The organism is Roseovarius sp. SK2, from assembly GCF_028807495.1.
Lineage (GTDB): Bacteria > Pseudomonadota > Alphaproteobacteria > Rhodobacterales > Rhodobacteraceae > Roseovarius > Roseovarius confluentis.
In genome coordinates, this window is sequence record NZ_JARAMK010000002.1 from 1 (window position 1) to 55,462 (window position 55,462).

Genomic DNA, 55,462 nt, shown 5'->3' on the forward strand with positions numbered 1-55,462 from the left:
GCCCGATCGCCAAGCCCGACCTGATCCAATGGGCCCCCGGCCTGCCGAAAACCCGCTCCGGCAAGATCATGCGCCGCATCCTGCGCAAGATCGCCGAGGACGATTACGGCGCCCTCGGCGACACCTCCACACTCGCAGACCCCTCCGTCGTCGACGACCTCATCGACAACAGAATGAACAAGGGGGAATGATCATGGACGGCGCAAAGAGACCCCAAACCGCCCCGGTCCTGATCCTGCTCGGGCCGCCGGGCGCCGGCAAGGGCACACAGGCCCGCCTTCTGGAAGAGAAGAATGGCTTCGTGCAACTTTCCACCGGCGACCTGCTCAGGGCCGCCGTCGCCGCGGGCACCCCGACGGGCCGCGAGGCCAAGGCCGTCATGGAAGCGGGCAATCTGGTCAGCGACGATATCGTCATCGCCATCCTGCGCGACCGCCTGGCCGAGCCTGATTGCGCCGCCGGTGTCATCCTGGACGGCTTCCCGCGCACCACCGTACAGGCCGAGGCGCTCGACACCCTTCTGACCGAGACAGGCCAGAAGATCGACGCCGCCATAAGCCTCGAAGTGGACGATGCCGCCATGGTCGACCGCATCTCGGGCCGCTTTACCTGCGGCGCCTGCGGCGAAGGCTACCACGACAGCTTCAAGCCCACGGCCAAGCCCGGCATCTGCAACAATTGCGGCGGCACGGAGATGATCCGCCGCGCCGACGACAACGCCGAAACAGTGGCGCAACGGCTGGAGGCGTATCACGCCCAGACCGCGCCGTTGATCGACTATTACCAATCCAAGGGCGCGCTTTCCCGCGTGCCCGCAATGGGCCCGATCGACGAGATCGCCGCCCAGCTGGACACCGTCCTGTCGCAACGGGCGACATGACGAAACGCCGGTCGGGCCGCATGACGCGGCCCGGCCATTTCACTAGGAGGAGGGACCCCAAAATGTCTCTGGACAAAACAAGCGCGCAGTACTGGAAAGCCAATGTGCGTCTCATCCTGATCAGCCTCGTCATCTGGGCGCTGGTCTCTTTCGGGTTCGGGATCGTCCTGCGCCCGCTCATTTCGGGCATCGAGGTCGGCGGCGCCGACCTTGGCTTCTGGTTCGCCCAGCAAGGCTCGATCCTCGTTTTCCTGGCGCTGATCTTTTTCTACGCCTGGCGGATGAACAAGCTCGACCGTGAATACGGCGTGGACGAGGTGTAAGTCATGGATCAGTTTACTCTCAACCTGCTGTTCGTGGGCGCCTCCTTCGCGCTCTATATCGGCATCGCGATCTGGGCCCGCGCGGGCTCGACCGCGGATTTCTACGCCGCCGGGCGCGGCGTGCACCCGGTCACCAACGGGATGGCCACCGCGGCCGACTGGATGTAGGCAGCGTCCTTCATCTCGATGGCGGGCCTCATCGCGTTTACCGGCTATGACAACTCGTCCTTCCTGATGGGCTGGACGGGCGGCTACGTACTTCTGGCCCTGCTGCTTGCTCCATACCTGCGCAAGTTCGGCAAGTTCACGGTGTCCGAGTTCATCGGTGACCGGTTCTACTCCAAGACCGCGCGCCTCGTGGCCGTGATCTGCCTGCTGGTGGCCTCCATCACCTACGTGATCGGCCAGATGCAGGGCGTGGGCATCGCCTTTGGCCGCTTCCTCGAGATCGACGCCTTCTGGGGTCTGATGATCGGGGCCTGCGTGGTGTTCGCCTACGCCGTGTTCGGCGGCATGAAGGGCGTGACCTACACGCAGGTGGCGCAATACTGCGTGCTGATCCTGGCCTACACGATCCCGGCCGTGTTCATCTCGCTGCAACTGACGGGCAACCCGATCCCGGCGCTCGGCCTCTTCGGCGATACGTCGGATGGCGAGCCACTGCTGGCCAAGCTGGACCAGATCGTGACCGATCTCGGCTTTGCCGAATACACGGCGGCGCATGGCTCGACCATCAACATGGTGCTCTTCACCCTGTCGCTGATGATCGGCACCGCCGGTCTGCCCCACGTCATCATGCGCTTCTTCACCGTGCCGCGCGTGTCCGACGCCCGCTGGTCCGCCGGCTGGACGCTGGTCTTCATCGCGCTGCTTTACCTGACGGCCCCGGCTGTGGGCGCGATGGCGCGGCTCAACATCTCGGAACTGATGTGGCCCAACGGCACCGACAGCGCCGCCGTCAGCGTCGAGCAGATCGAATCCTCGCCCGAATACGCCTGGATGGCCACATGGGAGGCGACCGGCCTCCTGGGCTGGGAAGACAAGAACGGCGACGGCATGATCCAGTACTACAACGATGCCAATGCCGAGCTTCAGGAAAAGGCCGAGGCGAACGGTTGGCAGGGTAACGAGCTCACGAACTTCAACCAGGACATCCTGGTGCTCGCCAACCCGGAAATCGCCAACCTGCCCGGCTGGGTGATCGGTCTCGTGGCTGCCGGTGGTCTTGCCGCCGCGCTCTCCACGGCGGCGGGTCTGCTGCTGGCCATTTCCTCGGCCGTCTCGCACGACCTGCTGAAGGGTCAGCTGACCCCGAACATGTCCGAACGATCCGAGCTTATGGCGGCACGTATATCGATGGCCGCGGCAATCGTGGTGGCGGTCCTTCTGGGCCTCAACCCGCCAGGCTTTGCCGCCCAGACGGTGGCGCTCGCCTTCGGGCTTGCGGCGGCCTCGATCTTCCCGGCGCTGATGATGGGGATCTTCTCGACCCGCATCAACAACACCGGCGCGGTCGCAGGCATGCTGGCAGGTCTCACGGTGACGCTGCTCTACATCTTCCTGCACAAGGGTTGGTTCTTCATTCCCGACACCAACATCTTCACCGATGCCGATCCGCTTCTGGGTCCGGTCAAGTCGACCTCCTTCGGCGCAATCGGGGCTGCGGTCAACTTCGCGGTGGCGTTCTTCGTCGCCAGCATCACGAAGGAGACCCCGCAGGAGATCAAGGACCTCGTCGAAAGCGTCCGCGTCCCCCGTGGCGCCGGCGCCGCCGTCGAAGGCCACTAAGATCAACGATGGCCCCGCCGCGACACGTGGCGGCGGGGCTTTCGCTTCAACTTCGGTCCGGCCCGCACCAAGGTGGGCCCGACCACCCCCTCAAGAGGCTCCGACCATGCCCCTTTCGAGCGATCTGACTCAGTTCCTGCGCTCCGTTCACCCTTATGACAGCCTGGATGACAGCGATCTCGATGACCTGTCCACGCGCTGCGACGCCGCCGATTTTGCCGCCGGCGCGGACATCTTCAACCTGGGTGACACTGTCGACAGCCTTTACATCGTCGTCACCGGCGAAATCGAGATAAAGGACGAGGTAGACGTCCAGCTGTCCCTGCTCGGCCCCCGCAATTCCTTTGGCGAACGCGCGCTTCTGCGCGAGGATGTCGCCAGCCGCACCGCCACCGCCCGCTCCGACGCCACCCTGATCGTGATGCCCGCGGACGCCCTTTTCGCCCTCATCAAATCCTCCGCCAAGGTCGCGCGGTTCTTCGACCGGCGCCGCCCGGCGCGCAGCGACCGCAAGGACCTCACGACCTTGCGCGTGGCCGAGTTGATGACCCGCGACCCGCTCACTTGCACGCCCGACACACCGATCCGCGACGCGGCGGCGCGAATGCACGATCACCATATCTCGTCGATCTGCATCACCGAAGGCGGCGACCTGCGCGGCATTCTCACCGTGCGTGACGTGAACGGCAAGGTCGTGGCCCAAGGCACCGATCCCGCCGCCCCCATCTCCGGCATCATGACCCAAAGCCCCATGACGCTGGAACCCGATGCGCTCGGCACCGATGTGCTGCACCTTATGATGGAACGCGGCATCGGCCATGTGCCCATCACCGACGGCACGCAACTGGTCGGCATCGTCACCCAGACCGACCTCACCCGCGTGCAGGCGCTGTCGTCGGGCGCGCTCGTGGGCCGCATCGCCCGCGCAGACGACGCCGCCGCCATGGCGCGCGTCACCGCCGAGATCCCGCAACTTCTGGCCCAGCTTGTCGGCTCGGGCAACCGCCATGACGTGGTTACGCGGCTCATCACCGATATCGCGGACACCGTCACCCGCCGCCTGCTCACCCTGGCCGAGGCAAACCTTGGCCCCCCGCCCGTGCCCTATCTCTGGCTCGCCTGCGGCTCTCAAGGCCGGCAGGAACAGACAGGCGTTTCGGATCAGGACAACTGCCTGATCCTGTCGGATGACGCCACCGACGCCCACATGCCTTACTTCAACAGCCTCGCCAAATTCGTCAGCGACGGTCTGGATACCTGCAGCTACTTCTATTGCCCCGGCGACATGATGGCGACCAACCCGCGATGGTGCCAACCCTTGCGCGTCTGGCGCAGCTATTTCGACGACTGGATCGCCCGCCCCAACCCCGAGGCGCAGATGCTGGCCAGCGTCATGTTCGACCTGCGCCCCATCGGTGGCGACACCACGCTCTTTGGATCGCTGCAAACCAACACGCTCGCGAAGGCCGCGAAGAACTCGATCTTCACCGCGCACATGATCTCGAACTCGATCAAGCAGCAGCCCCCGCTGGGCCTGCTGCGCGGGCTGGCCACCATCCGCTCGGGCGAGCATCGCCGTCGCCTCGATCTCAAGCATAACGGCGTCGTGCCGGTGACCGACCTCGGCCGCATCTACGCGCTGCAAGGCCAGTTGCGGCAGGTGAACACCCGCACCCGGCTCGAGGCCGCCCAGGCCGCCGGTCACCTCTCCACCTCGGGCGGCGCCGACCTGCTGGATGCCTACGACTTGATCGCCACCATGCGGCTCGACCACCAGGCGGCACAGGTCAAGGCGGGCGACCTGCCCGACAACTTCCTCGACCCCTCCACCCTCTCGGATTTCGAGCGCAGCCACCTGCGCGACGCCTTTGTCGTGGTCAAGACGATGCAATCCTCGGTATCGTCGGGCAAAGGCATGTTAGGGTAGCCCTATGTTCATAGAACTCATCGCCACCATCTTCGCGGGCATTGCCGCCGCCGGTCTGTTGATGATCGTCAACATCGCCTTGGGCCGTCGCCTGCCGCGTTGGCTCACGCCCGTGGCGGCGGGTCTCGGCATGATCGCCGCGACCATTTCCAACGAATACACCTGGTACGACCGCACCGCCGAAGCGCTGCCCGAAGGCATGCAAATCGCCGTCACGATCGACGAGCAAAGCTGGATTCGCCCCTGGACCCAGATCTGGCCCTATACCGAACGCTTCGCCGCCGTCGATACCGGCAACGCCCGGCGCAATGCCAACCAGCCCGGCCAGACCATCGCCGACATCTACTTCTTCGGCCGCTGGGCGCCGGTCAACAAGGCACCTGTCCTCTTCGACTGCACCGAGAACCGCTCGGCCCTGCTGATCGACGGCGCGGACTTCGCCGAGGATGGCAGCGTCCGCGACGCCGACTGGCAACCCCTGCCCGAGGACGATCCGCTGCTCGGCATCGTCTGCGAGACCTGACATGTTCACCCGGCTCAGCCTCCGCCTGCGCATCTTCCTCTTTTTCTGCCTTCTGGCGGCGGGCGCGGTGGCACTGGCAGGCGCAGCGCTCTGGTTCGGCTGGTCGCGGGCCGGCGGCACATTGCCGACCGCACCGTTCCTCACCGCCTTCATCGCCTTCGCGCTTCTCAACACCGCGCTTCTGGTGGGCGTCTGGCTGCTCTTCGACGAAAACTTCGCCAAGCCGATCGAGATGCTGTCCGCCAACTTGCGCCTGCGCGCCCATTCCGGCGTCGACACGGAGCTCTGCCCCGAAAGCACCAAATATCTCGGTGATCTCGCCCCTGCCGCCGATGCCGTCACCCGCACGCTCGGCGCGGGCGTCATGGACACCGCCGCACAGGTCGCCCGCGAAACCGAACGCCTGCGCACCGAGGCCAAGCGCCTCACCTCTCTGCTGACCGAAATCCCCGTCGCCACCATCCTGGTGAACCCGGCCCAGGAAATCGTGCTCTATGACGGGCAAGCCGCCGACATCCTCTCCCAGATCGCCCCGCCCCGCCTCAAGGCGCCGCTCAAGGACTATTTCGACGCGGCCAGCCTTGCCGCCGCGCAGGACCAACTGACCCGGACCGGGGCCGAAACCTCGACCGAGCTGCACGACCATTCCGGCGCCCGACGCTACAAGGTCCGCCTGAAACCCCTTGGCGAAGGCGGCTACATGCTGCTTCTCGACACGCAGGAAACCGAGGTCGACCCCACCAGGGCCCGCCCGCTGGTCTATGACTTCGCCCTGATGGAGACCGCCCAGGCCTGCGATATCCTGGACGCCCCGCTGGACACCCTGTGTTGCGTCGCGTTCGACACCGAAACCACCGGTCTGTCGCCCACCGAGGACCGCGTGATCCAGCTTGGCGCGGTGCGCATCCTCAACGGCCGCATCGTCGAGGGCGAGGTCATCGACACCTATATCGACCCGGGGCGCCCGATCCCGCCCGCCTCGACGAAAATACACCGCATCACCGATGACCACGTGCAGGGCGCGCCAGACTTTGGCACCGTGGGCCGCGATTTCCACCATTTCGCCCGCGACGCCGTGCTGGTGGCGCATAACGCGCCCTTCGACATCGCCTTCTTCCGCCGCTCCGCCGACCGGATGGGTGTCGCGTGGGATCACCCCGTGCTCGACACCGTGCTGTTGTCGGCGATGGTCTTTGGCACCACCGCCGAACATTCCCTCGACGCCCTCTGCGACCGCCTCGGGGTGACCATCCCCCCCGAGATGCGCCACACCGCGCTTGGCGATGCCCAGGCAACAGCACAGGCGCTGGTGAAACTCATCCCCCTGCTTCAGGGCAAGGGCCTGACCACCTTCGGGCAAGTCATCACCGAGACCCGCCGCCATGGCCGCCTGATCCAGGATCTCAATACCTCGCACGGCTGATCCGCGATCCGGATGGACACCCCCGCCATCTGTGATAGCACCGTGCCCGGACCCAAACGCGCGGATCACAGCCCATGAAAACCTTCCCTCCCGAACGCATCGTCTGCCTGACCGAGGAAACCGTCGAAACCCTTTACCTCCTGGGCGAACAGGACCGCATCGTCGGCGTTTCGGGCTATGCCGTGCGCCCCAAGGGCGTGCGGCAGGAAAAGCCCCGCGTCTCGGCCTTCACGTCTGCCGACATCCCCAAGATCCTCGCGCTCCAGCCGGACCTCGTTCTGACCTTCTCCGACCTTCAGGCCGACATCGCCGCCGCGCTTCTGCGCGAAGGCATCGCCGTCATGGGCTACAACCAGCGTGACCTGCACGGCATCCTGGCCATGATCCGCCACTTGGGCGCCACCGTCGGGCAAGAGGCCAAGGCCGCCCAACTGGTCGATCACTACCGCGACCGGCTGGCACAGATCGCCGCCAACGCCAACGGCAAGCCGCGCCCCCGCGTCTATTTCGAGGAATGGGACGAGCCGATGATATCCGGCATCGGCTGGGTCTCGGACCTGATCGAGATCGCCGGCGGGCAAGACGCCTTCCCCGAACTGGCGACCAAGGACAAGGCCCGCGACCGCTTCGTCACCTCCGATCAGGTCATCGCCGCCGCGCCGGACATCATCATCGGCTCGTGGTGCGGCAAGAAGGTGCGCCCCGAGAAAATTGCCGCCCGCCCGGGCTGGGACGCCATTCCGGCCGTCCGGGACAATCGCATCTTCGAGATCAAGTCGCCCCTCATCCTGCAACCCGGCCCCGCGGCACTGACCGACGGGCTCGACGCGATCGTGGCGGCGCTGGCATGAGCCGCAAGGCCGTCCTGTCCTGGAGTTCCGGCAAGGACGCCGCCATGGCGCTCCATGTCGCCCGCACCCAGGGTGCGCTCGACATCGTCGCCCTTGTCAGCAATTTCAGCGCCGCCGACGACCGTGTCAAAACCCATGGCAGCCAGCGCGACATCGTCCGCGCCCAGGCCGCGGCCCTTGACCTGCCGCTGGTGGAAATCGACCTGCCCGACCCCGCGCCCAACGACGCCTTCATGACGCTCACCGGCAACGTGGCAACGCAATTTGCGGATGAGGGCGTCACCGACTGGGTCTTCGGCGACCTCTTCCTTCAGGACATCCGCGACTGGCGCACCGCGCAGATGGCGACCCTCGGCGTGAGCTGCCACTACCCGATCTGGGGCCACGACACCGCCCGCCTTGCCCAGGACATGCTGGCAGCCGGGCTCGAGGCCTTCGTGGTCGCCGCCGACACGTCCCTCCTGCCCACCACGCTGTGCGGCGCCCGCTTCGATGCCGCCTTCCTGTCGGCCCTGCCCGACACCGTCGATCCCTGCGGCGAGAACGGCGAATTCCACACGCTCGTCGCCAATGCCCCCGGCTTTGCCGCGCCATTGTCGCTCGAACGCGGCGCGACCATTCAGCGCGACGGCGTGGCGTATACCGATTATCGTCTGCTCCGCGGATGATTTGCAGCTTGCCAAAGGCCAAGTTAAGCTACGTATCGTACCTATGCGCGAGACCCCTCTACCCCTCGACGACATGATCGTCTGCCCGCAATGCGATGCGGCCTACAGCCTGCGCCGGCCCGATGTCGGCGAGCGGGCGCGCTGCGCGCGCTGCGGCACGGCGCTGATCACGCCCCGGCGCAAGGCCGGGCTCCAGATAATCGCGCTGTCGCTCACCGTGGCGATCCTGATTGTCGCGGCCACCGTATTTCCGTTCCTGACGATCACGGCGGCGGGCACGTCGAACTCCGTCTCGATCCTCGACGCGGCATTGGCCTTCAGCGACGGCCCCCTCATCGCGCTGTCGCTGGCCACGGCGGCGCTGATCGTCTTCATCCCGCTGGCGCGCGTGCTTCTGTCGATGTACGTGCTTGTCCCCATCGTGCTGGACCGCCCCCCGGCGCGCGGCGCCACGCAGGCGTTCCGCCTGTCCGAGGCGATGCGGCCCTGGTCCATGGCCGAGATCTTCGCCATCGGTTGCGCGGTGGCCCTGGTCAAGATCACGGACCTTGCCGATGTCGGCTTCGGGCCCGCCTTCTGGATGTTTTGCGCCTTGGTCTTTCTTGTTGTGGTTCAGGACAATTTCCTGTGCAGGTGGTCAGTATGGAACTCGCTGGAAAAACCGAAAACATAAAAAGCGCCCGCGAGCTGGGCCTCGTCGCCTGCACCCGCTGCACCAAGGTCTGGCCCGCCGGAACCGAAACCTGCGGCCGCTGCGGCAAGCACCTGGAATCCCGCGACACCACCAGCCTGCAACGGGTCTGGGCCTACTGGATCGTGGGTTTCCTCTGCTACATCCCCGCCAACATGTACCCGATGCTGCAAACCCGCACGCTTCTGACCGTGCAGGAGGACACCATCGTCGGCGGCGCGATCGAGCTTTTTCACTACGGCTCGCCCGGCGTGGCGCTCATCATCCTCATCGCCAGCGTCGCCATCCCCGTGGCCAAGTTCCTGGCCATCGCCTTTCTTGCCATCTCGGTTTTGCGCGTCTCCAGCATATCCATGCACCAGCGCCAGCTTCTCTACGAAGTGGTTGAATACATTGGCCGTTGGTCCATGATCGACATATTCGTGGTTGCTATCATGTCGTCGCTGGTGCAGTTGAATACACTGGCCGCGATCACACCCGGCCGCGCCAGCCTGTTCTTTGCCCTATCGGTTATCTTCACCATGCTTTCTGCCCAAGCCTTCGACAGCCGGATGATCTGGGACGTCCAATCCGGCAACCCCGATGCGCCCGACACGTCGGACAGCAACGCCACGTCGGACCGGACCGCCACATGAGCGACACACCTCCTCCCTTGCAGGTCGAACGCCAGCGCAAGTCGCGCCTCAGCCGTGTCTCGATCGTCTGGATCATCCCGGTACTCGCCATCGTGATTGCCCTCGCCGTCGCTTGGCAGACCTACAGCGAGCGGGGCCCCGTGATCGAGATCAGGTTCGAGAACGGTGCCGGTATCGCCGAACGCGAAACCGAGCTGCGCTATCGCGACGTTGCCGTCGGCGTGGTCGAGGAAGTGCGCTTTTCCGAAGATCTCGCCTCCGTGGTCGCCGCCGTGCGCGTCGACAAGGACGTGGCCGCGTTCATCGACGTCTCCGCCAGCTTCTGGATCGTCCGCCCCGAGGTCACGGCCCGCGGCATCACCGGCCTCGATACCGTGCTGTCGGGCGTCTATATCGAAGGCACCTGGGACAGCAAGCCGGGCACGCCGCAAACCAGCTTCGACGGGCTGACCGATGCGCCGCTCTTCCGTCCCGGAGGAAACGGTCTGGAAATCGTCATGCGCACCACTCCCGACGGCACAATGACCGACGACAGCCCGATCACCTTCCGCGGCATCGAAGTGGGCCGCGTCGGCAAGGCCAGCATCTCGCCCGAGGGCAACTATGCCGTGGCCGAGGCGCTGATCTACGAGCAACACACCGGCCTCATCTCCTCCAGAACCCGGTTCTGGGAAACCTCCGGCTTCACCTTCTCCGTCGGACCGCAGGGCGCCGAAATCGACTTTTCCTCGATCGCCACGCTGGTCAGCGGCGGGCTGACCTTCGACACCTTCGTCTCGGGCGGCGAGCCGGTGGACAACGGCACCGTGTTCGAGGTCTATGCCACAGAGGAAGAGGCCCGCAACAGCCTCTTCCAGGCCGCCGATGTCGAGACGCTGGAAGCCCGCGTCGTGTTCGACGAGAACGTCTCGGGCCTCGCCGTCGACGCCCCGGTGGAAATCAACGGCCTCAAGATCGGCGAGGTCCAAAGCGTGCTCGGCGTGATCGACGAGGAAGAATTCGGCGACAGCCGCGTGCGCCTCAGCGTCGTGCTGGCGATCCAGCCGGCCCGCCTCGGCCTGCAGGACGACGTCACGCCAGAGACCGCCCGCGAGTTTCTCGCGGACCGCGTCGCAGGCGGCCTGCGCGCCCGGCTGACCAATGCAAGCATTCTGACCGGCGGGCTCAAGATCGACCTGGTGCAGGTCGACGACGCCGAACCACAGACGCTGGAAACCCCCGAGGATGCCCTGCCGATCATCCCCACCACCGAAAGCGACATCGTCGATGCCGCCGCCACGGTCGAGGGCGTGGTCAACCGCATCAACAACCTGCCGATCGAGGAACTGCTGGGCAGCGCCATCGACTTCCTCGACAGCGCCCAGGCGCTCGTGGCCAACGAGGATCTTCAGGAAACCCCCGCCGAGGTCCGCGCCATCCTGTCCGAGATCCGCACGATCGTCGCATCGGAGGATGTCCAGAACATTCCCGTGGCACTCAACGCGTCCGTCACCCGCCTCGAGTCCCTTCTCGCCGAGATCGAGGAAACCGAGCTCGCCTCGCGCCTCGTCAATGCCGTCGACGCCGCCGCCGACGCTGCCGAAGGTGTGACCACCTCGGTCGAGGGCATCCCGGCCCTCGTCGAACAGATCGAGGCCGTCGCCGCCAAGGCCGAGGCCCTGCCGGTCGAGGATCTGGCCAACCAGCTGACCGAGCTGGCCGCCGCCGCCGAAGGCATCCTCGACACCGAGGCCGCCCGCCAGCTGCCCGCCGACCTGAGCGCGGCCCTCAACGAGATCAACGCCACCCTGACCGAGCTCCGCGAAGGCGGCGCGGTTACCAATCTCAACGCCACGCTCGGCTCCGCCCGCCGCGCCGCCGACGCCGTCGCCACCTCGACCGAGGACCTGCCGGCGCTGGTCGAACGGCTCGGCAACGTGCTCAATCAGGCCAGCGTCACCATCGCCGGCTACAACAAGGGCGACACGCTCAGCCGCGAGGCGCAAAGCGCCCTGCGCGACATATCCCAGGCCGCGGACGCCCTGACGTCGCTGGCCCGCATGCTGGAACGCAATCCCAGCGCGCTAATCCGAGGAAGATGACCATGAAGCTCCGCACACCCGCCATCATCGCCGCGACCCTGCTGACCGCCGCCTGTGGCGGGCCTACGGCCGATCTCTACCCGGTCGCGCCGCCGCAGGTATCGGACTCCATTCGCATCTCCTTCCGCACCGTCGAGGTGCGCGAAGTGTCGCTGCCCGCCTATGCCGCCGCCGACGAGATCGCGGTCGAGGACGAGGACGGCAAGCTTGTGACCGACGCCAATGTCCGCTGGGCCGATTCGCCCGAACGCGCCGTCGCGCTCGAAATCGCCCGCAACCTCGCGCGCCTCTCCGGCGCGCGCGTCGCGTCCGAACCCTGGCCATTCGAGGAACTGCCCGACGCTCGGCTGGAAGTCCGCTTCGAAAGCCTCGTCGCAGGGGCCGACGGCAATTTCCGCGGCGCGGGGCAGTATTTCGTCGGCGTCCCCGATGGCCGCCGCGAACGCTCCGGCCTCTTCCAGCTTGCCGTGCCTTACGATCCCGAAGGCGGCACGCCCGCCCTCGCCCGCGCCCGCGGCCAACTGGTGCTGGACCTGTCGCGCATTATCGCCCGCGAGGGCCTGCGCTAAGGCACATCCCGGTCGACACCACGGGAAAGGTAAAATTGCTTCTGCACGCGCGCCCCGGCCTCACGCCGGGCGGCAGGTACTGAATATTTTGAAAGTGATGAGAGGTTCGACCTCGACCCATGCGTGCCTCAAGTAGCCGAAGGCGGCAGGCCAAGTAAGAATGGTGCGGTCGGGGGGACTCGAACCCCCACGAGTGTTAGCTCACAGCGACCTCAACTTGTTGCGAAGTCTTCGACTGTCCCAACTAAACCCCAAAAACCTAAAGGTTTTTAAGGGCTGCTACGCACCTACCCAAATAACCCAGAACCTACTCTGTTTGATGGTTCGAGCATTAATTTTACTGTTAGGGTAAATGTACCGTCAACCCTTACAAACCCTTACAATCTGCCGACCTCACCGAATGACGGAGCCAAAATTGCAGCTGAAGAAGATCACTGAGGCCACTGGCATCAAGTTGGAATTCCATGACCTGAGACGTACCTTCGCCACACATGCTGAAGCCAATGGCGTTGCCTTCGACCTCATACGCAGAGCACTGAACCACAAGTCACGCAGTGTGACGGAAGGGTATATCATCACTCAGATTGACACCCTTAGGCCTGTCTTCGATGCTGTGGCAGATGGTTATCACCGCTACTACGATCCGGATTGGGAACACGAAGAAGCAGCGGCAAGTGCTGAGGCTGGTGGAGAGGACGGTGCGTAGGCGATTATCAAGGGCATGTGGGGCAGATGGAGGTCAGAAACGTGATTAGCGGGCTACCACCACGTCAGGCAGGATTCGCTTAACAAGAGTTACGTAAATGAAACATGAAGATGATCCTGACGAACGTTTCTTACCTTGGATGCATAGAGCTTCCGGCGTAGGGGCTGTGGCGGGGTTCATCCTTATTCTATTCTACGGCGAGTCTACCTCTTTTCTATTGAGATTTGGCGAAGCTCTTTTGGTGGGTGGCATCGGCGGTGCAATAATCGCATCCATTATTTTCTTCCCAGTTTTTATCGGCCTTACAGCCGGACAACACGGAAAGAACCTTCTTTCTCGAGGTGCTATGTTCACGACTAGTGCTATTATCGGTCTTTGTTCTTTGGATTACGTTTTGGCAGGAGGACAGTTTCTTCTAGTTCCTGTGTCGTATGTCATTACAGGAGGAGATTGGAGCCAAACCTACTGGGGCTGCACAGAAGCTTGGGAATGTGTCGAACAAGGCTGCTGGTGCGCCAGACAAAGTTGAAACTCGTTTGTTGGAAAAACTTTTGGCACTTCCCCTTAGAAACCTACCAAGCAAAGAACATGACATGATACTTACTGATTGGCTTCAAAGAAAAATCGAAGTGGATGAACTGGAAGAGTATTTCACTCCGTCTCCCACGGTAAACTTGCTCACAGGTGAAAGAACAGTGAGTGGCCCTAGTGTGCCGGATAAGGTCAAGGTCATGGTCCAGTCGATGCAGGATGGCGATGAACTCTGGGAATTCAGCACCCCTGACGAGTTCTGGGAGTCTATGTGTGGCCGGAAAGGTGTGGCGCTTTTAAGAGGTAGAAAGATTATCGATGCCACGGTTACCTTTATGAATTGAACACAATATACACTACGCATGCAGCGTCTTTTTTAAGCAACCAAACAAGCTTAAGCGCAGTCTGAGCGCAGCACCAGAGTCCCTGTGAGGAGCCAGTAGCGGCCTTTGTGCGCATTTTGACGGGCAACCTGTACAATTAACGTAGGGGCGCTGTACGGGGCACACAGAGCCTGTGGTGTAACTTGCTCAACCAAGCCAGAACCTGTACGTTGTTAAGAAACCAAAAACGTCTGAGTAATGGAATAAGTATGAAGCTTAGGTATTTATTATCTAATTGTACCTCTTCTTACTTGTGCCTTTATTATAATATATCACCTAACCTACTATCATATAATTTTTTTTGAGCTTGACCCATGTCTAATAACGAAGATCAAGAAGCAACTAACCAGAATGATTATATGTACTCTAGGCCATTGGATGTTCATGTTTGGTCTGACTACCCTGAAGTAAATGATTTTGTTGATGAGATCTACTATCATTTAAGCGAAATAACAGGAAATAAAATAATAAATAAGAAGCTGCTGAAGGTTGTATTACTTGATCTTTATGTTTCTTGGCGTGCTGATCCAGACCTTAAGGTAATGTTCAGTCGAGATAATAGCTCTTACAAAGCTAGATCAAGATATAATGAGATAAATATTGGAAGAAAAATAATTAAAGTTGTAGATAGTCTTGTGGAGCAGGAAATAATACACGAAAAGCGCGGCTTCCATGATCGTGTCAGTGGTACCTCATTTCAAACTCGTTTATGGGCATCAGACTGGCTGAAGGAAAGGTTCAGAGAGGCGCGCTTCAGTCAGTTCTGTCTTCATTCTCACGAGGGTAGAGAACCTTTAGTATTGCGGAACACTGAAAAAGAAGATGTTGAATACGATGAGGCAGAAGAAACCCAAGGAATGCGCGCCCTCCTGTCTGACTACAATGATCTTTTGTATAATACACATATAGACATTTATGATCTAGAAGTTCCTATTATTATCAGTGGAAGTGGCAGCCAGAAGAGTGTCGTACAAGTCAATCAAAACAGTAAGTTCGTTAGGCGTATTTTTAATCATGAACGATGGGATAAAGGCGGTAGGTTTTACGGTGGCTGGTGGCAGAGGTGCCCAAGTGAGTATCGTAAAAGGATCGTTATGGATGGGATTTTGACAGAAGAGATAGACTATTCCGGTCTACATATCACTATTCTCTACGCCAAAGAAGGCATTAGCTATTGGGGCGACAACAACGAAGACCCTTACTCCATATCTGGTATTAATAGCCTCGATCCTGATATTGATCTCCGCGCAGCTGCGAAGCTTCTTCTTCTTACGGCACTGAACGCTGAGAATGAGACCAAAACCTTTCAAGCCTTTCGATCACAAGCCCCAACTGGCTCACCTGAGAAAAGATTGACTAATGAACAACTGTCTTCAATTCTGTCTGCTCTAAAATCCAAACACGAGCCTATTGCTCACAAGCTAGCGTCTGGTGCTGGTATTGATCTTATGTTTGTCGATAGTCAGATTACAGCTAAGCTTATCGAACGTTTTACATACCACTACAAATGCCCGATCTTGACGGTCCATGATAGTTACGTTGTACCTTTTGGCTACGGCATGTTCCTGAAGAAAGAGATGGAAGCTGCGTTTGAAGAAGTAGCTGGCTCATCCGGTACCCGCGTAGAGCACACCACCGATTACTTTTACATTCTCCAAGAACAACCAAGCCCAGAAGAACAGGAAACCATTGAGCCGATAGTACGTTGTGAACGTCACCAAAACGAGCTTAGGCTATTTCAGGAGTTCAAGGGTAAGCCAGCATATGAGGATTGGGTGCCAGACTGGACTAGTGTCTTATAATGATCTTTTATTCTGTCTTGCAGCAGAGGTGCGAGGCGTTTTATTCTATTGCCATAGCTCGTAGTCATGACTACTCATTTTTTGATAAGTTCAAATTTGGTGTCGCGCTCAATATGAAGGAGGACAGAGGTCATGGCTGAGAAGACTCTCGAACAACTAGAAGCCGAGCGAGAGAAGCTAGACAAGCAGATTAAAGAGAAAAAGAAAGAGAGGATATCGAAGCTGTGGGCTGATGCAAAAAAGCAAATGGATGCTTTAGAAGACGAACTTGAAGACGCTTCAGAAGACGTGTGGTCTGAGGTGAAGCAGGTTGTCGCGCGGTGGCAAGGTAAACTTGGCATGAGTTCTAAATCTAAGACTTCTAAGTCTGGAAGTACAAGACGGGTTATTTCCGAAGAGACTAAACGAAAGATCGCTAAGGAAAAGAAGGCCGGTAAGAAATCTGTGAAGCAGATCTCTGAGGAAAACGGTGTGGCGGTCAGTCAAGTGTACGCTTACGCTAAGAAATACTCTTAGAGATCAGCGTGCCGACAAATCACATGGCTAGCGCATCGACGGGTGGGCAGTGGACGGGACAGAGGTAGACCCGTGATTCTTAAACGAACAAAGTCCTATAAGTATCCTATAGCTTTTCGTTCGATTAACGGTGTAATACAGGTGCCCCGTTTTAAGACAACCTTCTAAAGGCATTAAAATGAATCCTTATTTGATCTTCGTTGTAACTTCGCTTGTTTTCGCCACTAGCACGAAAAGCACGGCCACGGAAATCATACTCTCTTGCAAAAGAGCTGATGTCGGGGGCATAATTGATGGCGTGCCCTGGGGCGCTCGAGTCTATTTAAGATTATCAGAGAGGTTTCTACGGGCTGACACAGTTGAGCACTCAACAGATCTGAACGCTTGGAAAGATTGGTGCTCAGATGAATCTCTGAAAATTAACAACCAAATGGCATTTTGTGAGACATCTTATGAAACTATTGAGGCATCGACAACAAAGGAGGCCAAAAGGCTCGTAGTTGATAGTCAATGGAAGCTTCAGAAGTGGCCTGCGAAACTTCTCAATGTTGAAGCTACCCCTTGGGTAAAAAAAGTTTTCGTGAGCGGAACAGTAAATTTTTCTTCGGGTAAATCTCTCCTCAAATTTTCTGGCAAAGGTCCGAATGGCGAAATGATGGTATCAGATACTGAAGGGAAAACGGTGAAAAGGGCTAATTGGAAGTCGTACGAAAGCCAATGTGAATTTTTCCAATAGCTGGATAAACCAACATCCCACCAGTGATGATGAGCATAGGCGTTGGTTACAAGCTTTGCGCCGAAAGTAGTTTACAAACCTCAAAACACTATCTCTGGCAGAGGCTGAGCATATAATACGTGCACATCCCCAGTGGCCCATGCCCAACCCCTTGCTGACCCTTCGCGTCCTCTGTCTTTTCTCTCAAGGCGAACGCGAAGCACTAACAGCCTGATTACACAGCTAACATTACACAAAAATTCGTCGGGTGCTCGGTTGGAAGAAGCTAAAGTCCAGCAGTTTTCTGGGATCGTATCGCCTGCATACCCCGACCACACAGCAAAGGGAAATTGGCCCGACCCGTACAATACCCTTACATCACCCGATGTAACCTCTTGTTTTTTCATTATTCACTGAGAGCTGCTTCAATCTCACCACACCTCGCCTGTAACCAATAGGTGTTGTAAATTTGCCTGCCAATCAGTCGTAAGCCATAATAATTGAAACCCTTGATTATTTGGACTGATGAGCGGTACGGTTAGAGCTTATTGATAAACCATTGAAAGTAGTCAGACATTGCTACGATCAGCACTTTTGCTATACCTTTGTTTATTAGGCGCTTTTGCGTACAGCGCTGATAATTGCGAACCATATAAAATTAAGGAAGGTGAAACCTTAAGGGAACTTTCCGAAAGGGTATTCGGTGATCCCGATAGCTTCACGCGTTTCTATGACGATCCCAGAAATTTGGAAACCTTGGGAACCAACCCAAATTCAATAGTTGCTGGCACCGTATTGTATTTACCTTGCAAGATTACGCCACCTAGCAAGCCAGCAGCATCATCGAAGAAGGACACTTCTAGCCGTTCAAACGATCCCGGTCCTTTTTCACCGCGGTTCTGAACTATGTCTGACGAAAACTATAAATCGCGACTTTCCGATAAGAGAACGGTAAGTATGCAAATGAGCGAAACCATTAGGTTCATTTCGTATGGGGTAGTTGCGCTGTCATTCACAATACATAGCGTTTCAAGTCCACTCGCAGAGCAGCTTCTGAAACAAAATGAGACACTAGTTAACCTCGCAGCTCTGGCGGCGATGATTGCTATTATGGCTGACTATTGCCAATATCTTGCTGGTTACCTTTCAGTGAATGAGGCCCTGAGGCGTGAGAATGAGGAGTTCACGTATAACCCTCGGTCAGCCTGTTACTTTTTCAGATCTAAGCTGTTTTGGGCCAAACAAATTTTTGGATTTCTTGCAGCAGCAATCATGATAGCCGCTGTATTTCTAGCAACAATATAGATCTGTTGTCGATTTGGTAACATAGAGCCTCTTTGTATAGTTGTCTCTTTTGCAGAGAAACCCAAGGAATGGAGCTTAGCCGAGACACATCCTATCTGGAGTCTGCCCAGTCCGTTAGCGAGAGTTCGCAACGTTAATCCATCAGCATGAAACAAAATAAAAACATACGCACGTAAATGGCCCGGGCAAGAATGAGATTACCAATGCTCAGTATCTTACAGCGGTCACACTGCGCAGCGACAGTGAGCCGCCAAGCTCATCATAGAGCGTCTCAAAGGTCGCCTTGATTACCTCGCTCAAGTTCCCTCGCTTCGCATAGACCGACATACCGATATCGTCTGTGTTTGCGTGGCCCACAGCAAGGTTCCGCGCTTCTTTAGCTACGCCTGCGTTGACCAAAGCTGAAACACCAGTTCGCCTGAATGAATGCATGTCCCATTCGTCAGCATTTATCGCCAAGACTTTTCTGGCCTTCTCAAGAGCCTTGCCGAGGTAATGCGCTGTGGTCCGGTCGTAGCCGCCTCTGAGAAGCCTTGGGAACAAGAGGCCTTCGTTCTGAGGACATACAGGCTCAGTGACCCTAGCGCGTATCACGGCCCTCCTGAGAAGCTCACAATCCCCCTGCCCCACAACAATGACAGTCCGGTTACCGGCTTCTGTTTTCGCCCCTGTGATCCTGAGGCGCATATGATCGTCTTGATCGTCAATATCACTTAGGGCCAACCCTGCGATTTCTCCAAGGCGACAGGCCGTCACCCAGAGCAGCCGCACAGTCAAATACATTTCCTGCTGATACTTCAGACGGCCATTCCCCGCGATATACGACAGGAGCGCTTCAGCTTCCTCTCGTGTCACCGGTCTCAGGTTCTTCTTTCTCGGGTCTAATTTTTGCCTCTGACCTGCCAATCTGCGACGTAACGAGGAAAACGGGTTCTTCATGTCACCATCTACAAGGCCCCAGTGTTCTAAGACACGCCAGTAAGAGGCCAAACAGATTTGATGAATAGAAAGACTACGGTGTGATAGTAGCTGGCCAGTCTTTTGCGAAGGTGTGGACTTCAAATGATCCATAAAACCCAAAGCCAACTCGCGGTTTATCTTAGTGACCTCACAGTTGCCTGAGTAATCCTCGAACCTCGCGAGAATGTTGCGGTATCTTGCTCGGGTACCGTTTGTGATCCCATCGCTTACGCTGAGCCAGCGGTGGGCTGTCTCTCGGACGGTGGTGCCGTAGCTGGTGCGAGCATTAGAGGTTACTGGTTTCTCAAAGTCTGAAAACAAAGAAACTTTGATCTGCTCTAGGACTTCCGCTCGTTTGCCGAGGGCTTCTACTAGGTCTTTTGTTCCAAGTGATCGGATAATCTCTTTCTTTCCGACCACGGATTGAAACTCAGTAGGCACTGAGAACCTCACAGCGTAAACGTCGCCTCGCTTGAAGATTCCTTTAGGAAGTGTACGGGTCACGGGTCTATTTCTCCCTTACAGATTGGAGAGTAAGCCCTTGATTTTGATGGGTATTGGTGCGGTCGGGGGGACTCGAACCCCCACGAGTGTTAGCTCACAGCGACCTCAACGCTGCGCGTCTACCAATTCCGCCACGACCGCCCGTGACCGAAAGGCGCCCCGTGGGATCGCCTTGGTGAGCCGCCGTATAGGCAATCGCGCCCGGCTTGTGAAGGCCAAAAACCACGGCTTTGACAAAATCCGCGCCACCTGCCAAAGCACGCCGATGGTAGACTGGATCACCTCCCCCGGCCTCGTCGACTACGAGACCGCCTGCACCGAGATGGAGGCCCGCGCCGAGGCCATCGCGCGGGGCGACGCCAACGAGGCGATCTGGCTGCTGGAGCATCCGCCGATGTACACCGCCGGAACCTCCGCCAAGCCCGCCGACCTCACCGATCCGGACCGCTTCCCGGTCTACCCCACGAAACGCGGCGGGCAGTACACCTATCACGGTCCCGGCCAGCGCGTCGTCTATGTCATGCTGAATGTGGGCCAGCGCGGCCGCGACGTGCGCGCCTTCGTCCAGCAGCTGGAGACCTGGGTCATCGCCACGCTCGACCAGTTCAACGTCACCGGCGAAATCCGCGAGGGCCGCGTCGGCGTCTGGGTCGTGCGCGACGACAAGCCCCTCACCGCCACGGGGCAAAAGCCCGAGGACAAGATCGCCGCCATCGGCATCCGCCTGCGCAAATGGGTCAGCTTTCACGGCATCTCGATCAACGTCGAACCCGACTTGAGCCATTTCACCGGCATCGTCCCCTGCGGCATCACGGACCACGGCGTCACGTCGCTCGTCGATCTCGGCCTGCCGGTCACCATGGGCGACGTGGACGTAGCCCTGCAAAAGACTTTTTCCCAAGTCTTCGGCTAAAGCGTTTCCGGGTCAATCCGAAACATGCATCGCTTTTGGCGTTCGAAGAGGCAGCGAAAAACGATGCAGGTCTTCCCGGAAACGCTCTGACCCACACACGAAAAGACCCGGACAAAGCGCGATTCACGGTCTTGCTTCGCCCGGGCCCTACGCGGACAGTATCGCCGGCCGTCAGGCCAGCTCGGTTTTCACCTCGATATTGCCCTGCGTCGCGTTGGAATACGGACAGATGAAATGCCCGCGCTCCATGATCTTCTTCGCGGTGTCCTCATCGACGCCCGGCATCTTCACTGTCAGCTCGACCTTCAGCCCGAACCCGCCATCGTCACGCGGTCCGATCCCCACCTTGGCATCCACGGATGCATCCTTCGGCACCTCGCCCAGCTTCTCGCTCTGCGCGGCAAAGCGCATTGCGCCCAGGTAACAGGCGGCATAGCCCGTCGCGAACAACTCTTCGGGGTTGTGCCCCTTGCCCGCACCGCCCAGCGCCTCCGGCGTGTCCATCGTGAAGGTCAGCATGCCGTCTTTCAGACGCGCCACCCCTTCGCGGCCACCCCCGGTGGCATGGGCCTCGGTCCAGTACTTGATATCGGTCGACATGAGGACTCCTTTAATCTCTCAAGATTAAATCGTACACGATACATATGTCGATATCTGCACCTGTCAATGCTTGCGATCAAATCGCGCACGACATAGCTTGGCGCAATGAGCACCCTTCCCCCACCCGACATGCTGTGCTTCGCGCTCTATTCCACCGCGCACCGGATGCAGCAGACCTACAAGCCGCTCCTTGCCCCGCTTGGCCTGACCTACCCGCAATACCTCCTGCTCAGTGCGCTCTGGACCGAGGACTCCCGCACCGTTGGCGCCCTGGGCCGCGAGTTGCAGCTTGAATCCAACACGCTCACCCCGCTGATCAAGCGCCTGGAAACCCGCGGCCTTTTGCGCCGCGAACGCGATACGGCCGACGAACGCCAGGTTCGTGTGCATCTCACCGAACCAGGCCGCGCGCTTCAGGCCGATGCCGCCCATATCCCGGACTGCATCGCCCGCGAAACCGGAATGGACATGGATGACCTTACCCGCCTGCGCGACGAGATTCTCGCCCTGCGCGACCGGCTCGACCCCGCCTGACGCCCCGCACACATCCCGGCGCGCCCTCCCTTCCTCTGGACAAAAATAGGCCTGCCACGCACGCCACGCCCAGCACGACGCGTCACATCCCAACGGCCCCGAGACGACGCACATGGCGGTGTCGAGACATCCTGCGCGAGTGAAACGCGCTCCTTTAAGTCACCGGAACCCCTGCAATCCCACCCCGTCAGAACGGAATATCATCCGTTCCTGTCACGAACCGCGCCACCACCTTCTTGACCCCGGCCTTCTCGAAATCGATCTCCAGCTTGTCGCCCTCGATCCCGATGATCGCGCCATAGCCGAACTTCTGGTGAAACACCCGCTCGCCCATCTCGTGCGCGCTCACGGCCTGAGCATCGATCACCATGTCCCGCGCTTCCTGCGGCTGGCTCATCGGCCGCTGCTGGCTGCGCGCCTGCATCCGCTTCCAGCCGGGCGAGTTATAGACATTGGCCTCCGCCATCCGAGACTCGATCGACCCCAGGCCTCCGCCCGCAGCCCCATAGCCCCCGCCATACAGCCCCGGCGGCGTCAGCACCTCCACATGGTCCTCCGGCAGCTCGTCGATGAACCGGCTGGGCATCTGGCTCTGCCATTGCCCGTAAACCCGCCGGTTCCCCGCAAAGGAAATCGTGCACACCTCCTCGGCCCGCGTGATCCCCACATAGGCCAGCCGGCGCTCCTCCTCCAGGCCCTTCAGCCCGCTTTCATCCATGCTCCGCTGGCTGGGGAACAACCCATCCTCCCAGCCCGGCAGGAACACGGCCGGAAACTCCAGCCCCTTGGCGGCGTGCAAGGTCATGATGCTGACCTTCTCGCCTTGTTCCTCGCTCTCGTTGTCCATGATCAGGCTGACATGCTCCAGGAACCCCTGCAGGTTCTCGAAACCTTCCAAAGCCTTCACCAGTTCCTTGAGGTTTTCCAACCGCCCCGGCGCCTCGGGCGTCTTGTCCATCTGCCACATCTCGGTGTAGCCGGACTCATCGAGCACCATCTCGGCCAGTTCGACATGGCTGACATCCTTGTCGCCCACCAGCCGTCCCCAGCGCCGCAGACCGTCAAGCAGCTTTCCCAGCTCTGCCGCGCCCTTGCCGGTCAGCCCCTTCTCTTCCAAGAGGATCGCAGCCCCTTCCACCAACGACACGCCGTTCGCCCGCGCCGTCACCTGGATCTTCTGCTGCGCCTTGTCGCCCAAACCCCGCTTCGGCGTGTTCACCACCCGCTCGAAGGCCAGATCGTCGGCGGGGCTGACCACCAGCCGGAAATAGGCCATCGCATCGCGGATTTCCATCCGCTCGTAGAATCGCGGCCCGCCGATCACCCGGTACGGCATTCCGATCGTCAGAAACCGATCTTCGAAGGCCCGCATCTGGTGCGACGCCCGCACGAGGATCGCCATGTGATCGAGGCTCATCGGCGCCATGCCCCGCGTGCCCCGCTGCATCGCCTCGATCTCTTCCCCGACCCAGCGCGCCTCCTCGTCGCCGTCCCAATGACCGATCAGGCGCACCTTCTCGCCTTCCTCGGCTTGCGTCCACAACTCCTTGCCCAGCCGGTCCTTGTTGCCGGAAATGACTCCCCCTGCGGCGGCCAGAATATGCGGCGTCGAGCGGTAATTCTGCTCCAGCCGCACCACCGTCGCGCCCGGAAAATCCGTCTCGAACCGCAGGATGTTGCCCACCTCTGCGCCCCGCCAGCCATAGATCGACTGGTCGTCATCGCCCACGCAGCAGATGTTCTTGTGCCCGCCCGCCAGCAGCCGCAGCCACAAATACTGCGCCACGTTGGTATCCTGATACTCGTCCACCAGGATATATCGGAACCAGCGCCGGTACTGCTCCAGCACGTCGTCATGGGTCTGAAAGATCGTGACCATGTGCAACAGCAGGTCGCCGAAATCCACCGCGTTCAATTCGCGCAGCCGGGTCTGGTACTGCTTGTACAGCGCCACCCCCTTGCCGTCATAGGCGCTCGCCTCGGCGGCCGGAACCTGCTCGGGCGTCCACGCCCGGTTCTTCCACTGGTCGATGATCCCCGCCAGCATCCGCGCAGGCCAGCGCTTGTCATCGATATTCGCCGCCGCCACCAGCTGCTTCAGCAGCCGCAGCTGGTCGTCGGTGTCCAGAATGGTGAAGTTCGATTTCAGTTCCACCAGTTCCGCATGCCGGCGCAAGAGCTTCACGCAGATCGAATGGAACGTGCCCAGCCACGGCATCCCCTCGACCGCCTCGCCCATCATCCGGCCCACGCGCATCTTCATTTCGCGCGCCGCCTTGTTGGTAAAGGTCACGGCCAGAATCTCGTTCGGCCTAGCGGTATTCGTGTTCAAAAGATGCACCATGCGCGTGGTCAGCGCCTTGGTCTTGCCCGTGCCCGCGCCCGCCAGCATCAGGACCGGCCCCTCCAGCGCCTCCACCGCCTTGCGCTGCTCGGGGTTCAGATCGTCGAGGTACGGCGCCGGACGGGCCGCCATCGCGCGGGTGGCCAGCGAGGCACGCTCGAAGGCATCGGATTCGTCGAAACTGCTCATGGCGAAACAATAGCGAAGCCGCTACCCGAGGAAAAGCCAATGTTCACACTGTGTTCCAACCTGTTAACACTTATTCACACCGCCTAACGCCGCGTAGGGTGGGTGAAAACCCACCTTTGGTGGACGAAAACCCACGCGCTCCGCCTACGAGCCTGCGCCGCTCTCCCGCCGCAACGCCTGCAAATCGCAACTGGCCGCAACGGCGCCCGGCCCCGGCAGGTCATCCATCCCGGCTACCCCCTGCCGCATTCCGGACGTAGCTGCCCAACGCTGGATCGCCCCTTCCGAACAGCGCAGGTACAGCACGCCCGCCGCCTTGGCCACGTGGCGCATCTCGTGCTCGAACCGGCCTTCATAGCCGTCCCGGTCGATCAGGATCACCACAGGCTGCTTGCCCGTCAGATGCTGCGCGAACAGCGCCTGGTGCACGGAATCCCGCGCGCTGGGGCTGCCATCCAAGCCCAGCTCGATCACATGATCCGCGGTCTCGCAATCCACACGCACGTATCGCTTCATCCCCGCGACATCGAAATAATGCCTCTGCTCCTCGGCACTTCCGGCCAGAAACGCACACAACAACGCCGCCAGTTCGACCTCACCCATTCTCCTCGCGCTCGAAAATCGTTAACAAAAGGTTAACACGGCGACCGTGAAACCATACACCACGATTTCAGTCACACCGACCGGGCGCTCCCGCAACAACATTTCTCAATAAAGATTAACGCCCGCGACCGTCCCATTTCCTTCGCACAAAGAATATCCCCCACGAAAATTCGTACGAATTTTCACCCATGGCGCGAACCGCTTACCCAGATCGGATCGGCGCAATCCCGCTTTCCGTACGGCGCCGGTTGGAACGAACCGACGGCGTCCCCCGTTGGAAAGGCAATGGAGAAAGAGGAGGACACCCCATGAACCGCAAGATGACAAGCGTGCTCGCAATTTGCACCATTGCCGGACTTTCCGGCCCCGCCCTGGCAGACTGCCAGGAAGAACTGGCACAACTGACCGGCGAGTCTGGGATGGCATCCGAAAATGGCATCTCCAAGGACGGCAGCCTCGCCCCGCTCGAAGGTTCGGAAGAAAGCGCCGATGCTTCGGACAGCATGGAAGGCACCGACAGCAGTTCGGACATGGAAATGTCCGACACCGGTTCCGACACGGACCTCTCGGCAAACGCCTCGGACATGAATTCCGACGACAATGCCTCGGGCGACACCGCGGAAGCCGACGGCGAGATCGTCAAGGACGGCGATACCGCACCGCTCGACGCCGATACATCCTCCGTCGCCACCTCTGGACAGGACGCCGCCGATCAGCAGGACGGCATGAGCGACGAAAGCGCCACGAGCGGCTCGGACACCGAGATGTCGCAAGAGGCCAAGGATGCCATTGCAACCGCGAAAGCCGCGCTCGAAGCCGGTGACGAGCAGGCCTGCATGGAAGCTGTCGAGGAAGCGCGCAACTCGTAAGGTCTACGCAATCACAGCTAGGCTTGGAAACGCCGCCGCCTCCCCCCGGGACGGCGGCGGGTTTTCATGTTCGTCGAGTTCCGGACCTGTTCCGGAACCTCGCCCTGCCGAGCGCCGTCACAGTCAACGCGACGCCCGCACGTTGATTATTTTCCCACTTTTGCAGCATCCCGACTGTTGCACACCGTACGGCGCATGAACCTCGCGACACGCGAAAATTTCCACCGTTGTCATACCACCCGGATACCGACGTGATACCGACGCGGTTTCGTGCAGTGAATGGCACCGTTAACCATCCTCGCCGCAGATTTCGCTTCCCGGCCGCATCGCGGCTTGCTATCGCTTTGCCATGTCGCTCGATGCCCGCTTCCCAGCCATCTCCGATCTGCGTACCCGCGCCCGCCGCCGACTGCCGCATTTCGTGTGGGAATACCTCGACAGCGGCACCGGCTCCGAAGCCACGACGCGACGCAACAAAACGCAGTTCGACGCGGTGCGCCTCATGCCATCGATCCTGCATGGAGAGATCACGCCAGACCTCGAAACTTCCTTTCTGGGTCAGAAGTTTAGCCTGCCTGTCGGGATTGCGCCCTTGGGCATGTCCGGCATGATCTGGCCCGGCGCTGAACAACTCCTCGCCCGCGCCGCCGCCCGTGCTGGCCTTCCCTACACGCTCTCCACCGTGGCCAGCCAGAAGCCCGAGGATCTGAGCTCTTCGATCGGCGAAAACGCGTGGTTCCAGCTTTATCCCCCGCGGGATCCGGACATTCGCATTGATATGATCCAACGCATTAAAAAGGCAGGGTTTTCCACCCTCGTCATGACGGTCGACGTGCCCGTCGGCTCGCGCCGCGAGCGTCAGGTCCGCTCCGGCCTGACCCAGCCGCCCCGGATCACACCCCGCATCCTGGCCCAGATCGCGACCTGCCCCGCCTGGGCCATGGGGATGGCCGGACGCGGCATGCCCCGGATGCGCTTCATCGACGATTATGCGCCCAAAACCAAGGGCTTGCCATCCAACAAACATGCCGGCTACCTGCTGCGCACCTCACCCGATTGGAGCTATCTCGCCTGGCTGCGCGAGCACTGGGACGGCCCGCTGATCATAAAGGGCGTGCAGGACCACCGCGATGTGCCACGGCTGCAATCCGAAGGCGTCGACGCCATCTGGATCTCCAACCACGCAGGCCGCCAGTTCGACGCCGCCCCGGCGACGATCGAGACCCTGCCCCGCATCCGCGCCGCCACCGACCTGCCGATCATCCTCGACGGCGGTGTCGAGGGCGGTCTGGATATCCTGCGCGCTCTGGCGCTCGGCGCAAATTTCGTCATGATGGGACGGGCATGGCACTACGCCCTCGCGGCGCTAGGGCGCGACGGCCCGGCCCATCTCGTGCACATCCTCAAGTCCGATCTCGAAGCCAACATGGGGCAGCTTGGCCTCGTCCATCCACAGGATGCCCCGACCCGCCTGCTGCCTGACGATGATGCATAAGCCTCTCGTATTCATAGCTTTTCTATCAATACCCGCACTCGGCATGGCCCAGGAACACACCTGTCCCGCTCCTCACTCGCTGGTCTACCCGCTCGACGACGTGCTGCAAAGCGCGGCTATCGCACTCCAGTACGATTTTAATGACACGAGCGATGCCGAGTTCGGATCCGAGGCCCATCTCGCCCAGACCCGCCGCAACGTTCTGGGCAATCTGGCGGGCAAGTCGCAGGCCGAACGTGACGCGCTGATCCTTGCACGTCTCGACTGGTCGACCACAGCGACGGTGCCAATGCTGACATTGACTACGACAGACCACGCCGGGTTGTTCGACGTGTTTCTGGAAACGCTCGACCGACACGATCTGCACGATCACGCCGCGGCTTTGCGCGCCACCCGCGACGCCTTCCCTGTCTGGGACACGACCGCGCGGAACCGCTATGAGCAGTGGAGCGACGGGCGCGGACAAATCCGCGATGCCCTGCTGGACAAGGCTCTGCGCGAGCAGTCTCACAGATTCAAAAGCGCCCGACCAGGTCTGTTGCAGAAAGCCGCCGTGCTTCTGTCCGATGACCCGTCGTTCGACGATTACATGGCGCGGCGCAGCAACGCTCCCGACGACAGAAAATTGTACTTCATGCTCGACGAACTGGCAGCCTGCGTTCCTGTCGGACACGCATTCGACCCAGACCCTGATGCGTTGACGCGGGTGCCCCCTACGATCGCCGATTTCTACGTGATCCACATGCTCATGCTCGAAAGCATGAATGGCGGCTTCCACCAGTATATCTTCAACTCCACCGGCGCCCTCGCACCCGACATGATTGCTGCCCTGAGCCGTCTCGGCCTGCCCGAACATGCGCAGGCCGCGGAAAAGGCGCTGGCGGTTTTCCCGGCGCCATACCCGCGCAGTACCGATGACCGGCGCGCAATCATGCGAGACTTTGGCCAAGCGCAGAACAACGCGCTGTACGACGCCACCTGGATCGTCGATGACGGCGCCATTTACGATGCGCTTCAAGACCTTGCGCAAAGCGAAGGGTACTGGCCGCGATAGGTTTGAAGGGCACCTGGAACTGTGCTGTCCGAACGGGTAGCAATCCTACCCGCCTGGCCAAGAAAATCGCCCGCCGGTAGATGTACCTACTGTGGCGGATTGCGCTATCCTCTTGCAAAACCTAAAAACAGGCGCGACGCTGCACTGCGGCGCAAACAATGCTGCGCGACCGCAGCGAACGACACGACGGGAGGACAGGCCATGGCCGAGTTCAAGAAAATACTGATTGCCAACCGGGGCGAGATCGCCATCCGCATCATGCGCGCCGCCAACGAGATGGGCAAACGCACCGTCGCTGTCTATGCCGAGGAAGACAAGCTGGGCCTGCACCGCTTCAAGGCCGACGAGGCCTATCGCATCGGCGAGGGGCTGGGGCCGGTTCAAGCCTATCTCAGCATCGACGAGATCATCCGCGTCGCCAAGAAATCCGGCGCCGACGCGATCCACCCGGGCTATGGCCTGCTGTCCGAGAACCCCGCGCTGGTTGATGCGTGCGAGGCGAACGGCATCACCTTCGTCGGCCCCAAGGCCGAAACCATGCGCGCCCTAGGCGACAAGGCCAGCGCTCGCCGCGTCGCCATCGAGGCCGGCGTGCCCGTCATCCCCGCCACCGAGGTGCTGGGCGAGGACATGGACAAGATCCGCAAGGAAGCCTCCGAGATCGGCTATCCGATGATGCTCAAAGCCTCCTGGGGCGGCGGCGGGCGCGGCATGCGCCCCATCGAATCCGAGAAAGAGCTTGAGGAAAAGGTCCGCGAAGGGCGGCGCGAGGCCGAAGCCGCCTTCGGTAACGGTGAAGGCTACCTTGAGAAAATGATCATCCGCGCCCGGCACGTCGAGGTCCAGATCCTCGGCGACAAGCATGGCAACATGTACCACCTCTATGAGCGCGACTGCTCGGTCCAGCGCCGCAACCAGAAGGTCGTCGAACGCGCCCCCGCTCCTTATCTGACTGACGCGCAGCGCGAGGAAATCTGCGAGCTCGGTTACAAGATCTGCAAGCACGTGAATTACGAGTGCGCCGGCACGGTCGAGTTCCTGATGGATATGGACACCGGCGAGTTCTACTTCATCGAGGTGAACCCCCGGGTTCAAGTCGAGCACACGGTCACCGAGGAAGTGACCGGCATCGATATCGTGCAGGCCCAGATCAAGATCGCCGAGGGCAAGACGCTCGAGGAAGCCACGCGCAAGAAATCGCAGGACCAGATCACCCTCAACGGTCACGCGATCCAGACGCGGATCACCACCGAGGACCCCCAGAACAACTTCATTCCCGACTACGGCCGCATCACCGCCTTCCGTGAAGCCACCGGCATGGGCATCCGTCTCGACGGCGGCACGGCCTATTCCGGCGGGGTCATCACGCGGTACTACGACAGCCTACTGGTCAAGATCACCGCCCATGCGCAAACACCCGAAGGCGCCATCGCCCGGATGGACCGTGCCCTGCGCGAGTTCCGCATTCGCGGCGTGTCCACCAATATCGCCTTCGTCGAGAACCTGCTGAAACACCCCACTTTCCTCAGCAACGAATACACGACGAAGTTCATCGACACGACGCCCGAGCTGTTCGATTTCGCCGCCCGCCGCGACCGCGGCACCAAGGTGCTGACCTACATCGCCGACATCACGGTAAACGGCCACCCCGAGGTGCAGGGCCGCGTGAAACCGCGCGAAGATCTCGCCCTGCCCCGCGCGCCGAAGCCGAAGAACGAGACGATCCAGGATGGCGCCAAGCAGATCCTCGACCGCGACGGCCCTCAGGCGGTGGCCGACTGGATGGCAGCCCAGAAACGGGTGTTGATGACCGACACCACAATGCGCGACAGCCACCAATCCCTGCTGGCGACGCGGATGCGGTCGATCGACATGATCGGCATCGCCGAGAACTACGCCCATGACCTGCCACAGCTTTTCTCGGTCGAATGCTGGGGCGGCGCGACCTTCGACGTGGCCTACCGCTTCCTCGACGAATGTCCGTGGCAGCGCCTGCGCGACCTGCGCGAACGCATGCCCAACCTTCTGACCCAGATGCTGCTGCGCGGCTCCAACGGGGTGGGCTATACCAACTACCCCGACAACGTGGTGCAGGCCTTCGTCAAACAGGCCGCCGACAGTGGCGTCGACATCTTCCGCGTCTTCGACCCGCTGAACTGGACCGAGAACATGCGGGTGTCGATGGATGCGGTGCGCGACGCCGACAAGGTTCTGGAAGCGGCAATCTGCTACACGGGCGATATCCTCGATCCGAACCGCGCCAAGTACGACCTCAAGTACTACCTCAACATGGCCAAGGAGTTGAAAGAGGCCGGCACCCACATCCTGTGCATCAAGGACATGGGCGGCCTTTTGAAACCGGCCTCCGCCACGGTGCTCTTCAAGGCCCTGAAGGAAGAGATCGGCCTGCCCATCCACTTCCACACCCACGACACCGCCGGCGTGGCCTCGGCCACCATCCTCGCCGCCGCGGATGCGGGCGTCGATGCCGTAGACTGCGCCATCGATGCTCTGTCCGGCAACACATCACAGGCCACCATGGGGTCCGTTGTCGAGGCTCTGCGCCACACCGACCGCGACACCGGGCTCGATATCGACGCGATCCGAAAGATCTCGATCTACTGGGAAAACGTGCGCGAGCATTACGCCGCCTTCGAGAGCGCCATGCAGTCGCCCACCTCCGAGGTCTACCTGCACGAAATGCCCGGCGGCCAATTCACCAACCTGCGCGCCCAGGCCAGGTCTCTGGGGCTCGAGGCCAAGTGGCCCGAGATCGCCCGCACCTATGCCGACGTGAACCAGATGTTCGGCGACGTGATCAAGGTGACCCCCATCGCCAAGACCGTCGGCGACTTGGCCCTGATGATGGTCAGCCAGGGCCTGACCTGCGAAGACGTGCTCGACCCCAAAACCGAGGTCAGCTTTCCCGAAAGCGTGGTCACGCTGATGAAAGGCTACGTGGGCCAGGCCCCCGGTGGTTTCCCCGACGACATCGTGCGCAAGGTGCTGAAGGACGAAAAACCCATCACCGTCCGCCCCGGCACCCTGCTGGAGCCCGAGGACCTCGAGGCGCGGCACAAGGAACTGCAGGACAAGTTCGAGGACGAGGAGATCGACAACGAGGACCTGATGGGCGCGATGATGTATCCCAAGGTCTTTGATGCCTACATGGAGCGCCACCAAGTCTACGGTCCCGTCCGCACCCTGCCCACCCGGACCTTCTTCTATGGCATGGAACCGGCCGAGGAAATCTCGGCCGAGATCGACCCCGGCAAGACCTTGGAAATCCGTCTGGTGGCCGTGGGCGAAACCCACGAGGACGGCGAGGCGCGGGTGTTCTTCGAACTGAATGGCCAGCCCCGGACGATCCGCGTGCCGGACCGCCGCGTCAAGGAAACCGTGCAGGCCCGGCCCAAGGCCGAGGCCGGAAATGCCGACCATATCGGCGCTCCGATGCCGGGCGCCGTGGCCACCGTGGCGGTCAGCGCGGGCCAGCAGGTCAAGACCGGCGACCTGCTCTTGACCATCGAGGCGATGAAGATGGAAACCGGCCTGCACGCCGAACGCGACGCGACCGTGAAGGCCGTGCATGTCCAGCCCGGCGCCCAGATCGACGCCAAGGACCTGCTGGTCGAACTGGAATGATCAACAAGGGGCGGGTCGCGCAGCGCGCCGCGACCCGCCCTGCCCCGCCCAACAGCCCTCTTTCCAAACTCCGCGAATCCGACAAAGCTGCGCCGATCCGAACCGGGGCTGTCATGCAGAAAATACTCGTCTTCACCGACATCCACTTTCTTCCCGAGGGCGAGACGATCATCGGCATCGACCCCGCCGAGCGCTTCGCCCAAGGGCTTGCCCATGCGCAGCAAAATCATCCCGACGCCGCCCGAATCGTCATCACCGGCGACCTCACGCATCACGGCACCGCGCCCGAATACGAACGCCTTCACGCCGAGCTGTCCAAGGCCCGCATCCCGGTCTCTCTGATGCTGGGCAACCATGACCGACGCGGCCCCTTTCGCGCGATCTTTCCCAACACGCCGCAAACGCCTGATGGCTTCGTGCAGGACGTGATCGACCTCGACGACACCCGCCTTATCCTGCTCGACACCCTCAACGAAGACGCCGACGACACCCATAGCGGGCTTTTGTGCGACACGCGGCTTGACTGGATGGAGACCGCCATCGCCGGGGCCGGACGCCGCCGGGTCGTACTCTTCATGCACCACCCGCCCATCCTGACCGGGTTCGGCGGGATGGATTGGATCGGGCTGAAATCACGCCGACAGCTGGCCGCGCGGCTGGAAGGCCACGACACGGTGCACCAGATCGTCGCAGGCCATATCCACCGCACCATCCAAGGCGGTTTCGCCACCGGCGCGGGCAACCGCATCCCCACCGCGATCTTCAAGAGCCCCTGCCACCAGATGCCCATGGCACTCGGCTTTCAGGATCCCAGCCTGTCGATCAACGAGCCGGGTGCATACGGCCTTCTGCTGCTCACACCGGAGGGTATCGTCGTCCATACCGAGGACTTCACCCTCCCGCCCGCAGCAGGGGTCTGTTACGACCACTAGCCGCCAGTCAGCTTGTCCCGGTGTGCCTTTCGTTGCGTGCGGGACCAAAGTGCCCCTTCCCGTACCCGAAGGAATAGGCAATCATGGAGTTCCTGAATTGGCATGATGACATTAGGGAGGACGTGACATGTGCCGCATGTTTGCCGGGCAGGACCCGGAACGATACGAACTCGAGACCCGACGTATGCGCCTCAACGGGCAAAGCACCAGCATCCGGCTGGAAAAATCCTTCTGGCGGATTCTCGACGACATCGCCGCGAACGAGGACATTTCCACCCCGGCCTTCGTGTCGAAACTGCATGGCGAAGTGCTGGAACTGCATGGCGAGCCCAAGAATTTCACCTCGCTTTTGCGCTGCACCTGCCTTGTCTGGCAGGACAATCAGGCGAGCCAGCCTGAAACCCGCATCGCCGCAGAGTAACCTAAAACGCCTGTAGTAACGGTTTACTACCCCCACCCACCGGGCGCTTGGTACACTTCTTCGACCATTCACAAAGTCGGAGAAGCCCATGGCAAAAGCCATTCACAGCATGATCCGCGTCCTCGACGAGGCGCGGTCGGTTGAGTTCTACAAGACAGCCTTCGGGCTGGAGATCGCGGACCGCCTGGATTTCGAGAAGTTCACGCTGGTCTATCTCAGCAATTCCGAATCCGAATTCGAGCTTGAACTGACGGTCAACAAGGGGCGGGAGGAGCCCTACGATCTTGGCGATGGCTACGGCCATTTCGCCGTGTCCGTCGACGATCTGGAAGCCGAGCACGTCCGCTTTACCCAAGCCGGGCTGGAGCCGCGCAAGATCGTGGAATTCGCCCCTGACGGCGAACTTGTCGGCAAGTTCTTCTTCGTCGCAGACCCCGACGGCTACGAAATCGAGGTGCTGCAACGCGCCGGGCGCTTCAAGTAACGCCCGCGACAACCGGCTTCGGGCATGGCGTGTCCCGGGGCCGGGTCAAACACCAATCACCAAAACTCACGCCGCATCTAGGGAGGACAAGATGTTGAGTACCCAGACAAGACAACTCCGCCGGCTGACCCGGCGCGACCTGCTGAAAGGCACGACCGCCTTCGGCGCCTTCGTGCTCGGCTCCAGCTACGTGGCAGGCGCGGGTGGCGCCTGGGCTACCGAAATGGACGCGCTGAAGCCCGAGACCTTTGCGACGCTCGTGCAGATGGCGCGCGATATCTACCCGCACGACCGCATCGCCGACGAATACTACGTGGCCGCCGTCAAGGGCTACGACAAGCCCGAGGAAGTCGACGCCATCACCGCGGGCATCGACGCGCTGAACGATGCCGCGCGCAATATGCACGAGCTCGAGTACGCCGATATTGGCTGGGAACGCGACCGCGTCGACGTGCTGCGCTCGATGGAGGACGACCCGTTCTTCCAACGCATCCGGGGCGGTCTGGTGACCGGGCTTTATAACCAGAAAGCGGTCTGGCCGGTCTTCGGCTACGAGGGCGAAAGCTTCTCCAAGGGCGGTTATATCAACCGCGGCTTCGACGACATCGCCTGGATCGGCTGAGGGAGGATTCAATCAATGACTGCACCATTTGAACTTACAGACGACAGCGTCGTCGTCGTCATCGGCACCGGCGCGGGCGGAGGGGTCCTGGCCAACGAACTCGCGCAGAAGGGTGTGAGTGTCGTCGCTCTCGAGGCTGGCGGCCGGTATCTGCCAGAAGACTATGTCAACGACGAGTGGGAAAGCTTCGGCCAACTGGCCTGGCTCGACCCGCGCACCACGTCGGGCGACTGGCGCGTGGCCAAGGATTTCTCCGGCCTGCCCGCCTGGATCGTCAAGGCCGTGGGCGGCACAACCACCCACTGGGCCGGCGCCTCGATCCGTTTCCAGGATCACGAATGGAAGGCGCTCACGAACTATGGCGAGATCGAGGGGGCATCGCTGCTCGACTGGCCCATCGACCCGCGCGAGATGGACGACTATTACGACAAGGCCGAGAAGAAGCTGAACGTCACGCGCACCAATGGAAATCCCGGCCTGCCCGGCAACAACAACTACAAGGTGTTCGAGGCCGGCGCGAAAAAGCTGGGTTACAAGGAAGTCCACACCGGCCGCATGGCGATCAACAGCCGCGACGACCAGGACCGCCTGATGTGCCAGCAGACCGGTTTCTGCTTCCAGGGGTGCAAGTGGGGGGCGAAATGGTCTTCCGCCTACACCGACATCCCCGAAGGCGAGGCGACTGGCAACCTTGAAGTGCGCGAAAAGGCCCACGTGGCCCGCATCCTGCACAACGAGGCGGGCAAGGTCACCGGCGTCGAGTATTTCGACGAGAACGGCGATCTGCAGATGCAGAAGGCGCGCGTCGTCTGCGTCGCGGGCAACTCGTTCGAATCGCCCCGGATGCTGCTCAATTCGGCCTCCAACATGTTCCCGAACGGTCTTGCCAACAGCTCCGATCAGGTGGGGCGAAACTACATGCGGCACATGACGGGCTCGGTCTACGCCGTGTTCGACAAGCCGGTGAAGATGTGGCGGGGCACGACCATGGCGGGCATCATTCAGGACGAGTCGAAACACGACCCGAGCCGCGGCTTCGTTGGCGGGTACGAGCTGGAAACCCTGTCGCTCGGCCTGCCCTTCATGGCGGCTTTCCTCGATCCGGGGGCATGGGGGCGTGAATTCACCACGGCACTCGACGAGTACGAGAACATGGCCGGCATGTGGATCGTGGGCGAGGACATGCCCCAGTCCACGAACCGTGTGACGCTCAACACCGAGGTGAAGGACCAGTTCGTCCTGCCCGTGGCGAACGTGCATTTCGATGATCACCCGAACGATATCGCCATGCGCAACCATGCCTACGACCGCGGGACGGCGATCTATGACGCGGTGGGCGCCACGCGCACGTTCCCGACGCCGCCCTACCCCAGCACGCACAACCTTGGGACAAACCGCATGTCGGAAAACCCCGAGGACGGCGTGTGCAACAAGTGGGGCCAGACCCACGACATCGCTAACCTGTTCATCTCCGACGGCTCGCAATTCACCACCGGGGCGGCGGAAAACCCCACCCTGACCATCGTCGCCCTGGCCATCCGCCAAGCCGACCACATCGCCGGCGAGTTGTCCGCCGGCAATATCTGACCCGCATCTCCCCGGGTCAGGTATCCGGGCGGGCCCAGCGCTCGCCCGGGTGCGTGTTTCCGCCCAAAGGCGGGCCTCGGACGGTTTTTCTTGCCGCACCCTGTCATACACACTACTTTTGATTGCACCTTGCTGCCTTTGGCGCCCTCTCTTGAAGGAGATGTGACGTGACCGGACTGCACGATCAGGACCAAGATGTCCCTTCGCCGCCCACCAAGCGGCGCCGCGCCCTATTCCTCGCCTTTCTGCTGCTGGCCTCGACGCTGATCTATGTCGAGTTGATCCTGCGCTACAGCGCCTGACCGGACGCGGGGCAAAAAAATTTGCAGCCACTGCGATTTTCCCTTGCAGGGCCGCGCCAGACTTTATATCTCCGCCTCACCCAAGGACGCGGGCGTAGCTCAGGGGTAGAGCATTACCTTGCCAAGGTAAGGGTCGTGAGTTCGAATCTCATCGCCCGCTCCAATTTCTCTCCAAGTTGATCGATTGGGCCGGTAGAACACCGGTCCAAGTGCCAATCGGCACCACGTTTTCCCCACCCCACTTCGCCCCCTTGGCGCGCCTGCCAACCCCGCCTATAACGGCGCGGCAAACACTCAGGGACGCACCCATGCGCAGCGCCAGCATCACCCGCAAGACTGCGGAAACCGATATCTCCGTCAAGATCGACCTCGACGGCACCGGCACCTATGACAACCAGACCGGCGTGGGTTTCTTCGACCACATGCTGGACCAGTTGGCCCGTCACGCGCTCATAGACATGGAAATCCGCTGTGAGGGCGATCTGCATATCGACGACCATCACACGGTCGAGGACGTGGGAATCGCGCTCGGTCAGGCGCTGACGCAGGCCGTGGGCGACAAGAAGGGCATCCGCCGTTACGGTGCCTGCCTGCTGCCGATGGACGACGCTCTGGTGCGCGCCGCGCTGGACATTTCCGGCCGGCCCTACCTCGTGTGGAACGTCGCCATGCCCACCGCCCAGATCAAGACATTCGACACCGAGCTGGTCCGAGAGTTCTTCCAGGCCTTCAGCACCCATGGCGGGCTGACTCTGCACGTGGACGCGCTGCACGGGATCAACAGCCATCACGTAGCGGAGGCCGCGTTCAAGTCGGTCGCCCGCGCCCTGCGCGACGCGCTGGAAATCGACCCGCGCAAGGCCGATGCCATCCCCTCGACCAAGGGCACGCTCTGACCCCATGACAACCGTTATCGTAGATTACGAGTCCGGCAACCTGCACTCGGCCGAAAAAGCGTTTCAGCGCATGGCGGCCGAGGTGGGCGCGGACAAGGTCGTGGTCACGTCCGACCCCGACACGGTGCGCCGTGCCAGCCGTATCGTCCTGCCCGGCGACGGCGCCTTTCCTGCCTGCCGGAAAGAACTTTACGACCATCGCGGCCTCTTCGAGGCGATGCGGGAGGCCGTCGTGACCAAAGGCCGCCCGTTCATGGGAATTTGCATCGGGATGCAGATGTTGGCCACGCGAGGGCTGGAATATACCGAGACAGACGGCTTTGACTGGATTGCCGGAACGGTCGGTCCGATCGCGCCCGCGGACCCGTCGATGAAGGTACCGCATATGGGCTGGAACGACCTTGTGATCGACTTTCCCCATCCCGTGCTGGACGGCGTCAGCACCGGCGACCACGCCTATTTCGTCCACTCCTACCATTTCGAGGTTTCGGACCTCGACCAGCGCATCGCCCATGTGGATTATGGCGGGCCGGTGACGGCTGTGGTCGGCCGCGACAATCTCGTCGGCACCCAGTTCCACCCGGAGAAAAGCCAGGCCACCGGTCTGCGCATCATCCGCAATTTCCTGACCTGGGCGCCCTGAGGCTTACTGGATCCGTGTCCAGTTCTGCGACATGCAGATCGGGCCCATGCAGCCTCGCACGGTCATCCGGTCGCCCTGAAGTCTCATGCCGGCCGGGTATTCGCGCTGATGTGCCGGGATCCAGGCGCGGCCTTCATACTTGCCGTTGCCGGTGGGCGTGGCATTGCGGATCACCGTATGACCCAGGCTCGCGGCCTTGATCTCTTGCCCTTGCGAATTGAAGGTGCGGGTGATCTCGCCACAAACGGCGTTGCCGCAGTCGTAGACATTCACATGGGCAATGATGCCCTTCTTGTCGGGCTCGGTTTGCCACGTGCCCATCGCCGGATCAGCCAATACCGCGCCCGTGGTTCCAATCAACATTGCAAAAGACATAACCATACGCATTGGCCGGGCCTCCTTCCTACCTGATTTCAAAATAATACAGGTAAGACGTGTGCCCCGGCCAAATCGTTCAATCACGTTCGCCTTATCGGCAGGAAAAGGCTTATTTCACCTTTGTCCACGTTCCGCCGTCGCGGCAGATGCCCAAGACACAGCCCGACACCTTCAAAGCGTTGCCGTTCATCTGAAGCCTGGAGTTATAGGTCTTGCCACGGTCCGGGCTGTAGACCTTGCCGGTGTAGCTGCCATTGCCCTTGGCAACGGTCTGCGAAATGATGTTTCGACCCACGTTTTCGCTTTGGATTTCCTGGCCCTGGCCATTATAGGCCTTCACCAGCGTGCCGCACAGTTGCGCGCCGCAGGGCTTGACGTGGATCAGCCCGGAATGACCGTTGTCGTCCTTGGCCGTGCGCCAGTAGCCTTCCAGCGGATCGGCGGCAAAGGCCGCGCCGGCGCTCATAAGGGTAGCCACGAAGGCCAGTGTCATCGTTCTCATGCGTATCTCCTCCCGCAAATGATGACGCGCAGCATGCGGCCCGAGCGCCACCACGATCAAGCCTGACGCCACGTCGCGTTGCAAACGCCGTCCCTTCATGGCACATCGCGGCAAAGCACTTTGCCCGGATGACCACCCATGATCCTCTACCCCGCCATCGACCTCAAGGACGGCCAGGCCGTACGCCTCTTCAAGGGCGAAATGGAGAAGGCCACCGTGTTCAACGACGACCCCGCCGCGCAGGCGATGGAGTTCGTCAATGCGGGCTGCGACTGGCTGCACCTCGTCGACCTCAACGGCGCCTTCGCGGGCGAGCCGGTCAACGCCGCCCCGGTCGAGGCGATACTGGAACGCACGCAGGTCCCCGCCCAGCTTGGCGGCGGTATCCGCGACATGGCGACGATAGAACGCTGGCTCAGCAAGGGCCTCGCCCGCGTTATCCTGGGCACCGTTGCGGTCGAAAACCCCGCGCTGGTTCGCGAGGCGGCACAGGCGTTTCCCGGCCAGGTGGCCGTGGGCATAGACGCCCGCAATGGCCGCGTGGCGACCAAGGGCTGGGCCGAAGAAACCGATGTCATGGTCACGGACCTCGCCCGGTCATTCGAGGACGCGGGCGTCGCCGCGATTATCTACACAGACATCAACCGCGACGGTGCCATGAAGGGTCCGAATATCGAGGCGACGGCGGCATTGGCCAACGCCGTCTCGATCCCGGTCATAGCCTCGGGCGGCGTGTCGTCCCTCGACGATCTCGTCGCGCTGAAGAATTGCGGCGCGCCGCTCAACGGCGCGATCTCGGGCCGCGCGCTCTATGACGGGGCGCTGGACCTGAAAGAGGCCCTGCGCACCCTGTCCGCCTGACACGAGACCCGCACGCAAGAGCGGGGCGAGCGGGTCAGCCGCCGGCCGCCTTTTGGGTCAACTTGCCCAACGCACCAGTCATCTTCTGGATATACTCCGCGTCATCGTCGATCCCGTCGAGTTCATCGAACATCTCCTCCGGGTCCTCGTAAGCCAGCCAGACCTGCCCATTCGCGTCCTCGTACACGAGAACCTTCATCGGCAGATACAGCCCCGCAAGCGGATCGTCCTGCATCGCGGGCGTGCCCAGCTTCGGATTGCCGAAGATCAGTACCTGCGACGGGGCCAGTTCCATGCCTACGCCCTCGGCGCCACTGGCATGATCCACCCGCGCAAAAACCTTGGCCCCCGCGCCTTCCACCGCCGCTTTCAGCGCGTCCATCGTGCTGGCCACGTCACCGCTGGCCTGAACCTTCATCAGGTCGTCATCGGCCAGGGCGGGGCTGGCCATGAAGGTCAACGCGGCAAGGGTCAGAAATCGTTTCATTTCGAATATCTCCTGCAAGGGGTCTGTCCCTCCATATAGCTAAGCCGACCGCGTCGCGTGGAAACAGACATTCGCGTAATCGGCCCGATCCTGCCGAGCCTCTGTCTGAACATACGCGAACACCCGGCAATCCGCCGGGTGCTGGCTGTCTCGGAATGGCGTGTTTACTGCCAGGTCGTGTAGCCCAGCTTCAGCGTCTTCGGCGATCCGCCCGACACCGCGTTCACCCGGAACTGGCTGATCCGCCCTTCATTGGTCTTGGCGCAGATATAGGACCCGACCGGAATATCCCGCAGCGACACCCGGTTCGCGCTGAACCGCGCCCCCCGGCAGCCGTCAAAGCCCCGGTTGCGTCGGTCACCCACGCCAAGCTGCGCCCCGTTGCGCGGCGCCAGGTACAGCAGCTCCGCCGTCTCGGCCTGGAACCAGATGTCCACGCCACTGCCGCGACCCACCACCCCACGGTCAAGGTCCGCGGTCCAGGTCTGCGGGATATCCAGCGGCCCGGTCGAGAAGGTCCGCGCGCCAGCGCCCGAGGCCGCGCCACTGTTGCACTCGAACTGCCGCCCGCTCACCCGGCAGGTCGCGCCATCCGGCGCATAACGCTGGATTGATCCTGCCGGGCCGTAAATACACTGCAACGCGGCACGCCCCCCGATATTGGCGACCCGCGCCTCGGTCAGCGAGTTGACGATCGGCGTGTTCCACCAGCCCCCCGGAAGGGCCGTGGTCACCTCGCGCCGGATCTGGCTGTGCGGGCAGGAGATGGTCTCGGCCTGCGCCGGCGCGGCGGGCACGGCAACGGCGGCGGTCATGGCCAGCGACAGCATGGCGAGGGTGGATTTGAAAGACATCATGGCTTGGTCCTTTCGGAATGCTGGGGTTAAGGCGCAAAGCCGCGCCGACACCTATCCGTCGCCCATCCCCCCGGCGAGGTTCAAAAATGACAGCCCGACCGCGTGGGCGCCCTAACCCCCATTGGCACCGCCCGCCGCCCGCGCTAGAAGGCAGGCGCGAAAGGACGGCCCATGCTCAAGATCCGCATCATCCCATGCCTCGACGTGGCCGACGGCCGCGTGGTCAAGGGCGTGAACTTCGTCAACCTGCGCGATGCGGGCGACCCCGTGGATGCGGCCCGCGCCTATGATGCCGCCGGCGCCGACGAGCTGTGTTTTCTCGACATCCATGCCACCCACGAAAACCGCGGCGTGATGCTCGACGTGGTCACCCGCACCGCCGAGCAGTGCTACATCCCGCTCACCGTGGGCGGCGGCGTCCGTACCGTGGCGGATGTGCGCGCGCTGCTGCTGGCAGGGGCCGACAAGGTTTCGTTCAATTCCGCCGCCGTCGCCGGCCCCGACGTGGTCCGCCTTGCGGCCGATCAGTTCGGCAGCCAATGCATCGTCGTGGCCATCGACGCCAAGACGGTCAGCCCCGGCAAATGGGAAATCTTCACCCATGGCGGGCGCAAACCCACCGGCATCGATGCGGTCGAATTCGCCAAGCTGGTCGAGGACAAGGGCGCCGGGGAAATTCTGTTGACCTCGATGGACCGCGACGGCACCCGCTCGGGCTTCAACCTGCCGCTCACCCGCGCCATCGCGGACGCGGTCTCTATCCCCGTCATCGCCTCGGGCGGCGTCGGCACCCTCGATCACCTCGTCGACGGCGTGACCAAGGGCGGCGCATCCGCCGTGCTGGCCGCCTCCATATTCCATTTCGGCGATCACACCATCGCCGAGGCCAAGGCCCACATGGCCGCGGCCGGCATCCCCATGAGGATCGGCGCATGACCCTCGAAGACCTGGAAAAGATCGTCGCCGCCCGCGCCAGCGCCTCGCCCGAGGACAGCTGGACAGCCAAGCTCTTGTCCAAGGGCCCCGAGAAGGTGGCCGAGAAGTTCGGCGAAGAGGCCATCGAGGCGCTGATCGAGGCCGTGAAAGGCGATGCGCAAGGCCTCACCTCAGAGGCCGCCGACGTGCTCTTTCACCTGCTCGTCATGCTGCACAGCCGCGGTGTGTCAGTCGCCGATGTCATGGCCGAACTGGCCACGCGCCAGTCGCGCTCCGGTCTTGCAGAAAAGGCTTCCCGCTTCGAATGATCCGCCACATCGTCTTTTTCACCGCTCGCGATCTCAATAATCTCGGCGAAATCCGCGCCGGTCTCGAAACGCTCGGGACCATTCCCTACTCCACCCATTTCGAGGTTGGCGAAAACCTTCATGCTGACACCCTGACCGGGGCCGAGGTCGATCTTGTGGTCTACGCCGAGTTCAAAACCGAGGCCGATCTTGCCGCCTACAAGGCGCATCCCGTCTACGAGGAAGCCATCCGCCGAGTCCGACCCTTGCGCGAGATGCGTATCGCGGCCGACGTCGTCGCGGGCTGACCGGCAGGCCCGACCGGGACGCTAAAGCTTCGACGAGATCACGCCGGTATTGAAGCCGCCCATGCGCAACTCGCCGAACAGGCGCTGGTACTCGATCTTGGGACAACGGTTCATCACCACGTCCACGCCACGCGCCCGCGCCTTCTCGGCGGCGTCCTCGTGCCACACGCCGATCTGCATCCAGATCGTCTGAAGATCAGGAAACCGCTCCAGAGCCTCATCCACGATGGGCGGCACATGCTCGGACCGGCGAAAGATGTCCACCATGTCCACGCCGCCCTCGATCTCGCCCAGCGACCCCAGAACGGTCGTCCCGAACGCCGTCTGGCCCGCGTGGCCGGGGTTGACCGGCACCACGTCGAACCCTTTCAGCTTCAGGTAGCGGGCGACATAGAAACTCGGGCGCACCTCTTTCATGGACACGCCAACCACCGCGATCCGCTTGGTCCGCTTCAAGATGTCCCGAAGGTCAGAATCTTTGTATGGCTCGTTCATGGCTTCACACTAGACTGCCGCTTCAAAAGAAAAAAGCGCCCGGGCAAACCCGGGCGCCAGTCGCGGAACGAGGGACAGTGAAAAGAAGCACCGGAGTTCCAGTTCGGCGCTTCCTGACATTCAGATAGGTACTGAATTCCAGATATAAAGAGGTTGTAAATTAGGTGTGAACAGTCGGTAAAAATCCGCCGTTCTCAGTCTATGATATCTTCCAGAACGTCCCAGACCTCGTCCAGAACCCGGCCGAGGATCGGCTTGCGCTTCCGCTTCCCGCGCCGCTTGGGGCGGTCCGGTCCCGCATCGCACTTCCAGTCCGGTCGCGGCGCCACGGGGCGACCATCGCGACGCCTGTCCACTTTCTTGCCGGGTTGCGCGCCACGTGGCGCCCCCTTGCGCTCTTGGGCATTGTCTCGCGACACCGGCATCATCTTCATGTCGTGCAGCGGTGCCCCGCAAGCGCCACAGGCCAACTCATGCCGTCCCTCGTCCAGCACCAGCACCGCCCGCGTTCCGCAGTAACAACATGTCGCAATCTTCCGGCCCATTCCGCCTCCGTCTGTTATCCCAGTCGGTTATCCTCTGGATGCATATAAGGCCACCGCCGCGGCATTTGAGACATTGAGAGATCCGAACGCCCCCGCATAGGCGATCCGCACCAATTTGTCGCAGGTCTCCCGCGTCTTCTGGCGCAGGCCCGGCCCCTCGGCCCCCAGCACCAGCGCCACGGGCCGGTCCTGCATCCCGACCAGCGCCTCCTCGACCGTCTCATTGGCCTCGCCGTCAAGACCCAGAACCAGGTATCCCATGCCTTGCAACGCGCTCATCGCATCGGCAAGGTTTCGCACCCGCAGGTAGGGCTGCCGCTCCAGCGCGCCGCTGGCGGTCTTGGCCAGCGCCCCGGTCTCGGGCGCCGAATGGTGCCGCGGCGCGATCACCGCCGAGGCGCCGAACACCTCGGCCGAGCGCAGGATGGCGCCCACGTTATGCGGGTCCGTTACCCGGTCCAGCAACAACACGCGCGGCGGCCGCACCCCGTCGCCAAGGCAGACATCCTCCAGCGCCCCCCAGTCCAGCGGCTTCACCTCCAGCGCCGCACCCTGGTGCACCGATTGCGGATCCAGCGGTGCGCTGAACTTGCGCGGGTCGGCCATCTCCGGCTCCATGCCAGAGGCCGCGATGGCATCTGACAGCTTGTCGGCCGCGTTCTTCGTCACCACCAGCCGCAGCTTCTCGCGGCGCGGGTTTTCCAGCGCATCGCACACCGCGTGCAGCCCGAACAGCCACACGGTTTCCGCCGCCGACGCCTTCTTGGCCTGCTCCTTTTCCACGACCCACTTGGGTTTCTTCGTTGCCATCCGGGGGCCTCCTTCACAGGCGGCGGACAATGGCCCCGCACCGTCACAATCGCAAGCGATTTTCCGGTTGACGGGGCAACGGCCCGCTTCTAAACACGCGCCTCAGTGGGCGACAGGCCGCAAGGTGTGGCAGGGGACTGTAACTCCCTCGCGGAGACGCACGCTAGGTTCGATTCCTAGGTCGCCCACCACTTCCCCACCTTTGTCCAGCCGGCAGAAGCACAGCCGCGCAGCAGGCCGCTGCGGCTGTCCGACGCGCCAGATTATTCGCAGAATAATCTTTGCCCTGCCCCGCGCCGCAGCCGGTCCGATTATTCGCAGGATGATCGGCACTGGATTGCATCGGCGAAATATTGCGCGATTCCACCACATGCGCTACACTATGAACATAAAAATACAAAACAGGCACCGGGCAGGTCCATGAAATACGTTATCCATCTGGGCGTCCACAGGACGGCGTCCATGCTATTGCAGCAAAACCTTTCGGCCAATCTCGACCAGTTGCGCGCCCAGGGCGTCTTCTACGTGAACGCCGAAACCCCCAAACTTCTGCGCCGCCAGGTGCGCATGATCCGCCGCCGGCACAAGCCAGGCTCGCTCCCGAACGAGATCGGCCATTTCGAAGCCACAAACACCGCCATCACGCGGGCCGCCAACGAGGCCGGCGCCGAAACGGTTCTCATTTCCGACGAGCACCGCCTTGGTCCCTCGATGATCCAAAGCCTGATGTGGGACGAGGCCCACCCGGGCTTCTACCCGCAGGCAGCGACCAATCTGCAACACGCCCAGGCCGGCCTGCCGCTCGGGGACACGCTCCTGTTGCTCTACACCCGCAACGCCGAAAGCTACCTGCTCAGCCTCTATTCCGACGCGATCCGCCAGAACCAGGTCGCCATGCCGCTGGAACAGTTCTGCCGCAGCGTGAACTTCAACTCGATCAACTTTCCGTCGCTGGAACAAGAGCTTGCGGGGCTGCACCCGGACATTCAGGTGAAGTCGCGCCAGTTCGAGCGGATCAAGCTGGGGCCAGAGACCTACCTGCGCAGTTTCCTGCGCGATATCGGGCTCGATCCCGCGCCATTCAACCTGCATCCCGCGCCACCACAGCCACCACTTGATGCGATGCAAGTCGAGGCGCTCTTGCACATCATGTCAGGCAGCCAGTCGAAACGATCCGACATGGTCGCCCGGCTGCGCGAGAACGTGCTGCGCGGCGCGCCGAACCCAATGGCGCCGCTGGTGCTGCCTCAATGGGTTTCCGACTCGATGCGCGTCTCCGACGAAGGCCGCGCTTCCGACGCGGGGCGCACCCACGCCGCCTAAGGCCGCGGGGTCCGGCTTTCAGCCCCGGCGTTTGTCCTTGGGCCGCCAGGTATCCAGCCAGCGCCGGACCCGTCCGCGCCGGTCCTCGATGGCATTGCCCGCCGCGTCGAACCGCGCCTCGACCCCGTCCCAGACCGGATCGATCCGCCGCGCCCGGAACCGCCGCCACAGCCGCCAGACACCGTAGGCGACCAGCCCGAAGACCGCGAGTATCAGGATATTCAGCCACGGAAAGGGCTTGCCCACATCCGGCCCGGCCACCGGCCAGATGCTCACCCCGTTGGGAAAGATCGACAGGAACTCGTTGCGCCACCCGTAATGCTTCAACGCGGCCCAGCGCGGCGCTTCCGAGGTCGATTTCAGGTCGGCCGCCTCGGCCTGCAAATTGGACGTGTCGAACTTGAAATAGGGCGGCCAGCCCCAGCTTGTGTCCTCGTTGCGATAGACCATGGTGCTGCCATCCGCCCGCACCGTCTGGATGAAGAACACGTCGCGGTTGATTGCCGTGGCGTCGTTGCCGGCATCGGGACTGGCCCAGAACAGGCTATTCTCGCCGAAATCGATCCGCTTTTCATAAGTATCCGTGACGCGCACGATATCGGTCTGCGGAAGGGTATAGTGAAAGAACGCCGCCACCAGCACCCAGAACACCGCCCAGAAAAGCCATTTCAGGTACACCATCGCGCCGCCCCTTCAGTGGAAGTTCGTGAAATAGATGATCGCGGCCACGATGCTGAAGGGCACCACGTAAACACCAAGGATCAGCTTGCGCCGCAGCGAGCCGTCATAGTCTTCCAGCCCCTTCTCGATATAGGCGTCACGGTCGCCGGGCCGGCCTTCCTCTTCCCACCATTCGCGCAGCTTGGCCTTTCGCACGCTGCGCGAATAGAGCGACAGCACCACGTAAAGGATCGTGCAGACGATGAACCCGATGATCAGTAGCCGTGCCAGTGCCGCCATGTTCTATCCCTTTCCCTTCGTGCCCGCCCGGCGCGTCACTGGCCCCCAAGGGCCGACCCGCGCCACGACCGCCTCCAGGTCCGACGCCGGTTCGGGCGCTTTCGGCGGCGCGGGCTCTTCCATCGGCGCCTCGTGGCCAAAGAGTGCCGCGCGCGTGCCCAGCTTGTCCACCTGGTATTCGTTCAGCAGAACATCGACGACATAGGCCCGTTTGGTGTCCGCCCATGTCTCGTAACGGCGGTAAAACAGGCTCTTGTGGCAGATGAACAGCTGCCGCACATCCTTCGGCGCCAGTTCCGCCAGCAGCATGTTGACCAGTTCCGCGTCCTTGTGCGCCGCCGCCCGCAGCGTATAGAAATAGGCCGGGTTGTCCGAAGTGATGACCGGCCACGGCCCGCCATTCTCCGCCCAGTTCAGCAGCGCGTTCAGCGTATGGAATTCTTCGGGCAGAAGGTCCGAATGCCGCCGCGCCAGCCGGCGCATCTCGGCCCGGGTGCGGCCGGCCAGTTCCACGCCTTCCCCGGCCAGCGCGTCGACCAGCACGAAATCCATCTTCTGCCGCAGGATCGCCGCCGCGTCGATGCCGCGCGCCTTGACGATCGGCTCCACCAGGCCGTTGAGGTCAAGAAAACTGGCCACCCGATTGCGGTCGGACATGTCGAATACATAATCGATCCGCCCGCCTTCAAACGGCGTTTTGTCCTGCGCACAGATCACACCGGGCAGTTCCAAGTCCTGAAACAGGTACACCCCGCCAAAGTGACTGGTCCAGTAATTGCGCTGCTCGAAACTCATTTCCTTCAGATCGATGGGATTGCGCAGCACGTCACCGGTCTGCCCCGCAAGCTCGATCATCTCGGCAATCAGCACGTCGTCGAACCACGCGTCCTCTTCAGACATGAACCGCTCGACCTTTTCATCCAGCTTTTCGGCCTGCCGCAGCGCGCCGTTGGTGGTATCCGCCTCGATCTTGATACGCCGGATATCGAACAGCCGCGCGGGGCTCGACATGTCATAGACCGAGTTCACCAACTCGCCCGCCACCGCATCCCGCGCGGTCAGCGCGAACAGCGCCGGCTCGTTCTCCTCGATGAACTGCTTGAGGATGCCGCGCGAGGTCGAGAACTGCGCACTCAGAAGCGGCGCGCGCTTCTGCTCCGTGGTCAGCAGGATGAACTGCCGGTTCACCCCTGCATGGTTGAGGTAGAGGTCATCGCCCAGCTCATGCCCAACCTCCGGCGAATAGCCCGAGATATCGACGTAGAAATCCGTCAGGCTGGTGGTCTTGCCCGTCAGATGCTTCAGCGCGCGATTATACCGCTCCACCAGCGCCGGGCTCGCCACATGCACCAGGTTGCCGAACATCAGGCCGGATCTGATCAGACGTTCCATGCACCACCTCCGTAGGGTGGGCTTCCAACCCACCATCCCCGGCCCGTCACAAACACCCCCGCGCCCCGGACCCGATCCGGGGCCTCTTCGCGGCTGCGAGTGTGAGGTCCCGGTTCAAGCCCGGGACGGGTGCCTGAAATAATTGCACGCGCGTCCATCAAGCCTCTCCCCGCACGATATCGCGGTCCCGCAACCGCTCCACGCGCTGCGCCAGGCTCAGCCAGATGAAGACCAGAACCGGACCCCACACCACTACTGCCGCCAGCGAGATCCGCAGGTACATCCACGCTACTGCGCCCTGCCCGGCAAGCGTCTGCCCACCCAGCAGGCTCCGCTTGTCGAAAAGTGCGAACACAACCGCGCTCAGCCCCAGCATCAAACCCGCCGACGCTACGACCGACACCAGAACCCGGCCGTGCGACCGGGTTTCCCGCGGCGTGAATAGCCACGGCAACAAAGCCGCAAACCCGCCTATGATCAGCAGAGGCAGGCCCGTGTTCATCAATGTCACGCTCGTGTCGTTCATGCCGTCGGGCGCGTGTTTTCACGCACCGCCCTCCTTCTCCGCCAGATACCGCCGCTTCGCCTCCTCCGTCCGACCGAAATCGCGCACCATGGTCTCGATTGCCACCTCGTCCGACTTGTCCGCATAACGGAACTCGGAATCCGCGTACCGATTGATCTCCTGAACAACCATCTCGACCGTGATCGGCTGGCGTAATTCCTCGATCATCCCTTTCTTTTCCTCATAGGACTTGAAGAGGAACAGGTCGGGCTTCTCCATCCACTCGTCCGGCAATTCGAAATCCATCGCCCGCACCTTCACCGCGTCGGTGATGTTCTTGATCGCACGGCCCGTGAACCGCTCATCCGCCTCCTGGATACCCTTCAGGTACGTCCCCAGCTTGGCAATCGTGTCCAACTTGCCGATATCCTTCTCCACGCGCTCATAGACCCGGATCAGTCCCTCCTCATGCGGCCGCGCGTGGCTCTCGAACGACGCCGCCACCGCCTTCTTGATCTCCTGCGCGGCATAGACCTCGTGCTGGCCCAGCGGAATGTCGTGGTTCTTTCCCATCAGCAGGTAAAGGATATCGATGTAATCCTCCCGCGTCTGCGGCCCGTCCACCAGGAACCGCGCCCCCGCCCTCTGGCGCAGCGCGTCATCCACGTTCTCGGGGTAGTTCGAGAACATACCGAACGTGCAATTCCCCCGGACCACCGTATTGGCCCCGGCAAAGCTCTCCATCAGCACGGCGGTGATCTCCAGCTGTCCGGCGCTCGATTGCCGGTCGCCGCGCTTGCCCGCCAGCTGGTCGATATCGTCGATCGTCCCGAACCCGATCACGCCGGGGTCGATCACGGTGTTGATGAACGCCTTGGCATTCTGCGCCGACTTGCCCTGATAGCTGTCGATGCTCTCGGTGCTCAGGTTCTGATACCGGAACGGATAGCCTGCGTTGTCGCAATAGCCCTTGATCAGCCCCGCCATCATCTGGATCAGCGTCGTCTTGCCCGTGCCCGGCTTGCCATCCCCCATGAAGGTAAAGATGAACCCGCCCAGCTCCGCGAACGGATTCAGCCGCCGATCGAAATCATAGGCCATCAGCATCTTGGACAGCTTCAGCGCCTGGTACTTGGCGATATGGTTGCCCACCACCTCGTGCGGCTGCTTGAAGGTCATGGTCAACGTGCTGGACTTGCCTTTGGCCGCCGGCTCGAACCCGCGAATGGTGAAGTCATCCGCCTCCACCCGCCAGCTTGCGCCAGTAAAGGCAGCCAGCCGCCCGGCATTCTGGGCGCGCAGCGCGATCTTCTCCATCAACTGCTCTGCAAAGGCGCTGACCGTCGCCACCAGCCGCGCATCGTCTCCGGAATGGGCGGCGATATCCTGGTCCAGCTCCCACAACGCACCATGCAAAGCCAGTTGAGAATTGTCTGTCAGAACCTCCTCAACCTCGCCCACCTCGACGCTCACCTCGCTGCCAAGCGGCGCCAGCAGGAACGCCGTCGCATTGGCGAAGACATGCCCCACCGCCAGCGCCTCGGCACCCAGAAGCTCGGTGAACTCGGTCTTGCGGTCCGCGCCCAGCGACCCGGCCAGGTTCGCCCGCCGCAAATCGGCCAGCCCCGTGGCGTCGGAAAACTGCTCGCCCACTGCCAGAGCAACGGCAATCGCCCGCCGCAAACCGTGCAGCACCGTGGCCTGCATCGGGCTGACCAGCGGGTCGTCGCCGTCGGCGGCCTCGATCCGCTCCACCAGGTGCACGCCCTCGGGCCGCGCGGTCGAGCGTGTCACCAGCCCCGGCGTCGTCGTCCGAAACCGCCGCCGCGTGCCCAACCCGGCCGATTTTTCCTCCTGCGGCGCGTCGCCCGGCTTGGCAATGCGCGGTGTGTGGTCGAACCCCGCCAGCATCGCCGCCGCTGCCGCGTAATGCTTGGCGATATCCTCTTCGCGCAATTCCATCGTGTCTGCCGTCAGGCTCATCTTCTTCTCCCCAATGGTGGGTTTGAAACCCACCCTACAAATCTGGCGTAGGGTGGGGTTTCACCCCACCGCACATCAATACCGCAGCACCCGCCCCCCCGGGCTGACCACGTACTTGGTGACCGACGAAAACCCCGGCGGCGTTTTCTCGGCCAGAACCTGGTAGGGCCGCTCGGGCAGGATGATGCTGCGCTCCATCCGCGTTGCCCCGGTCTCCGCCCCCTGCCCCGAAAACGGGTCCAGCGCGAAGACCTCGCGCTCCACCGTCCCGAACCAGCCCGCGCGCTCCTCGATCACGCGCTCACTTTCCAGCACCTCGTCCGTCCAAGCCAGCGCCCAGTCCTGCCCAACGGGTGCGTCAGCCTGCGCCAACACCTCGCGCAGCGGCCCGCTCTGGCGGGTGAAGGCGTCGCTGTACATCGGTCCGACGTGAAACCGCCGCATCCTCTTAGGATGCAAATCGTCGAAACTCTCGTCGAACCCCTTGGCGATGGTCAGCAGTTTCAGACCGCCCAAGCTCTGCGCCATCAGATGCGCCTGCACCTCCGGCCAGCGCCGCTCGTCCTTGCCCAGTGGCGCGCGGCCGGTATCCTCGACCTCCATCAAGTAGATCGTCGGCAGGTTCACCTGGCTGTCATAGACCGCCCAATGCAACAGGTAGCGCCGCCGCTCGTCCAGCCCGCTCACCCATTGGATCTGCGGATCGTTCTGCGCCCAGAAAAGGTGTCCGCGCAGCATTTCCTCGTAATAAAGCCGCTGGGAGAGCGCGAATTGCAGCCGCGTCGGGATCGTCCGTTCCGAGATGATCTGCTCGACCATCTCGCGCTTCAGCGTTTCTGTATCCGGCATCCCGTCCAGGTGCCGCCGCGCCTGCGCCGCGTCGTTGGCCATCACCATCAGTTCCGAGAACATGGGAAAACCGCTTTCCTCCACGTCCATCGCCAGAGAGCCGAAAAACTGACCGGTATCGCGCCCGACCAGCAGGTATTTCATGCTCAGCGCCTTGAACGTATAGGCGATCCCCTGAACATAGGTGGTCAGGACCTCGACCTCCTGCTTGCCAAGATTACCTTCGGCCTGCATCACGGCGGCCACGCGATTCAGATGCGCCGTGATCCGCTCGAACTTGGCGAAGTAGCGCCGCGACGCGAAGAGGTCGGTCAGCGCAGCGCGGTCAGATGTCAGGGCGTCGGCGGTCATTCACCTCCCCCGCCACCGTCACCCGACCCACCAGCTCCGTCACTATCAAAGCTGGAGTAGCCCGCATCGCCAGACCCGGCGCCGGGCTTCACGAAGGCCCAGACCGCCAGAACGATCATCCCGATGATGCCATAGGCCATCATCTCGTCATGTCCCAACCTGTAGCTACACAGTGCCATGCCACCCGACACCACGATGCCGAAAAGTAAAACCAGGCCGGATATACGCTCTTTGGACATCGCACTCACGACCCGTTGCCACCTTCGCGGCGCGACCGGCTGATCAGCAACAGACCCGCAACGCCGAAACCCACACCGACAAGGTTCACCCAGGCCGGCACGGTAAAGACAAACGACACCACGAGGCAGACGACCGACAGAACAATGGCAAGCGTTCCCAGCCCCATGCCTTAGCCGCCATACGCGTTGGCGTCGTGCTTCTCGATGATCTTGGAGAACCGCCGCGCGAACCGCTCGTCCGCCTTGGCCTTGGCCTCCAGCACCTCGCGGGCAAAGACCATGTGATCTTCGTGCGCCTCCAGCATGTCGGCCATCTTCTGGTTGGTGGCCGCGCCGATCCCGGCCATGGCGCTCTGCGCCTCCTGGTCGGTCTGCACGCCGATCTCGTTGATCCGGTGTGCCACATCCTGCTGCTGCGCGGTTTTCAACGACTTGGTCAGCGCATCATACAGCACGACACGTTGTTTCGTGTCGGTCTGCAATTTGTTGATCAGCACCATCTGCGTCGCCGCCTGGTTCTGGAGGCTGTCGACCCAGGTCTTGCCCTTCTCGATATACCGCTCCAGCGTCTGACTTTTGGCCAGCTTGACCTGCTCCTGCTGCACCATCTCGTTATACTTGGCGTTCATCTCGGCAAGCTCGCTTTCCAGCTTGGTGCGTGCCGCCGCGTCGGTCTCGTTGGCGATCTTGTTTTCCAGCTCGATGATCTTGGGGTCCATTCCTTGGATATCCGCGCGCAGCGTCTCCAGTTCGCCAACGGTCGCCTCGCGCTCGTCCAGCGTCTCGGTCAGGTTCGTCTCCACCTTCACCTTGTGCTCTTCCAGCGTGCGCAACTGGCCTTCCAGCAATTGCACGATGATGTCGGATTTCGAGATCAAGTCCTGCAGCTTGTCGTCGATGCTGGCGGTGCGAATGCGGTCCTGGCGCATGCTGTCGGCCTTGTGCCGGCTGAAAATGCCGACAAAACTTTCCCAGCCCGTCTTGTTGCGCATCTCGTCGAAATCGCGCGAGAACCCTGCCGTCACGTCGTCCAGCCCCATGATCAGCTCGGCGATGTTTGCGTTCATCGTCTCGGTATGCGCGTGCACCTCGTCCAGCGTCGCGTTCTCGATATCGAGGCTCGCATCCTCGCCGCCCTTGATCTTGGACCGCGCGGTTTCGATCTTGCTGGTCAGTTCGGCAATCTTCGCCTGCGCTGATGCGACCTGTTCCTGACTTTCGCGCACCTGCGCGTCCAAATTCGCCATCACCGTTCCCTTTCAAGTAAAGTTAATTACCTTAACATCAATATAGGTACGCCATGGCTGATTTGAAGGCGCGCCCGCTCTTTAGGGTTTTCGCAAAACCTTTGGCGCGGAGCAAGAAAGACGTGCGTGCTCAGGGCATCAAAACCTCTTTCCGCCCGAACGCACCCGCCGCTGTGTCCAGATCATCGTAGAGAATTTCGATCTCGACGCTGTCGACCGACCCGGGCGGAAACGTCCGGTAGAGGACCGTTTCGCTCGTGATGGCGTTGGGTGTCGCAGTCTCTAGCTGACAGGGTGGCATTTCCCAGGTTTCCAGTGGCCCGCCATTCACGCCGACACGCATCTGGTGCATCCCGCAGCGCCAGCTCAGCAAATGCGTCAGGTAAAGCCAATCCTGACCATCGTATTCTCGCACCGCGACCCAATTGCCGCGCGTCGCCTCGACGATGGGCTTGATCTCGGTCGCGGTGGTGAACTTGCCCGTGGGCGTCTGATCCTCGGCTTCGAAAGCGCTCGAAGACGGTGCCTCCGCCGATCCCGTCGAAGCCATTTCCTGCCCGCCGGGCTGCCCGCCCAGCGCCACGGCCAGGCCAATGAAAAACCAGTCGATCATCCGAAAATATCTTTCCTTTCAAAAATCTGCGCAACTGCCTCTCGCGCAACCGCACCGCACCGCCTATACTGCCCCGAAAGGGCAGTTCAGGCAGGCGTGACCGGATTATGGCCGCGACAAAAGCGAAAAACCAAGCGTTCAATATCGTGGTTGTCGGCCATGCCGGGCGGCTTCAATTCGAGGCCGTGCTCTTCGCCGCCTCCCTGCGCGCCCGCAGCCCCGGATTTTCCGGCCGCCTATTCGTGGCCGAGCCTCAGCCAGGCCCTCTGTGGAAGAACGACCCGACCATGCGCGGCGACATCCGCGCCCTGCTGGAAAGCTACGGCGTCGAGATCGTTCCCTTCGAGACGAAGCATTTCGGCCACGCCTATCCCTACGGCAACAAGATCGAATGCCTGACCGCCCTGCCCAAGGACGAGCCGTTCGTGTTCTTCGACACCGACACTCTGATCACCGGCGACCTCTCCCGCGTGCCCTTCGATTTCGACCGCCCCACCGCCTCCCTGAAACGCGAAGGCACATGGCCCGAAATCCAGCTCTACGGTCCCGGCTACACCCAAACGTGGAAGTCGCTCTACGACAAGTTCGGGCTTGATTTCGAATCGTCGCTCGACACGTCGCTGCCCGACGAATACTGGCGCCGCTACCTTTATTTCAACGCCGGCTTCTTCTTCTACAAATGCCCGCATGTCTTCGGTCAGCGCTTCCTCGACTACGCGCTGGCGATCCGCGACGACCCGCCCCCCGAACTGGTCTGCCAGTCTCTCGACCCCTGGCTCGACCAGGTGGCGCTACCGCTCGTCATTCATTCCCTCGGCGGCGGTCGCGACACGCTGCCCGCCGGTTTGCTCGACGGCGAGGTGTCGTGCCATTACCGCCTGCTGCCGCTGCTCTACGCCCGCGAGAACGATGATGTCGTCACCCTGCTGGAAGAGATCAGCGCCCCCAACCCGGTCAAGAAACTGCTCAAGAACCACGACGCCATCAAGTTCATGATCTACCACGGCCGCGGCCACAAGGTGCGCGACCTCTTCGACCGCGAGAACATGCCCCGCAAGGAGCAGGCAATCCGAAACACCATTCGCCGCAACGGCTTCTGGATGCGCTGATGCCCCTCGGCCACGCCCCCGGTCTGACCCGCATCGCCCAAGTCTTCGGCCCGTCCGATGCGATGCTGGTGGTCGCCGCACTCGAGGGCGCAGGCTTCCGCGTCTTCGTGCCGGGCTTCCACACGCTTTCCAATGTGCAATATCTGTCAGTGGCCCTTGGCGGAGTGCCGGTCATGGTCGAGGCCTCGCGCGCCATCGAGGCCGCGGCCTTTCTCGATGCGCTCGAAACCGAGCAGGTCGAATTGCTCGATCCCGACACATTCGACCTCACACCCGAGGACGACCTGCCGCCCCCCCGCCCGCGCAGCCTCTTGCGACGCATCGTCGAAAGCGCTTTCTACCTGCTCACCGGCACCGCGCCCGCGCTAAGGGGCCGTTACGGGCGCACCCCCCGGGGCTAAAGCGTTTCGCCTTTGACCTGAGCCATCAGCGAAAGGCGAAACGCGTGCAACGATTGGCCGTTGTGCCGCGTTTCGCGATAAGTTGTGATCCAAGTTTATCGCAAAACGCT

60 protein-coding genes, 3 tRNA genes and 1 pseudogene are annotated in these 55,462 nt (G+C 61.7%); 42 read left to right on the forward strand and 22 right to left on the reverse strand.

The genetic code is table 11. The annotated features are described in order from the left end of the window. From PVV74_RS04260 to PVV74_RS04350, 19 genes and pseudogenes are all read left to right on the forward strand, one after another. Positions 1-191 (forward strand): hypothetical protein (locus tag PVV74_RS04260; protein WP_274592363.1); only part of this gene is annotated, 191 nt, incomplete at its 5' end. A 2-nt stretch (positions 192-193) separates the two neighbouring features. Further along, positions 194-880: an adenylate kinase gene (locus PVV74_RS04265; RefSeq protein WP_274592364.1), complete on the forward strand. Its 687-nt coding sequence runs from the start codon at positions 194-196 to the stop codon at positions 878-880. A gap of 62 nt (positions 881-942) precedes the next feature. Then, on the forward strand, positions 943-1,203 hold the full coding sequence (locus PVV74_RS04270; protein ID WP_103762462.1) for a DUF4212 domain-containing protein: 261 nt from the start codon (positions 943-945) through the stop codon (positions 1,201-1,203). A gap of 3 nt (positions 1,204-1,206) precedes the next feature. After that, a pseudogene (locus PVV74_RS04275) lies at positions 1,207-2,991 on the forward strand (sodium:solute symporter family protein). A 106-nt stretch (positions 2,992-3,097) separates the two neighbouring features. Then, a complete protein-coding gene (locus tag PVV74_RS04280; protein WP_274592365.1) occupies positions 3,098-4,918 on the forward strand; it encodes a DUF294 nucleotidyltransferase-like domain-containing protein in 1,821 nt (606 codons plus the stop codon). Between the two features lie 4 nt (positions 4,919-4,922). Further along, on the forward strand, positions 4,923-5,441 hold the full coding sequence (locus PVV74_RS04285) for a hypothetical protein (protein ID WP_274592366.1): 519 nt from the start codon (positions 4,923-4,925) through the stop codon (positions 5,439-5,441). A 1-nt stretch (position 5,442) separates the two neighbouring features. Next, positions 5,443-6,864: a 3'-5' exonuclease gene (locus PVV74_RS04290; RefSeq protein ID WP_274592367.1), complete on the forward strand. Its 1,422-nt coding sequence runs from the start codon at positions 5,443-5,445 to the stop codon at positions 6,862-6,864. Between the two features lie 74 nt (positions 6,865-6,938). After that, the gene (locus PVV74_RS04295) at positions 6,939-7,715 is read left to right on the forward strand and encodes a cobalamin-binding protein (RefSeq protein ID WP_274592368.1); all 777 of its coding nucleotides are present in this window, start codon (positions 6,939-6,941) and stop codon (positions 7,713-7,715) included. After that, the gene (locus tag PVV74_RS04300; protein WP_274592369.1) at positions 7,712-8,383 is read left to right on the forward strand and encodes an ATP-binding protein; all 672 of its coding nucleotides are present in this window, start codon (positions 7,712-7,714) and stop codon (positions 8,381-8,383) included. The genes PVV74_RS04295 and PVV74_RS04300 overlap by 4 nt, the downstream gene beginning before the upstream one ends. A 43-nt stretch (positions 8,384-8,426) precedes the next feature. Continuing rightward, a complete protein-coding gene (locus PVV74_RS04305; RefSeq protein WP_274592370.1) occupies positions 8,427-9,056 on the forward strand; it encodes a paraquat-inducible protein A in 630 nt (209 codons plus the stop codon). Beyond that, the gene (locus PVV74_RS04310) at positions 9,026-9,709 is read left to right on the forward strand and encodes a paraquat-inducible protein A (RefSeq protein ID WP_211286119.1); all 684 of its coding nucleotides are present in this window, start codon (positions 9,026-9,028) and stop codon (positions 9,707-9,709) included. Before PVV74_RS04305 ends, PVV74_RS04310 begins: the two co-directional genes overlap by 31 nt. Further along, positions 9,706-11,790 carry a PqiB family protein gene (locus PVV74_RS04315; protein WP_274592371.1) on the forward strand — a complete coding sequence of 695 codons (2,085 nt, stop codon included), beginning with the start codon at positions 9,706-9,708 and terminating at the stop codon, positions 11,788-11,790. Before PVV74_RS04310 ends, PVV74_RS04315 begins: the two co-directional genes overlap by 4 nt. A gap of 2 nt (positions 11,791-11,792) precedes the next feature. Next, complete coding sequence (locus tag PVV74_RS04320) at positions 11,793-12,359, forward strand: PqiC family protein (protein ID WP_245890435.1); 567 nt, start codon at positions 11,793-11,795, stop codon at positions 12,357-12,359. Between the two features lie 415 nt (positions 12,360-12,774). Continuing rightward, complete coding sequence (locus PVV74_RS04325) at positions 12,775-13,065, forward strand: site-specific integrase (protein WP_274592372.1); 291 nt, start codon at positions 12,775-12,777, stop codon at positions 13,063-13,065. A 97-nt stretch (positions 13,066-13,162) separates the two neighbouring features. Next, on the forward strand, positions 13,163-13,594 hold the full coding sequence (locus PVV74_RS04330; protein ID WP_274592373.1) for a hypothetical protein: 432 nt from the start codon (positions 13,163-13,165) through the stop codon (positions 13,592-13,594). 64 nt (positions 13,595-13,658) lie between these two features. Continuing rightward, positions 13,659-13,940, forward strand: coding sequence for a hypothetical protein (locus PVV74_RS04335; protein WP_274592374.1), 282 nt, complete (start codon positions 13,659-13,661; stop codon positions 13,938-13,940). A 353-nt stretch (positions 13,941-14,293) separates the two neighbouring features. Further along, positions 14,294-15,781: a hypothetical protein gene (locus tag PVV74_RS04340; RefSeq protein ID WP_274592375.1), complete on the forward strand. Its 1,488-nt coding sequence runs from the start codon at positions 14,294-14,296 to the stop codon at positions 15,779-15,781. Positions 15,782-15,913: 132 nt separating this feature from the next. Then, the gene (locus PVV74_RS04345; RefSeq protein WP_274592376.1) at positions 15,914-16,297 is read left to right on the forward strand and encodes a hypothetical protein; all 384 of its coding nucleotides are present in this window, start codon (positions 15,914-15,916) and stop codon (positions 16,295-16,297) included. A gap of 178 nt (positions 16,298-16,475) precedes the next feature. Further along, positions 16,476-17,033 (forward strand): hypothetical protein, encoded by a 558-nt coding sequence (locus PVV74_RS04350; RefSeq protein WP_274592377.1) that lies wholly within the window; start codon positions 16,476-16,478, stop codon positions 17,031-17,033. 1,491 nt (positions 17,034-18,524) lie between these two features. Here PVV74_RS04350 and PVV74_RS04355 read toward each other — a convergent pair. Then, positions 18,525-19,781: a DUF6538 domain-containing protein gene (locus tag PVV74_RS04355; protein WP_274592378.1), complete on the reverse strand. Its 1,257-nt coding sequence runs from the start codon at positions 19,779-19,781 to the stop codon at positions 18,525-18,527. Positions 19,782-19,835: 54 nt separating this feature from the next. Beyond that, positions 19,836-19,922, reverse strand: a tRNA-Leu gene (locus PVV74_RS04360). Positions 19,923-19,989: 67 nt separating this feature from the next. On the opposite strand from PVV74_RS04360, the gene lipB reads away from it, so the two are divergent. Beyond that, positions 19,990-20,694: a lipoyl(octanoyl) transferase LipB gene (lipB, locus tag PVV74_RS04365; protein WP_274592706.1), complete on the forward strand. Its 705-nt coding sequence runs from the start codon at positions 19,990-19,992 to the stop codon at positions 20,692-20,694. 171 nt (positions 20,695-20,865) lie between these two features. On the opposite strand, the gene PVV74_RS04370 is transcribed toward lipB, so the two are convergent. Further along, positions 20,866-21,294 carry an organic hydroperoxide resistance protein gene (locus PVV74_RS04370; RefSeq protein ID WP_274592379.1) on the reverse strand — a complete coding sequence of 143 codons (429 nt, stop codon included), beginning with the start codon at positions 21,292-21,294 and terminating at the stop codon, positions 20,866-20,868. Between the two features lie 105 nt (positions 21,295-21,399). Here PVV74_RS04370 and PVV74_RS04375 point away from each other — a divergent pair, with 105 nt between their 5' ends. Continuing rightward, positions 21,400-21,828 (forward strand): MarR family winged helix-turn-helix transcriptional regulator, encoded by a 429-nt coding sequence (locus tag PVV74_RS04375; protein WP_274592380.1) that lies wholly within the window; start codon positions 21,400-21,402, stop codon positions 21,826-21,828. A 187-nt stretch (positions 21,829-22,015) separates the two neighbouring features. Here PVV74_RS04375 and PVV74_RS04380 read toward each other — a convergent pair whose 3' ends face one another. After that, the gene (locus tag PVV74_RS04380) at positions 22,016-24,361 is read right to left on the reverse strand and encodes an ATP-dependent helicase (RefSeq protein WP_274592381.1); all 2,346 of its coding nucleotides are present in this window, start codon (positions 24,359-24,361) and stop codon (positions 22,016-22,018) included. 144 nt (positions 24,362-24,505) lie between these two features. After that, positions 24,506-24,964 (reverse strand): hypothetical protein, encoded by a 459-nt coding sequence (locus tag PVV74_RS04385; RefSeq protein ID WP_274592382.1) that lies wholly within the window; start codon positions 24,962-24,964, stop codon positions 24,506-24,508. A gap of 308 nt (positions 24,965-25,272) precedes the next feature. Between PVV74_RS04385 and PVV74_RS04390 the strand changes: the two genes are divergently transcribed. The 13 genes from PVV74_RS04390 to hisH all read left to right on the forward strand — a co-directional run bounded on the left by PVV74_RS04390 (position 25,273) and on the right by hisH (position 37,914). After that, positions 25,273-25,833, forward strand: a complete 561-nt coding sequence (locus PVV74_RS04390) for a hypothetical protein (RefSeq protein ID WP_274592383.1) — start codon at positions 25,273-25,275, stop codon at positions 25,831-25,833. Between the two features lie 349 nt (positions 25,834-26,182). Further along, positions 26,183-27,328, forward strand: a complete 1,146-nt coding sequence (locus PVV74_RS04395) for an alpha-hydroxy acid oxidase (protein ID WP_274592384.1) — start codon at positions 26,183-26,185, stop codon at positions 27,326-27,328. Between the two features lie 43 nt (positions 27,329-27,371). Further along, complete coding sequence (locus PVV74_RS04400) at positions 27,372-28,382, forward strand: DMP19 family protein (RefSeq protein ID WP_274592385.1); 1,011 nt, start codon at positions 27,372-27,374, stop codon at positions 28,380-28,382. Positions 28,383-28,583: 201 nt separating this feature from the next. Beyond that, a complete protein-coding gene (pyc, locus tag PVV74_RS04405; RefSeq protein ID WP_274592386.1) occupies positions 28,584-32,027 on the forward strand; it encodes a pyruvate carboxylase in 3,444 nt (1,147 codons plus the stop codon). Between the two features lie 113 nt (positions 32,028-32,140). After that, on the forward strand, positions 32,141-32,959 hold the full coding sequence (locus PVV74_RS04410; RefSeq protein ID WP_274592387.1) for a phosphodiesterase: 819 nt from the start codon (positions 32,141-32,143) through the stop codon (positions 32,957-32,959). Positions 32,960-33,086: 127 nt separating this feature from the next. Beyond that, positions 33,087-33,380, forward strand: a complete 294-nt coding sequence (locus PVV74_RS04415) for a ribbon-helix-helix domain-containing protein (RefSeq protein WP_274592388.1) — start codon at positions 33,087-33,089, stop codon at positions 33,378-33,380. Between the two features lie 88 nt (positions 33,381-33,468). Continuing rightward, a complete protein-coding gene (locus PVV74_RS04420) occupies positions 33,469-33,864 on the forward strand; it encodes a VOC family protein (RefSeq protein WP_274592389.1) in 396 nt (131 codons plus the stop codon). Between the two features lie 91 nt (positions 33,865-33,955). Continuing rightward, positions 33,956-34,486, forward strand: coding sequence for a Twin-arginine translocation pathway signal (locus PVV74_RS04425; protein ID WP_103762444.1), 531 nt, complete (start codon positions 33,956-33,958; stop codon positions 34,484-34,486). Between the two features lie 15 nt (positions 34,487-34,501). Then, on the forward strand, positions 34,502-36,073 hold the full coding sequence (locus PVV74_RS04430; RefSeq protein WP_274592390.1) for a GMC family oxidoreductase: 1,572 nt from the start codon (positions 34,502-34,504) through the stop codon (positions 36,071-36,073). Positions 36,074-36,240: 167 nt separating this feature from the next. Further along, entirely contained in the window at positions 36,241-36,375 is a 135-nt protein-coding gene (locus PVV74_RS04435) for a hypothetical protein (RefSeq protein WP_274592391.1), read from the forward strand. 88 nt (positions 36,376-36,463) lie between these two features. Further along, a tRNA-Gly gene (locus PVV74_RS04440) sits at positions 36,464-36,538 on the forward strand. 145 nt (positions 36,539-36,683) lie between these two features. Beyond that, positions 36,684-37,271 (forward strand): imidazoleglycerol-phosphate dehydratase HisB, encoded by a 588-nt coding sequence (hisB, locus tag PVV74_RS04445; protein ID WP_274592392.1) that lies wholly within the window; start codon positions 36,684-36,686, stop codon positions 37,269-37,271. Between the two features lie 4 nt (positions 37,272-37,275). Further along, positions 37,276-37,914: an imidazole glycerol phosphate synthase subunit HisH gene (gene hisH, locus PVV74_RS04450; RefSeq protein ID WP_103762441.1), complete on the forward strand. Its 639-nt coding sequence runs from the start codon at positions 37,276-37,278 to the stop codon at positions 37,912-37,914. Between the two features lie 3 nt (positions 37,915-37,917). On the opposite strand, the gene PVV74_RS04455 is transcribed toward hisH, so the two are convergent. Further along, positions 37,918-38,277 (reverse strand): DUF2147 domain-containing protein, encoded by a 360-nt coding sequence (locus PVV74_RS04455; RefSeq protein ID WP_170067154.1) that lies wholly within the window; start codon positions 38,275-38,277, stop codon positions 37,918-37,920. A gap of 124 nt (positions 38,278-38,401) precedes the next feature. After that, positions 38,402-38,794 carry a DUF2147 domain-containing protein gene (locus PVV74_RS04460; RefSeq protein WP_274592393.1) on the reverse strand — a complete coding sequence of 131 codons (393 nt, stop codon included), beginning with the start codon at positions 38,792-38,794 and terminating at the stop codon, positions 38,402-38,404. Between the two features lie 138 nt (positions 38,795-38,932). On the opposite strand from PVV74_RS04460, the gene hisA reads away from it, so the two are divergent. Beyond that, positions 38,933-39,655 (forward strand): 1-(5-phosphoribosyl)-5-[(5-phosphoribosylamino)methylideneamino]imidazole-4-carboxamide isomerase, encoded by a 723-nt coding sequence (gene hisA / locus PVV74_RS04465; RefSeq protein ID WP_103762439.1) that lies wholly within the window; start codon positions 38,933-38,935, stop codon positions 39,653-39,655. 34 nt (positions 39,656-39,689) lie between these two features. On the opposite strand, the gene PVV74_RS04470 is transcribed toward hisA, so the two are convergent. Beyond that, on the reverse strand, positions 39,690-40,142 hold the full coding sequence (locus PVV74_RS04470) for a DUF302 domain-containing protein (RefSeq protein WP_274592394.1): 453 nt from the start codon (positions 40,140-40,142) through the stop codon (positions 39,690-39,692). A 164-nt stretch (positions 40,143-40,306) separates the two neighbouring features. Continuing rightward, positions 40,307-40,999, reverse strand: coding sequence for a hypothetical protein (locus tag PVV74_RS04475; protein ID WP_274592395.1), 693 nt, complete (start codon positions 40,997-40,999; stop codon positions 40,307-40,309). A gap of 171 nt (positions 41,000-41,170) precedes the next feature. Between PVV74_RS04475 and hisF the strand changes: the two genes are divergently transcribed. From hisF to PVV74_RS04490, 3 genes are read left to right on the forward strand one after another with little or no spacing between them, the layout of a single operon-like run. Further along, entirely contained in the window at positions 41,171-41,935 is a 765-nt protein-coding gene (gene hisF, locus PVV74_RS04480) for an imidazole glycerol phosphate synthase subunit HisF (protein ID WP_274592396.1), read from the forward strand. Continuing rightward, positions 41,932-42,243 carry a phosphoribosyl-ATP diphosphatase gene (locus PVV74_RS04485; RefSeq protein WP_274592397.1) on the forward strand — a complete coding sequence of 104 codons (312 nt, stop codon included), beginning with the start codon at positions 41,932-41,934 and terminating at the stop codon, positions 42,241-42,243. The genes hisF and PVV74_RS04485 overlap by 4 nt, the downstream gene beginning before the upstream one ends. Beyond that, entirely contained in the window at positions 42,240-42,530 is a 291-nt protein-coding gene (locus PVV74_RS04490) for a Dabb family protein (protein ID WP_274592398.1), read from the forward strand. The genes PVV74_RS04485 and PVV74_RS04490 overlap by 4 nt, the downstream gene beginning before the upstream one ends. 21 nt (positions 42,531-42,551) lie before the next feature. Here PVV74_RS04490 and PVV74_RS04495 read toward each other — a convergent pair whose 3' ends face one another. The 3 genes from PVV74_RS04495 to rlmB form a co-directional block, all read right to left on the reverse strand. Further along, positions 42,552-43,025: a CoA-binding protein gene (locus tag PVV74_RS04495; RefSeq protein WP_103762433.1), complete on the reverse strand. Its 474-nt coding sequence runs from the start codon at positions 43,023-43,025 to the stop codon at positions 42,552-42,554. Between the two features lie 194 nt (positions 43,026-43,219). After that, complete coding sequence (locus PVV74_RS04500; protein ID WP_274592399.1) at positions 43,220-43,570, reverse strand: hypothetical protein; 351 nt, start codon at positions 43,568-43,570, stop codon at positions 43,220-43,222. A 27-nt stretch (positions 43,571-43,597) separates the two neighbouring features. Beyond that, positions 43,598-44,380 (reverse strand): 23S rRNA (guanosine(2251)-2'-O)-methyltransferase RlmB, encoded by a 783-nt coding sequence (gene rlmB / locus PVV74_RS04505; protein WP_274592400.1) that lies wholly within the window; start codon positions 44,378-44,380, stop codon positions 43,598-43,600. A gap of 107 nt (positions 44,381-44,487) precedes the next feature. Here rlmB and PVV74_RS04510 point away from each other — a divergent pair. After that, positions 44,488-44,571 (forward strand) — tRNA-Tyr (locus tag PVV74_RS04510). A 271-nt stretch (positions 44,572-44,842) separates the two neighbouring features. Then, the gene (locus PVV74_RS04515) at positions 44,843-45,703 is read left to right on the forward strand and encodes a hypothetical protein (RefSeq protein WP_274592401.1); all 861 of its coding nucleotides are present in this window, start codon (positions 44,843-44,845) and stop codon (positions 45,701-45,703) included. 18 nt (positions 45,704-45,721) lie between these two features. Here the strand turns inward: PVV74_RS04515 and PVV74_RS04520 are convergent, their stop codons facing one another. From PVV74_RS04520 to PVV74_RS04565, 10 genes are all read right to left on the reverse strand, one after another. Further along, positions 45,722-46,384 (reverse strand): DUF1523 family protein, encoded by a 663-nt coding sequence (locus PVV74_RS04520; RefSeq protein ID WP_103762429.1) that lies wholly within the window; start codon positions 46,382-46,384, stop codon positions 45,722-45,724. Positions 46,385-46,396: 12 nt separating this feature from the next. Beyond that, entirely contained in the window at positions 46,397-46,663 is a 267-nt protein-coding gene (locus PVV74_RS04525) for a hypothetical protein (RefSeq protein WP_103762428.1), read from the reverse strand. 3 nt (positions 46,664-46,666) lie between these two features. Then, complete coding sequence (locus PVV74_RS04530) at positions 46,667-48,055, reverse strand: DUF6638 family protein (RefSeq protein WP_274592402.1); 1,389 nt, start codon at positions 48,053-48,055, stop codon at positions 46,667-46,669. A 157-nt stretch (positions 48,056-48,212) separates the two neighbouring features. Next, the gene (locus tag PVV74_RS04535; RefSeq protein ID WP_274592403.1) at positions 48,213-48,581 is read right to left on the reverse strand and encodes a hypothetical protein; all 369 of its coding nucleotides are present in this window, start codon (positions 48,579-48,581) and stop codon (positions 48,213-48,215) included. Between the two features lie 18 nt (positions 48,582-48,599). Then, positions 48,600-50,543 carry an AAA family ATPase gene (locus PVV74_RS04540; protein WP_274592404.1) on the reverse strand — a complete coding sequence of 648 codons (1,944 nt, stop codon included), beginning with the start codon at positions 50,541-50,543 and terminating at the stop codon, positions 48,600-48,602. Positions 50,544-50,618: 75 nt separating this feature from the next. Continuing rightward, positions 50,619-51,743 carry a hypothetical protein gene (locus tag PVV74_RS04545; protein WP_103762425.1) on the reverse strand — a complete coding sequence of 375 codons (1,125 nt, stop codon included), beginning with the start codon at positions 51,741-51,743 and terminating at the stop codon, positions 50,619-50,621. Further along, on the reverse strand, positions 51,740-51,991 hold the full coding sequence (locus PVV74_RS04550) for a hypothetical protein (RefSeq protein WP_274592405.1): 252 nt from the start codon (positions 51,989-51,991) through the stop codon (positions 51,740-51,742). The genes PVV74_RS04545 and PVV74_RS04550 overlap by 4 nt, the downstream gene beginning before the upstream one ends. Further along, positions 51,988-52,149 carry a hypothetical protein gene (locus PVV74_RS04555; RefSeq protein WP_274592406.1) on the reverse strand — a complete coding sequence of 54 codons (162 nt, stop codon included), beginning with the start codon at positions 52,147-52,149 and terminating at the stop codon, positions 51,988-51,990. The genes PVV74_RS04550 and PVV74_RS04555 overlap by 4 nt, the downstream gene beginning before the upstream one ends. Positions 52,150-52,152: 3 nt before the next feature. Further along, positions 52,153-53,229 (reverse strand): hypothetical protein, encoded by a 1,077-nt coding sequence (locus tag PVV74_RS04560; RefSeq protein WP_274592407.1) that lies wholly within the window; start codon positions 53,227-53,229, stop codon positions 52,153-52,155. Between the two features lie 130 nt (positions 53,230-53,359). After that, a complete protein-coding gene (locus tag PVV74_RS04565; RefSeq protein ID WP_103762422.1) occupies positions 53,360-53,842 on the reverse strand; it encodes a hypothetical protein in 483 nt (160 codons plus the stop codon). A 107-nt stretch (positions 53,843-53,949) separates the two neighbouring features. On the opposite strand from PVV74_RS04565, the gene PVV74_RS04570 reads away from it, so the two are divergent. Both PVV74_RS04570 and PVV74_RS04575 read left to right on the forward strand, forming a co-directional pair. Then, positions 53,950-54,951 carry a hypothetical protein gene (locus PVV74_RS04570; RefSeq protein ID WP_274592408.1) on the forward strand — a complete coding sequence of 334 codons (1,002 nt, stop codon included), beginning with the start codon at positions 53,950-53,952 and terminating at the stop codon, positions 54,949-54,951. Next, on the forward strand, positions 54,951-55,352 hold the full coding sequence (locus PVV74_RS04575) for a hypothetical protein (RefSeq protein ID WP_103762420.1): 402 nt from the start codon (positions 54,951-54,953) through the stop codon (positions 55,350-55,352). The genes PVV74_RS04570 and PVV74_RS04575 overlap by 1 nt, the downstream gene beginning before the upstream one ends. Positions 55,353-55,462: the final 110 nt, after the last annotated feature.

Coding starts and splice junctions, on each gene's coding strand:
- PVV74_RS04265 (WP_274592364.1), top strand. CDS start 194: ATGGACGGCGCAAAGAGACCCCAAACCGCCCCGGTCCTGATCCTGCTC.
- PVV74_RS04270 (WP_103762462.1), top strand. CDS start 943: ATGTCTCTGGACAAAACAAGCGCGCAGTACTGGAAAGCCAATGTGCGT.
- PVV74_RS04280 (WP_274592365.1), top strand. CDS start 3,098: ATGCCCCTTTCGAGCGATCTGACTCAGTTCCTGCGCTCCGTTCACCCT.
- PVV74_RS04285 (WP_274592366.1), top strand. CDS start 4,923: ATGTTCATAGAACTCATCGCCACCATCTTCGCGGGCATTGCCGCCGCC.
- PVV74_RS04290 (WP_274592367.1), top strand. CDS start 5,443: ATGTTCACCCGGCTCAGCCTCCGCCTGCGCATCTTCCTCTTTTTCTGC.
- PVV74_RS04295 (WP_274592368.1), top strand. CDS start 6,939: ATGAAAACCTTCCCTCCCGAACGCATCGTCTGCCTGACCGAGGAAACC.
- PVV74_RS04300 (WP_274592369.1), top strand. CDS start 7,712: ATGAGCCGCAAGGCCGTCCTGTCCTGGAGTTCCGGCAAGGACGCCGCC.
- PVV74_RS04305 (WP_274592370.1), top strand. CDS start 8,427: ATGCGCGAGACCCCTCTACCCCTCGACGACATGATCGTCTGCCCGCAA.
- PVV74_RS04310 (WP_211286119.1), top strand. CDS start 9,026: ATGGAACTCGCTGGAAAAACCGAAAACATAAAAAGCGCCCGCGAGCTG.
- PVV74_RS04315 (WP_274592371.1), top strand. CDS start 9,706: ATGAGCGACACACCTCCTCCCTTGCAGGTCGAACGCCAGCGCAAGTCG.
- PVV74_RS04320 (WP_245890435.1), top strand. CDS start 11,793: ATGAAGCTCCGCACACCCGCCATCATCGCCGCGACCCTGCTGACCGCC.
- PVV74_RS04330 (WP_274592373.1), top strand. CDS start 13,163: ATGAAACATGAAGATGATCCTGACGAACGTTTCTTACCTTGGATGCAT.
- PVV74_RS04335 (WP_274592374.1), top strand. CDS start 13,659: ATGATACTTACTGATTGGCTTCAAAGAAAAATCGAAGTGGATGAACTG.
- PVV74_RS04340 (WP_274592375.1), top strand. CDS start 14,294: ATGTCTAATAACGAAGATCAAGAAGCAACTAACCAGAATGATTATATG.
- PVV74_RS04345 (WP_274592376.1), top strand. CDS start 15,914: ATGGCTGAGAAGACTCTCGAACAACTAGAAGCCGAGCGAGAGAAGCTA.
- PVV74_RS04350 (WP_274592377.1), top strand. CDS start 16,476: ATGAATCCTTATTTGATCTTCGTTGTAACTTCGCTTGTTTTCGCCACT.
- PVV74_RS04370 (WP_274592379.1), bottom strand. CDS start 21,294: ATGTCGACCGATATCAAGTACTGGACCGAGGCCCATGCCACCGGGGGT.
- PVV74_RS04375 (WP_274592380.1), top strand. CDS start 21,400: ATGAGCACCCTTCCCCCACCCGACATGCTGTGCTTCGCGCTCTATTCC.
- PVV74_RS04380 (WP_274592381.1), bottom strand. CDS start 24,361: ATGAGCAGTTTCGACGAATCCGATGCCTTCGAGCGTGCCTCGCTGGCC.
- PVV74_RS04385 (WP_274592382.1), bottom strand. CDS start 24,964: ATGGGTGAGGTCGAACTGGCGGCGTTGTTGTGTGCGTTTCTGGCCGGA.
- PVV74_RS04390 (WP_274592383.1), top strand. CDS start 25,273: ATGAACCGCAAGATGACAAGCGTGCTCGCAATTTGCACCATTGCCGGA.
- PVV74_RS04395 (WP_274592384.1), top strand. CDS start 26,183: ATGTCGCTCGATGCCCGCTTCCCAGCCATCTCCGATCTGCGTACCCGC.
- PVV74_RS04400 (WP_274592385.1), top strand. CDS start 27,372: ATGGCCCAGGAACACACCTGTCCCGCTCCTCACTCGCTGGTCTACCCG.
- pyc (WP_274592386.1), top strand. CDS start 28,584: ATGGCCGAGTTCAAGAAAATACTGATTGCCAACCGGGGCGAGATCGCC.
- PVV74_RS04410 (WP_274592387.1), top strand. CDS start 32,141: ATGCAGAAAATACTCGTCTTCACCGACATCCACTTTCTTCCCGAGGGC.
- PVV74_RS04415 (WP_274592388.1), top strand. CDS start 33,087: ATGTGCCGCATGTTTGCCGGGCAGGACCCGGAACGATACGAACTCGAG.
- PVV74_RS04420 (WP_274592389.1), top strand. CDS start 33,469: ATGGCAAAAGCCATTCACAGCATGATCCGCGTCCTCGACGAGGCGCGG.
- PVV74_RS04425 (WP_103762444.1), top strand. CDS start 33,956: ATGTTGAGTACCCAGACAAGACAACTCCGCCGGCTGACCCGGCGCGAC.
- PVV74_RS04430 (WP_274592390.1), top strand. CDS start 34,502: ATGACTGCACCATTTGAACTTACAGACGACAGCGTCGTCGTCGTCATC.
- hisB (WP_274592392.1), top strand. CDS start 36,684: ATGCGCAGCGCCAGCATCACCCGCAAGACTGCGGAAACCGATATCTCC.
- hisH (WP_103762441.1), top strand. CDS start 37,276: ATGACAACCGTTATCGTAGATTACGAGTCCGGCAACCTGCACTCGGCC.
- PVV74_RS04455 (WP_170067154.1), bottom strand. CDS start 38,277: ATGTTGATTGGAACCACGGGCGCGGTATTGGCTGATCCGGCGATGGGC.
- PVV74_RS04460 (WP_274592393.1), bottom strand. CDS start 38,794: ATGAGAACGATGACACTGGCCTTCGTGGCTACCCTTATGAGCGCCGGC.
- hisA (WP_103762439.1), top strand. CDS start 38,933: ATGATCCTCTACCCCGCCATCGACCTCAAGGACGGCCAGGCCGTACGC.
- PVV74_RS04470 (WP_274592394.1), bottom strand. CDS start 40,142: ATGAAACGATTTCTGACCCTTGCCGCGTTGACCTTCATGGCCAGCCCC.
- PVV74_RS04475 (WP_274592395.1), bottom strand. CDS start 40,999: ATGATGTCTTTCAAATCCACCCTCGCCATGCTGTCGCTGGCCATGACC.
- hisF (WP_274592396.1), top strand. CDS start 41,171: ATGCTCAAGATCCGCATCATCCCATGCCTCGACGTGGCCGACGGCCGC.
- PVV74_RS04485 (WP_274592397.1), top strand. CDS start 41,932: ATGACCCTCGAAGACCTGGAAAAGATCGTCGCCGCCCGCGCCAGCGCC.
- PVV74_RS04490 (WP_274592398.1), top strand. CDS start 42,240: ATGATCCGCCACATCGTCTTTTTCACCGCTCGCGATCTCAATAATCTC.
- PVV74_RS04495 (WP_103762433.1), bottom strand. CDS start 43,025: ATGAACGAGCCATACAAAGATTCTGACCTTCGGGACATCTTGAAGCGG.
- PVV74_RS04500 (WP_274592399.1), bottom strand. CDS start 43,570: ATGGGCCGGAAGATTGCGACATGTTGTTACTGCGGAACGCGGGCGGTG.
- rlmB (WP_274592400.1), bottom strand. CDS start 44,380: ATGGCAACGAAGAAACCCAAGTGGGTCGTGGAAAAGGAGCAGGCCAAG.
- PVV74_RS04515 (WP_274592401.1), top strand. CDS start 44,843: ATGCTATTGCAGCAAAACCTTTCGGCCAATCTCGACCAGTTGCGCGCC.
- PVV74_RS04520 (WP_103762429.1), bottom strand. CDS start 46,384: ATGGTGTACCTGAAATGGCTTTTCTGGGCGGTGTTCTGGGTGCTGGTG.
- PVV74_RS04525 (WP_103762428.1), bottom strand. CDS start 46,663: ATGGCGGCACTGGCACGGCTACTGATCATCGGGTTCATCGTCTGCACG.
- PVV74_RS04530 (WP_274592402.1), bottom strand. CDS start 48,055: ATGGAACGTCTGATCAGATCCGGCCTGATGTTCGGCAACCTGGTGCAT.
- PVV74_RS04535 (WP_274592403.1), bottom strand. CDS start 48,581: ATGAACGACACGAGCGTGACATTGATGAACACGGGCCTGCCTCTGCTG.
- PVV74_RS04540 (WP_274592404.1), bottom strand. CDS start 50,543: ATGAGCCTGACGGCAGACACGATGGAATTGCGCGAAGAGGATATCGCC.
- PVV74_RS04545 (WP_103762425.1), bottom strand. CDS start 51,743: ATGACCGCCGACGCCCTGACATCTGACCGCGCTGCGCTGACCGACCTC.
- PVV74_RS04555 (WP_274592406.1), bottom strand. CDS start 52,149: ATGGGGCTGGGAACGCTTGCCATTGTTCTGTCGGTCGTCTGCCTCGTG.
- PVV74_RS04560 (WP_274592407.1), bottom strand. CDS start 53,229: ATGGCGAATTTGGACGCGCAGGTGCGCGAAAGTCAGGAACAGGTCGCA.
- PVV74_RS04565 (WP_103762422.1), bottom strand. CDS start 53,842: ATGATCGACTGGTTTTTCATTGGCCTGGCCGTGGCGCTGGGCGGGCAG.
- PVV74_RS04570 (WP_274592408.1), top strand. CDS start 53,950: ATGGCCGCGACAAAAGCGAAAAACCAAGCGTTCAATATCGTGGTTGTC.
- PVV74_RS04575 (WP_103762420.1), top strand. CDS start 54,951: ATGCCCCTCGGCCACGCCCCCGGTCTGACCCGCATCGCCCAAGTCTTC.